Origin of the sequence: Chrysosporum bergii ANA360D (genome assembly GCF_029891735.1) — a bacterium.
Lineage (GTDB): Bacteria > Cyanobacteriota > Cyanobacteriia > Cyanobacteriales > Nostocaceae > Umezakia > Umezakia bergii.
Map to the genome: position 1 here is coordinate 1 of NZ_JANQDH010000024.1, position 57,671 is coordinate 57,671.

At 40.1% G+C, this 57,671-nt stretch carries 43 protein-coding genes and 1 pseudogene (1 of these 44 running past the window's edge); 29 read left to right on the plus strand and 15 right to left on the minus strand.

Annotated features, from left to right (window positions below; genetic code table 11):
* From NWP17_RS17565 to NWP17_RS03605, 3 genes and pseudogenes are all read left to right on the plus strand, one after another.
* A pseudogene (locus tag NWP17_RS17565) lies at positions 1–121 on the plus strand (IS982 family transposase); the annotation flags it as partial.
* A gap of 64 nt (positions 122–185) precedes the next feature.
* Positions 186–1,526 carry a BCD family MFS transporter gene (locus NWP17_RS03600; RefSeq protein ID WP_280653589.1) on the plus strand — a complete coding sequence of 447 codons (1,341 nt, stop codon included), beginning with the start codon at positions 186–188 and terminating at the stop codon, positions 1,524–1,526.
* A gap of 55 nt (positions 1,527–1,581) precedes the next feature.
* Positions 1,582–2,388 carry an inositol monophosphatase family protein gene (locus NWP17_RS03605; protein ID WP_280653544.1) on the plus strand — a complete coding sequence of 269 codons (807 nt, stop codon included), beginning with the start codon at positions 1,582–1,584 and terminating at the stop codon, positions 2,386–2,388.
* A 32-nt stretch (positions 2,389–2,420) separates the two neighbouring features.
* Here NWP17_RS03605 and NWP17_RS03610 read toward each other — a convergent pair whose 3' ends face one another.
* The 4 genes from NWP17_RS03610 to petP form a co-directional block, all read right to left on the minus strand.
* The gene (locus NWP17_RS03610; protein WP_280653545.1) at positions 2,421–2,708 is read right to left on the minus strand and encodes a hypothetical protein; all 288 of its coding nucleotides are present in this window, start codon (positions 2,706–2,708) and stop codon (positions 2,421–2,423) included.
* A gap of 299 nt (positions 2,709–3,007) precedes the next feature.
* Positions 3,008–4,045 carry a chlorophyll synthase ChlG gene (gene chlG / locus NWP17_RS03615; RefSeq protein ID WP_280653546.1) on the minus strand — a complete coding sequence of 346 codons (1,038 nt, stop codon included), beginning with the start codon at positions 4,043–4,045 and terminating at the stop codon, positions 3,008–3,010.
* 92 nt (positions 4,046–4,137) lie between these two features.
* Positions 4,138–5,238, minus strand: coding sequence for a Get3/ArsA fold putative tail anchor-mediating ATPase NosAFP (locus NWP17_RS03620; protein ID WP_280653547.1), 1,101 nt, complete (start codon positions 5,236–5,238; stop codon positions 4,138–4,140).
* A 63-nt stretch (positions 5,239–5,301) separates the two neighbouring features.
* Positions 5,302–5,493 carry a cytochrome b6f subunit PetP gene (gene petP / locus NWP17_RS03625; protein WP_280653548.1) on the minus strand — a complete coding sequence of 64 codons (192 nt, stop codon included), beginning with the start codon at positions 5,491–5,493 and terminating at the stop codon, positions 5,302–5,304.
* A gap of 864 nt (positions 5,494–6,357) precedes the next feature.
* Between petP and NWP17_RS03630 the strand changes: the two genes are divergently transcribed.
* The 8 genes from NWP17_RS03630 to NWP17_RS03665 all read left to right on the plus strand — a co-directional run bounded on the left by NWP17_RS03630 (position 6,358) and on the right by NWP17_RS03665 (position 19,662).
* Positions 6,358–6,486, plus strand: a complete 129-nt coding sequence (locus NWP17_RS03630; protein ID WP_280653549.1) for a hypothetical protein — start codon at positions 6,358–6,360, stop codon at positions 6,484–6,486.
* 213 nt (positions 6,487–6,699) lie between these two features.
* Positions 6,700–7,506: an ABC transporter permease gene (locus NWP17_RS03635; RefSeq protein WP_280653550.1), complete on the plus strand. Its 807-nt coding sequence runs from the start codon at positions 6,700–6,702 to the stop codon at positions 7,504–7,506.
* On the plus strand, positions 7,507–8,238 hold the full coding sequence (locus tag NWP17_RS03640; protein ID WP_280653551.1) for an ABC transporter ATP-binding protein: 732 nt from the start codon (positions 7,507–7,509) through the stop codon (positions 8,236–8,238).
* Positions 8,239–8,411: 173 nt separating this feature from the next.
* Positions 8,412–12,797 (plus strand): glycosyltransferase, encoded by a 4,386-nt coding sequence (locus NWP17_RS03645; protein WP_280653552.1) that lies wholly within the window; start codon positions 8,412–8,414, stop codon positions 12,795–12,797.
* A 79-nt stretch (positions 12,798–12,876) separates the two neighbouring features.
* On the plus strand, positions 12,877–14,175 hold the full coding sequence (locus NWP17_RS03650; RefSeq protein WP_280653553.1) for a glycosyltransferase family 4 protein: 1,299 nt from the start codon (positions 12,877–12,879) through the stop codon (positions 14,173–14,175).
* A gap of 425 nt (positions 14,176–14,600) precedes the next feature.
* Positions 14,601–16,154 carry an efflux RND transporter periplasmic adaptor subunit gene (locus tag NWP17_RS03655; protein WP_280653554.1) on the plus strand — a complete coding sequence of 518 codons (1,554 nt, stop codon included), beginning with the start codon at positions 14,601–14,603 and terminating at the stop codon, positions 16,152–16,154.
* A 28-nt stretch (positions 16,155–16,182) separates the two neighbouring features.
* Positions 16,183–19,332, plus strand: a complete 3,150-nt coding sequence (locus tag NWP17_RS03660; protein ID WP_280653555.1) for an efflux RND transporter permease subunit — start codon at positions 16,183–16,185, stop codon at positions 19,330–19,332.
* A 54-nt stretch (positions 19,333–19,386) separates the two neighbouring features.
* On the plus strand, positions 19,387–19,662 hold the full coding sequence (locus NWP17_RS03665; protein WP_280653556.1) for a hypothetical protein: 276 nt from the start codon (positions 19,387–19,389) through the stop codon (positions 19,660–19,662).
* A gap of 90 nt (positions 19,663–19,752) precedes the next feature.
* On the opposite strand, the gene NWP17_RS03670 is transcribed toward NWP17_RS03665, so the two are convergent.
* Together NWP17_RS03670 and NWP17_RS03675 are read right to left on the minus strand one after the other, a co-directional pair.
* The gene (locus tag NWP17_RS03670) at positions 19,753–19,890 is read right to left on the minus strand and encodes a hypothetical protein (protein WP_280653557.1); all 138 of its coding nucleotides are present in this window, start codon (positions 19,888–19,890) and stop codon (positions 19,753–19,755) included.
* A 191-nt stretch (positions 19,891–20,081) separates the two neighbouring features.
* On the minus strand, positions 20,082–21,041 hold the full coding sequence (locus NWP17_RS03675; RefSeq protein WP_280653558.1) for an RpnC/YadD family protein: 960 nt from the start codon (positions 21,039–21,041) through the stop codon (positions 20,082–20,084).
* A 501-nt stretch (positions 21,042–21,542) separates the two neighbouring features.
* On the opposite strand from NWP17_RS03675, the gene NWP17_RS03680 reads away from it, so the two are divergent.
* The 6 genes from NWP17_RS03680 to tatC all read left to right on the plus strand — a co-directional run bounded on the left by NWP17_RS03680 (position 21,543) and on the right by tatC (position 35,511).
* The gene (locus tag NWP17_RS03680; protein WP_280653559.1) at positions 21,543–22,556 is read left to right on the plus strand and encodes a sterol desaturase family protein; all 1,014 of its coding nucleotides are present in this window, start codon (positions 21,543–21,545) and stop codon (positions 22,554–22,556) included.
* A gap of 391 nt (positions 22,557–22,947) precedes the next feature.
* Positions 22,948–29,295 carry a non-ribosomal peptide synthetase gene (locus NWP17_RS03685; protein ID WP_280653560.1) on the plus strand — a complete coding sequence of 2,116 codons (6,348 nt, stop codon included), beginning with the start codon at positions 22,948–22,950 and terminating at the stop codon, positions 29,293–29,295.
* Between the two features lie 119 nt (positions 29,296–29,414).
* Positions 29,415–30,815, plus strand: coding sequence for an MFS transporter (locus NWP17_RS03690; RefSeq protein WP_280653561.1), 1,401 nt, complete (start codon positions 29,415–29,417; stop codon positions 30,813–30,815).
* 178 nt (positions 30,816–30,993) lie between these two features.
* Positions 30,994–32,250 (plus strand): FAD-dependent hydroxylase, encoded by a 1,257-nt coding sequence (locus NWP17_RS03695; RefSeq protein WP_280653562.1) that lies wholly within the window; start codon positions 30,994–30,996, stop codon positions 32,248–32,250.
* A gap of 170 nt (positions 32,251–32,420) precedes the next feature.
* Positions 32,421–34,616 (plus strand): transglycosylase SLT domain-containing protein, encoded by a 2,196-nt coding sequence (locus NWP17_RS03700; RefSeq protein ID WP_280653563.1) that lies wholly within the window; start codon positions 32,421–32,423, stop codon positions 34,614–34,616.
* 109 nt (positions 34,617–34,725) lie between these two features.
* On the plus strand, positions 34,726–35,511 hold the full coding sequence (tatC, locus tag NWP17_RS03705) for a twin-arginine translocase subunit TatC (protein ID WP_280653564.1): 786 nt from the start codon (positions 34,726–34,728) through the stop codon (positions 35,509–35,511).
* Positions 35,512–35,532: 21 nt separating this feature from the next.
* Here tatC and plsY read toward each other — a convergent pair whose 3' ends face one another.
* From plsY to NWP17_RS03725, 4 genes are all read right to left on the minus strand, one after another.
* Positions 35,533–36,213, minus strand: coding sequence for a glycerol-3-phosphate 1-O-acyltransferase PlsY (plsY, locus tag NWP17_RS03710; RefSeq protein ID WP_280653565.1), 681 nt, complete (start codon positions 36,211–36,213; stop codon positions 35,533–35,535).
* Positions 36,214–36,263: 50 nt separating this feature from the next.
* Positions 36,264–37,517: a DUF3086 domain-containing protein gene (locus NWP17_RS03715; RefSeq protein WP_280653566.1), complete on the minus strand. Its 1,254-nt coding sequence runs from the start codon at positions 37,515–37,517 to the stop codon at positions 36,264–36,266.
* A gap of 84 nt (positions 37,518–37,601) precedes the next feature.
* Positions 37,602–38,018, minus strand: a complete 417-nt coding sequence (locus NWP17_RS03720) for a DUF3119 family protein (RefSeq protein ID WP_280653567.1) — start codon at positions 38,016–38,018, stop codon at positions 37,602–37,604.
* Between the two features lie 10 nt (positions 38,019–38,028).
* Positions 38,029–38,826: an MlaE family lipid ABC transporter permease subunit gene (locus NWP17_RS03725; protein ID WP_280653568.1), complete on the minus strand. Its 798-nt coding sequence runs from the start codon at positions 38,824–38,826 to the stop codon at positions 38,029–38,031.
* Positions 38,827–39,190: 364 nt separating this feature from the next.
* Here NWP17_RS03725 and NWP17_RS03730 point away from each other — a divergent pair, with 364 nt between their 5' ends.
* The 4 genes from NWP17_RS03730 to NWP17_RS03745 all read left to right on the plus strand — a co-directional run bounded on the left by NWP17_RS03730 (position 39,191) and on the right by NWP17_RS03745 (position 41,659).
* A complete protein-coding gene (locus NWP17_RS03730; protein ID WP_280653569.1) occupies positions 39,191–39,487 on the plus strand; it encodes a hypothetical protein in 297 nt (98 codons plus the stop codon).
* A 336-nt stretch (positions 39,488–39,823) separates the two neighbouring features.
* On the plus strand, positions 39,824–40,645 hold the full coding sequence (sppA, locus tag NWP17_RS03735; RefSeq protein WP_280653570.1) for a signal peptide peptidase SppA: 822 nt from the start codon (positions 39,824–39,826) through the stop codon (positions 40,643–40,645).
* An 83-nt stretch (positions 40,646–40,728) separates the two neighbouring features.
* A complete protein-coding gene (gene aroH, locus NWP17_RS03740; protein WP_280653571.1) occupies positions 40,729–41,133 on the plus strand; it encodes a chorismate mutase in 405 nt (134 codons plus the stop codon).
* A 172-nt stretch (positions 41,134–41,305) separates the two neighbouring features.
* Positions 41,306–41,659 (plus strand): type II toxin-antitoxin system HicB family antitoxin, encoded by a 354-nt coding sequence (locus NWP17_RS03745; RefSeq protein WP_280653572.1) that lies wholly within the window; start codon positions 41,306–41,308, stop codon positions 41,657–41,659.
* A 213-nt stretch (positions 41,660–41,872) separates the two neighbouring features.
* Here NWP17_RS03745 and crtR read toward each other — a convergent pair whose 3' ends face one another.
* Entirely contained in the window at positions 41,873–42,763 is an 891-nt protein-coding gene (crtR, locus tag NWP17_RS03750; RefSeq protein ID WP_280653573.1) for a beta-carotene hydroxylase, read from the minus strand.
* Positions 42,764–43,271: 508 nt separating this feature from the next.
* On the opposite strand from crtR, the gene pyk reads away from it, so the two are divergent.
* Positions 43,272–45,041, plus strand: a complete 1,770-nt coding sequence (gene pyk / locus NWP17_RS03755; RefSeq protein ID WP_280653574.1) for a pyruvate kinase — start codon at positions 43,272–43,274, stop codon at positions 45,039–45,041.
* A 32-nt stretch (positions 45,042–45,073) separates the two neighbouring features.
* Here the strand turns inward: pyk and NWP17_RS03760 are convergent, their stop codons facing one another.
* The 4 genes from NWP17_RS03760 to gloB form a co-directional block, all read right to left on the minus strand.
* Positions 45,074–45,661: a Uma2 family endonuclease gene (locus tag NWP17_RS03760; RefSeq protein WP_280653575.1), complete on the minus strand. Its 588-nt coding sequence runs from the start codon at positions 45,659–45,661 to the stop codon at positions 45,074–45,076.
* Between the two features lie 46 nt (positions 45,662–45,707).
* Complete coding sequence (locus tag NWP17_RS03765) at positions 45,708–46,811, minus strand: glycosyltransferase family 4 protein (RefSeq protein ID WP_280653576.1); 1,104 nt, start codon at positions 46,809–46,811, stop codon at positions 45,708–45,710.
* A gap of 123 nt (positions 46,812–46,934) precedes the next feature.
* Entirely contained in the window at positions 46,935–47,906 is a 972-nt protein-coding gene (locus NWP17_RS03770) for a GDP-mannose 4,6-dehydratase (protein ID WP_280653577.1), read from the minus strand.
* Positions 47,907–47,972: 66 nt separating this feature from the next.
* A complete protein-coding gene (gloB, locus tag NWP17_RS03775) occupies positions 47,973–48,746 on the minus strand; it encodes a hydroxyacylglutathione hydrolase (RefSeq protein ID WP_280653578.1) in 774 nt (257 codons plus the stop codon).
* A 144-nt stretch (positions 48,747–48,890) separates the two neighbouring features.
* Between gloB and NWP17_RS03780 the strand changes: the two genes are divergently transcribed.
* The 7 genes from NWP17_RS03780 to NWP17_RS03810 all read left to right on the plus strand — a co-directional run.
* Positions 48,891–50,231, plus strand: a complete 1,341-nt coding sequence (locus tag NWP17_RS03780) for a glycosyltransferase (RefSeq protein WP_280653579.1) — start codon at positions 48,891–48,893, stop codon at positions 50,229–50,231.
* Positions 50,232–50,339: 108 nt separating this feature from the next.
* Positions 50,340–51,518, plus strand: a complete 1,179-nt coding sequence (locus NWP17_RS03785) for a glycosyltransferase family 4 protein (RefSeq protein WP_280653580.1) — start codon at positions 50,340–50,342, stop codon at positions 51,516–51,518.
* An 82-nt stretch (positions 51,519–51,600) separates the two neighbouring features.
* The gene (locus tag NWP17_RS03790; RefSeq protein WP_280653581.1) at positions 51,601–53,814 is read left to right on the plus strand and encodes an ABC transporter ATP-binding protein; all 2,214 of its coding nucleotides are present in this window, start codon (positions 51,601–51,603) and stop codon (positions 53,812–53,814) included.
* Between the two features lie 27 nt (positions 53,815–53,841).
* The gene (locus NWP17_RS03795) at positions 53,842–54,981 is read left to right on the plus strand and encodes a glycosyltransferase family 4 protein (RefSeq protein ID WP_280653582.1); all 1,140 of its coding nucleotides are present in this window, start codon (positions 53,842–53,844) and stop codon (positions 54,979–54,981) included.
* Positions 54,978–55,850: a polysaccharide pyruvyl transferase family protein gene (locus NWP17_RS03800; protein ID WP_280653583.1), complete on the plus strand. Its 873-nt coding sequence runs from the start codon at positions 54,978–54,980 to the stop codon at positions 55,848–55,850. The genes NWP17_RS03795 and NWP17_RS03800 overlap by 4 nt, the downstream gene beginning before the upstream one ends.
* Position 55,851: 1 nt before the next feature.
* Positions 55,852–56,811 (plus strand): glycosyltransferase family 10 domain-containing protein, encoded by a 960-nt coding sequence (locus NWP17_RS03805; protein WP_280653590.1) that lies wholly within the window; start codon positions 55,852–55,854, stop codon positions 56,809–56,811.
* A gap of 5 nt (positions 56,812–56,816) precedes the next feature.
* Positions 56,817–57,671, plus strand: the 5' portion of a protein-coding gene (locus NWP17_RS03810) for an Npun_R2821/Npun_R2822 family protein (RefSeq protein ID WP_280653584.1). 123 nt of this gene lie beyond the right edge of the window; only the first 855 of its 978 coding nucleotides appear in the window; it begins with the start codon at positions 56,817–56,819; its stop codon lies beyond the right edge, outside the window.

Below are 57,671 nucleotides of genomic sequence, written 5' to 3' on the forward strand. Positions count from 1 at the left end.
TCCATTTAACTTTTTGGTTAACTTGATGGCTGGTTTAGCCGCTTACACCTATTTGCCCAAAAAACCTTCCATTGATATTTACCCAAAAGATTTGCCTGCTCTACCTCCTGCCATTTTTTAGTTCCGTCGAACTCACGTTAAAACAAGTCAACCTCATCACTATGTTTCGGTTGGGTTTGTTTCAAATGGGACTGAGTATGATGTCTATCTTGATTCTGGGAGTCCTGAACAGAGTCATGATTCAAGAAATAGCAATTCCAGCCACATTGGTGTCCCTGGTGCTAGCACTACCTGCTTTTGTTTCACCCGCCCGGATTTGGTTTGGTCAAATGTCAGACCTAAAACCCATCTGGGGTTATCATCGTACAGCTTACGTTTGGGCGGGAGCAGCAGTATTTACCATGGCTTCGTTTTTAGCAATACAAATACTGTGGCAATTAAATTTAGCAGCTAACAGCAACAATGGCTGGGTATGGACAAACCAAACCATCGGGTGGATGGTATTACTATCTTTGGTCTTTGCCATATATGGTTTAGCAATCTGTGCTAGTAGCACTGCTTTTGCTGCTTTATTAGTTGACATATCCCAAGAAAATAACCGTTCTCAAATCGTCGGGGTTGTCTGGTCAATGCTGATGGTGGGGATTATTGTGGGAGCAGTAATTAGTTCTAGTTTGCTTAAACAGTTAACTCCAGAAGGAACTATAGAAAATTTGCAAGCAGCAGTCAACAGATTGTTTTTCATTGTTCCGGCTATTGTGTTTGGTCTGGCAATTATTGCTACGTTAGGGGTAGAAAAAAAATATTCCCAATATTCCAGCCGTTCCACTACAGAGAATCGAGAAGATAGCGTTGGTGTGGGTAGGGCTTGGAAAATTTTGACGGCTAGTCGGCAAACAGGTTTATTTTTTACATTTTTGCTGGTAATGACCATCAGCTTATTTATGCAAGACCCGGTTTTAGAACCCTATGCAGGTCAGGTGTTTAATATGCCTTTGGCAGAAAGCACCAGATTGAATATTTTTTACGGCATGGGTATCTTGATAGCCTACGGTGTGACTGGTTTCTTCATTGTACCCCGTTTGGGTAAACGCAGAACCGCACGCCTAGGCTGTGTATTAGTGGCAATCTGTGCAATTTTGCTGGGTCTATCAGGATTTACAGCTAATCCAGCTTTTCTTAAGTTCAGTTTGTTGTTGTTTGGTTTGGCTACTGGTTTCTTAACTACCGCAGCTGTTAGTTTAATGTTAGACCTCACCGCTGCTGAAGCCGCAGGTACTTTTATTGGGGCTTGGGGATTAGCTCAGTCTGTCTCTAGGGGAATCGCTGTAGTTATAGGTGGTACGATTTTAGATGTTGGTCGTAATTTTCTACCTAGTTTAGAGCTAGCTTATGGAATGGTGTTCTTTCTAGAAGCTGTGGGTATGGTAATCTCCATTTGGTTCCTCAACCGAGTCAATGTCAGAGAATTTCAAACCAGCGCCACACAGGCGATCGCCTCTGTTTTACAAAGTGATTTAGACTAATATTATTGATTGACTTGATTTTATTGGCTCAGGAACGCCTTTGTTGAATTAACTCATGAATGATTTTTGGACAACAATTCTCCACTTTGCCCAAACTACCACTACCGCAGTGGGAAAGCAACTTATGCAAGACTTTGGGCGAGTGCAGGCTTCCCAAAAAGCTGACGGTAGTTTAGTTACCCAAGCCGATAAATGGGCAGATCAGGAAATTTGTCAGTCCATCGCTGCTCATTTTCCCGATCATGGCATTTTAAGCGAAGAAAGCAACAAGGTTTTTCCGGGTACAGAGTGGTGCTGGGTCATAGATCCTTTAGATGGTACCACTAACTTTACTAGGGGTATTCCCATTTGGTCAATTTCTCTGGGTTTGCTGTATAAAGGCTCGCCTGTATTTGGTTATGTTTACTTACCACCCCTAAATCAATGTTTTCACGGTTTCTGGCCTGGTTCATCAGGTTTGACAACACCTCCAGGAGCATTTCTTAACCACCACCCCATCCACAGCAGTGGTGATTCTCCTAGCAAAAATCACTTTTTTAACCTCTGTTCCCGTAGCACTTCACTGATTCAAACAGGCTTTCCCTGTAAAATTCGGATGTTAGGTGTGGCTAGCTATAATTTTCTGGCAGTTGCGGCAGGAGCAGCGTTAGGTGGCATTGAAGCTACACCTAAAGTTTGGGACATAGCGGGGGCTTGGGTGATTGTTCAGGCAGCTGGTGGTAGTTGGATATCTCTTCAAGATCAACCATTTCCCTTATTATCAGCGACAGATTATAGCGATCGCTCTTTCCCCACTTTTGTTGTCAGTCGTGGGGAGTTAGTGCCAGTATTTACACCGTTTATTGAAAGTTTAAAAATTTAACGAGTAAAAGCCATGTTTTTTTTACTCCCCTTCTAATAAAGCATAGGATTGGTCTTTGGTTGGTAGTCAGAACAATCAATAGCTTCTTCTGTGTTGGCAGTAGATGGGTGTACGGTACATTTTAAACGGTAATTGTCCGTAAAAAACTGGCAATTAGCACAGGGAATTTGGTGCATTTGTTTGGCTGTGGTCACAGTGTCTCGAGCTGCAGCCCACAGACTCCAACCACAGAGAACAATTACAGTCCAAGCAGTGACAAAGCAAAAGGGGACTAATAATGTTTGCATCCCACGAATCAAAAAGCCTACTAATTCTAACACGGTAAGTCCTGATCAAAACTGAGAGTCAGAAGTATCTTAACTCCTAACTCCTCATTCTTTACTTCTGACTACAGAGATAAAAATAAAATCAAAATTGACATACTCACCGACCTTCTGGTGAGTATGTCAAAGTCACGCCTCGCCTGCTTAAAGTCGTGCGGATGCCCCCTGTTGGTATATCAAAAATGGCAGGCTATAGAAACCAAAAAAAGTTGTCCTAGAAGGACGAGCTTCTAATCCCATTGTATTGGTCAAAACTGAACAGCTTACACTCTTCCCAATGACCAATGACCGTCTAGTTAAATACCAGCATGACCCATCCCTATACCAGCCACCAGCATCCCCAACACCAAAAATGGTTGGGCGCTGGCTTGGTATTTTACATCATTTTTCAGGGGGTCACGCAGGAAATACATATCCTGAAAAGTTATTTGTGGGATGATTAATAACAGCAAAATAGCTGCATATAAGTTTTCGTGAATAGTGATGAGATAAACTGCAATCACTGCTTGAAATAGATCAATCATAATGGCACACACCCAAGCAGCTGTGGTGACACCAAACATCACAGGTAGTGATTTTAATCCGAATTGGCGATCGCCTTCAACACTTTTAAAATCATTAACAATGGCAATACCCAAACCAGCCAAGCTGTACACCACAGTAATCACAACTACTTTCCAATTGAGTTCGCCAAACAAAGCATGACCAGTACACCAGGGAAAAGCCATATAGCTGGCACCAAGGGCATAACCTCCTAACCAACCGTTTTGTTTCAGCTTTAATGGCGGAGCAGAGTAAATGTAGGCAATAAACGAACCGAGTACAGCTATAGTTGTGATAGTGGGAAACTCATTACCTGCCCAGACATCTAGTATAAAAGCCAGAGCATTTCCTGAGATTAATAATACCCAAATTTGTGTAATTACTTGCGGTAAGGGTATAGCACCAGAAGGAATTGGGCGATAAGGTTCATTGACCGCATCAATTTCCCGGTCATAGTATTCATTTAAAGTTTGGGTATAACCTGCCAGTAAAGGACCAGAAAGCAACATACAAGTTGCCGACTGCAAAACATTTTCCCAAGTCCAGGTATAATTACCCGAAGAAGCCGCACCACAAACTACCCCCCAAATCAAAGGAATCCAGGTAATGGGCTTCATCAATTGCAAGCGGATTTTCCAGATAGATTTTTCCCCTGGTGCTGCGCCTTTCATGCCTAGTAACTGCCGAGTTTTAGCGCTGCGATCTGCACCTGCTGTAATTTCCTCGGCTGGAACTGAAGCCATGGCTTCTGCTGGTTGGGAATTAGGTTTAATAGGGGTTGATTCTGACATCAGACTTAGTTAGGAATGAGTAGTGAAGAATAAGGGATAGGAAATGGGAAAAAAATTGTTTTTACCACTACCCCATCCCCAGTACACAATTCTTAAAAAGAAATTATCAAATAGTTATTTTGAAATTTGGCTCCAGTAACCTGTCTACCAGTTAGTGCCGGAGGTAGGAAGAGATTACGCCGATGGTCTCCTGCTTCTACTGTAACTTCTGGTCCATATTGGGTAAGTTTGACCTGCTTTTTATCAAATCCAGGTAAAAATAAGCGTACCTGACGGTTGTGGATGTCAATTTCAATTGGTTTAGGAGCTTGTATTGCTTGTTCTACAAAATTGGGTAGAGCATCCGTCAAAGCTTGCCATTCTCCCCTGGGAGACTCAGGAACCACACTCACAGGAAGAGGTGTAAATTCTTCTCTCAAGTTGACATTTGGATCAGGGGATACCAAAATCACACCACCAACGGTTAAACCAATTTGTTGAGCGCTACCCCATAAATAACGAGAAGTTGCTACTTGTAGGGGGTCTGGTGTACTCACCAAAAAAGCGGCAATGCGTTGAGGATCTGCCAGGGCTGCTTTCCCCTTGTCCAAAAAATTATTAACTTGGTTGGTGGGTAGAGCGAAGTTATCTGCTGTCCAGTTGACATTAAAAAAGCTGGTAATTAGCGGCTGAATTAAAGGCGATTCCGCAATAGTTTTGCCCAAATCAGAGTTGATGAATAATTGCTGAAATCGCCGCACATACCAACTAAGAGATTCCGGCATCCCCAACATTCGCAAAGTAAAAGAATCACCAGTGCCATCATAGATGATCGCGTCATATTTGCCACTGGCATCATATTCGCGGATAGCATTCAAGGCCAGAGCGCTGTCCATCCCTGGTAATACTACCAGTTCTTGACCATAAACATCTTTGAAAATAGGCGTGCGGAGGTATTGCTCCTCCAGTTTTTTCGCTTCTTCCCAGATGCGTTCTAGCAACACAGAAGATTGAAATTGTATAGCCTGCAAATTAGGAGCAATTTCCTGGGGGTCAGAAGTCAGGGGCTGATCCAGTAACATGGGTAAAACTGGTTCTGCTAACCCTGCTAGAAGTACACGCTTGCCTTGGCTTGCCAATAACTTGGCTGCGGCGATGGCAATTTTAGTCCGATCTACACCGCCCTTGCCCAAAAATGTCAATATCAGGGACATTGGTTGATTCTCAATTAGCGCCAATCTGTTCAACTCTAACTTAGCACTGTGGGGTTTGATCTATTACACTGGTTTTATTTCATCTTCAAAAAACCAAGTGGAAGAATTATCATCAAAGAGTACCACCACACCAATTCCCCGACCATCGGTAACCTTGTACTCCTGAATAATGCCTATTTGTCCAAGTTTTTTGGCAATAGCGCCCGACACGCGATCGCGCAGACGAAAAACTTTAACCTTTTGTCCTATTTCCATACTTAGTCACAATGCAATAAACCAAATCTCAGTTTAGCTGAATCGGTGTCTCTTCGGTTATAGATTTCCAGGATAATCTTGACACTCCCCCAGGCTTTAGCCGGGGGATTCTTGAGGAGTCCACAAACTGATCTTCAATGGTGCTGGCAAAAACACCCTAGACGCTCGAAACAATTAACAGTACCAAAGGTATTGCTATTGCGCTTACTTTTATTTTTTGGTTTTCCGAGCCCATCGCTATACCAGTTAGGTACGCTCAACATCCTGCCATTATTTGCCCTTTAACGATTCCCATCAAATTGGATATGTCCGTTGCCGGGATTTCTCCGTACTAGGATGAATCATCACGTAGATGGTTATTCTTACTCGCCTTGTCCATTATACCACTGTGGCTAAAGCCAATCAATCGCTTTAATGGGACTAAAGTCGCTATCGACTGATCCCCATGTCTGAAGCCAGGGGCTTGCGTCTCGTTTTATGGTCAACAGACCCAAGTCCGACATCCAACACTAACTATTAATGCTAACTCAAAAAAAATCATGCAATAGTTAAAACTGAGCCATCAATTAAAAATCAGAAAGTTAAGGAAACCAGTCTACCACCCACACACTTGGCTGAATTAGGTAACAGCTATGACTACCACGATCAATTTACTAGACACAAACATTGAATATCGCTGTTACGATGTACGAACAACTAGGTATTGTAGAATACTGGTTATTCGACCCCAAAGGAGAATGGGTCAACGGCAAATTACAGGGATATCGTTGACAAGATGAAATTTATCAACGCGTCACCAATGGAATATCTCAACCTTTACAACTGCGGCTAGATGTAGAGGGGGAACTGTTACGGTTTTATCGCTTGGATACCGGGGCTAAGTTACTTATCCCCACACAAATAGCAGAATTAGCCCAACAAGAACAGCAACGCGCAGAACGACTGGCGGAGGGCTTGCGAGCTTTAGGTGGTGATCCTGATGGTTTAAGTTAAACGAAAACTCGCTGTTAATGTGTGTTTCCGTATTCCTCGTTTATGCCCTCAAGTTTTGCCTCAAAGACTTACATAGAATCATCTCACCGCCCAGGTCTAATCTGTGGGTTTTTTGCTCAAATATTTCTGAAATTGCAGGATCATGAGCAAATTATTCTGGAATAGTATACAATGTGCGAGTAAGTTGCTTTTGCTGTGTAGTGGTTTTTGAGGATGACACTCTCACATAAGGATAATTCCAATTTCTTACAAGTGCAACGCTACTGGGAATTATTGCACGTCTTGGTATCGCGGAACCTCAAAGTACGCTACCGGGGATCTGTTTTAGGTGTATATTGGTCGCTGTTTAATCCATTGATTATGACAGCTTTATATACTGCGATTTTTGGGGCTGCCTTTGCTTCTTATTACGAGGATTCCATATCTAATTATATGTTGGCCGCGTTTACCGGACTGGTAGTAATTAATTTTTTCTCAGCTTCCACAATGCAAGCGTTGAGTAGTATAGTGGCAAATGGATCGCTTTTAAATAAAATTGAATTACCAATCAGCATTTTTCCAGTATCAATGATTGCGGCCAATGTATTTCAGTTTGCCATTGGTGTGTTACCCTTACTGGCAGTTATGACTTTTATTAATTCTCAGAGTTTAGTAAATGTCCTAGCTCTGGTGCTACCAATGTTAGCTCTAGTTTTGGTTTGTACAGGAATTGGTTTTTTAGTTAGTGCCTTGTATGTGTTTTTTAGAGATTTACCTTATTTTTATGAGTTAGTTGTATTCGTCTTGTGGATTAGCAGTCCTATATTTTATCCTGCGGCTATTGTGCCCAAGACAGTCAAACCTTTTTTATCTTTAAATCCTTTATCTCCAATTATTGAAAGTTTGCGTCAGATTTCATTATCAGGGACAATGCCAGATTTAAATTTATTTTGGGGTGCTTTGCTTAGTGGTATGATTATCCTCACCATAGGATGGGCTAGTTTTCGGTTGTGGCGAGATAAATTTATGGATTTGCTGTAAATGGAAGTAATTCGTCTAGATCAAGTAACCCTCTGGCGACGCACTCAAGAAGAGTTTTCTTATGACCTCAAGAAAACTTTGTTATCTTTTATGGAAGGCAAATATCGCCAACCACCAAAGAAGTTAGTACTTGACACAATTGATTTAGTAGTTGAAAAAGGCGAAAAACTAGGTGTTATCGGAGCAAACGGATCTGGTAAATCAACACTTTTAAAAATAATCTCTGGGATTCTTAAGCCAACTACTGGAAGCGTGAGGTTACGTGGTAAAATTGCTCCTTTGATTGAATTAGGAGCAGGTTTTGATCCAGAAATTTCCGTGATAGACAATATTATGTTATACGGGGTAATGTTGGGTTTTTCTAGAAATGAAATGAGAGGGAGAACCCAGTCAATTTTGGAATTTGCAGAATTACAGGAATATGCGTTGGTTCCTGTTAAAGGACTTTCTTCTGGTATGGTGGCAAGGCTCGGGTTTGCCATTGCCACGGACGTACAGCCTGATATTTTGATATTAGATGAGGTATTGTCAGTTGGAGATGAGAGTTTTAAAAACAAGTGTGAGCAAAGAATTGGGAAATTTTGGGATCATAATGCCACGGTTTTAGTAGTATCTCATGATTTGAAGTTTATTAGAAAATCATGCATTCGCGCAGTTTGGTTAGATCAAGGGCAAATACGTTTTTTGGGCAATGCCGCAGAGGCTGTAGATTGCTACTTAAACTCATTATAGCCAATTTTGCCCACGTGAGGTACATCCTTATGGGGCAAGATGTATTAAGCAGCGAGCAGGATTAACCCACTACAAGACGAGCATTTACATTTGTATCTCACGGATTTAAGAAATGCTATAAATGAAATTTAAAAACTATAACTGATCAATTTGTGCTGTTCCCAGGTTGAGAATTGACTTATACAAAAACTTTATTTTTTGGGGGTAAGAGAATGGCTTTGAGATATGTACAAATTTTAGATGCTTTGGATTATGGTGATGCCGTATCAAATCAAGTAATCCATATTCATCAAATGCTTATTAATAAAGGTGAAAAGTCACAAATTTTCTCGAAATTTGCAGATCATAGAGTTGATAAGTATCGTTTAAATTTTGCTGAATTCTGCATCGATGAGGATACTGTCATATTACATCACTTTTGTGGTTACTCGGAAATAGCAGATGAAATCACTAATTTGCGTGGTTATAAAATTATGATTTATCATAATATCACGCCACATAGTTTTTTTGATCCCAAGTCAGCATTATATGAATTTTGCAAACAGGGTAGAGAGCAGTTGCAAAACATTGTGGGTAAATATAATTTAATTTTAGGAGATTCACCTTTTAACTGTCAAGAAGCTAAAGATTTAGGAGCAACAGTAGTTAAAGAACTACCGATAATAGTTCCGAAATTTTCTACAGAGGTATCTGTAAATTCAGTAAATAATTTACGGTTTGGTCTTGATCATGTGTGGTTATTTGTGGGAAGGATAACACCTAATAAAAGACAAGACCTACTAATAGATATTTTGGCTCGTTATATTAAATTATATCCTGATCAGAAAAATCATTTATATTTAGTGGGGAGATATTTTGAAGATGATGTTTACTACCAGCAGCTTCGGTCTAAAATAGAGCGTTTAGGGCTGAACACACAAGTTACTCTTGTTGGTAAAGTGGAAGATGAAGACCTACCTGCTTACTATCAAGCAGCAGATTTATTTATCTGCATGAGTGAACATGAAGGATTCTGTGTACCGATAGTAGAAGCGTTCAATAATCAAGTACCAGTAGTTGCATATGCAGGAACAGCAGTATCATACACTATGGGTGGTGGAGTTGGCGCTCTTGAAAGCCTGGATGTAGAAACTGCTGTTAGACGCATTCATTCAGTATTTACTGCTCATTCTCTCAAAAATGAGCTAGTTGATCATGGAATTAAACAAGCTCATCGCTTCAGTCCTGATGCTGTACGCCAGCATTTGTATGCAATCATAGACGAAATTACACATGAGGATGGGCAGAAAGATACATTGCTGGTTTCTGTAGTTATTTGCACTTGCGATCGCAGCGACTACCTAAAAAGATGTTTAGATTATCTCTATGATCAAGACTATCGGCATTTTGAAGTCATAGTAGTTAATGGTCCGTCAACAGACAACACTCAAGAAATACTTACATTGAGAGATAACATTAAAGTGGTGCAAAATCCTCTACGTAACCTTTCAGTATCCCGAAACTTGGGTATCAGATATGCTTCGGGAGATATAGTAGCTTTCATAGATGATGATGCTCTACCTTATGATAATTGGTTGTTTGAAATTGTTAAACGTTATCGTGAACTCCCCAGGAATGTGGTAGGTATAGGTGGCAGAACATTTTTGGCTAACCAGTTTAAATTTCAATTTGAGTTGGGAATCATTGATAGTTTTGGTAATCATGTAGAAGTTGCTGCCCATGAAAGCCAAAAAAATAATGGTAAATATTATCGCCATTTATTAGGCACTAACTGTTCTTTTCGTAAAGACGCTTTAATTGCTGTTAATGGTTTTGACGAACAATATGAATATTATCTTGATGAAAGCGATCTGGCGGTAAGATTACAACAAGTAGGGGGTGTAATAGCTAATGCCAATCAAGCTTATATTAGGCATGAATTTGCACAAAGCCACAACAGGCAAGGAAAATATAATTTTAATTGGCAAGTAATAGCTAAAAACACTGTTTATTTCGGGATAAAAAATGCGGATAAGAATAGTTATTGGCTTACAAGAATATGGAAAATAAATCAACATCTACTACAAGAGCGTTGCTTAAATTTTATCAAGGCGTGGTGGCATGATGATTTACAGCTACAGGCAGCAATCGCCTATTCTTTTCGCACAATTATAGGTGCTTTACGTGGTTACTATGACTCTTGTTTTCCTCGAAGACTGGGAAAAAATTTAAGTGATATAAATTCTCCTTTTCTGCCTTATATGCAAAACAATCATTCTGAACGAACTAAACAGCAGCTACATATTTTGATTATTTCCCAAGAATTTCCTCCCCATTCTTTTGGGGGAATTGGAGCATATAATCAGACATTGGCCCGAGAATTAATGCAAATGGGGCATGAGGTGACTGTGATTAGCCGTGGACCGAGAGACTGTACTGATGTCATTGGACCACTGACACAAATCCAAGTTGGTTTTGTAGAAAATTACCATTACATTCCAGAATCACCCATGCTCTCAAAAAATATTGCTTGGGCAGAAAAAGTAGCACAGATAGTCCAACAAATTCATTGTCAACATCCCATCAGTGTTGTTGAATCTGCTCTTTGGGATTTTGAAGGAATTGGTGTAGTGATGCTCCGCCCTGAACTTAAAGTACCACTAATAGTCCGTTTGGTAACTCCACTGGCTATTGCTATCCAAATGAATGGATGGCGGATGAATGAGGACTTAAAACGGTGTATGCAAATGGAACAAGAGTTAATTCGTTGTGCTGATCAGGTGATTGCTATTAGTAAGAATATTCAAGACACTGTTGTATCAAGTTATAACTTAACTCCTGACCATCGCTGGCTTGTTCAGCCGTTGGGAGTACAGCCTTGGCCAGCATACACCAACATTACTAATTATGGCGAACTACCTAAAGATTTAAAACGGGGAGCTATACAAATTCTGTTTGTTGGACGCTTAGAATCTAGAAAAGGTATTGATGTATTCATTAATGCCTTAAAACTGGTAATGCCGAAAGAACCTTCCATATCTGTTTGGATTGCTGGTAGTGACATTGAAGGCTGGAAAGAAAAGGCAGGTAGAATACTACGTAGTGATATATACAGTCGTGTACAATTTTTGGGTATGGTTTCCGAAGAAAAGCTACAGTTACTTTATGCTAACTGTGATTTTCTTGTATTTCCCTCCCGCTATGAGTCTTTTGGACTGGTGCCATTAGAAGCGATGGTTCATGGTAAACCTGTGATAGCCGCAAGGGTAGGAGCGATACCAGAGGTAGTCTTAGAAGGGGAGTGTGGTCTTCTCTTTGAACCTGACAATTACCAAGAATTAGCACAAAAAATTTTGAATATCGTCCATGATGACCATCTTAGGGATCAGTTGGCTAAAGGGGCAAAACAAAGAGTAGAAGTTCTTTCCGCTAGAAACATGGCTAAAGCTAGCGTGAATGTTTACCAATCTTTAGTGAATGCTAAGACTCCCATGCAGACCATTAGTCCCCAAATCAGGGAAATATTTTCAAATCATCTTTTGTCAACGGAAAGCAATTTGAAAAGCAATGTTGAAATTACCAACCATCAAGCTGAAAAATCACTTTTACGGCAATCTGATTACTTGAATATGCGTCCAGATTGGAGTTTAACCCAACCTCAAATTATTAGTTGGGGGTGGCTTAACTCGATCATAAATCGTTTGATAGTTCCGAAGATTGTAAAATTTATTAATTCTGTTTTGTATGAGTCTATGCAAAGACAAACTTATATGAATAATGCTCTTATTTCTAGTAACAAGGCATTAGCGAATGAGTTAATTAATCTAAGAAAAAACACTGTTAAAGAAACTATGATTGATAGTCAAATGGATGTGGAAAATATCTTAGGCGCAATTCAGAAAAGTGTGGAAGATGTCAAACAAGAAATGAACAATCAATTATCTGAAATAGTTGAATTGAAGCGGCTTGTATATGAAACAAAAAATCTAATGATTCCTGAATGTGAAACGAGTAGAAGTGAGTTTGCCTATCGGTTAAAATTTCACCAAGGTCAAGCACCGATAATCATTTCCAAAGAAAAAGTGAAGGCAAATTTACATGATTTACACCTTAATCTCGGTTGTGGACAGGTGATTATACCAGACTACATAAACGTAGATCAAAGAGAACTACCAGGGGTTGATGTTATTGCCAATATTAGCAATTTGCCATTTGAACAAGGAACAGTTGCGGAAATATACAATTCTCATGTCATTGAGCATTTCACAGAGTATGAGGTTACTAATCACATCTTGCCTTATTGGTACAGTCTGCTGAAAAATAGTGGAAAAATGGTGATTATTTGCCCCGATGCTAAATCCATGATGATTGATTATGCAAACGGACATTTTCCATGGGAGAATCTGAGAAAAGTAACTTATGGTTGTCAAGATTATGGAGGCAATCATCATTTTAATATGTATACTTCCGAGTCGTTGTGTAAAATCCTATTGAATTGTGGATTTAGGGAGGTCAACATTGTTGACATCAAGCGAGTTAATGGGTTATGTTACGAAATGGAAATTCACGCATTGAAGTAATTTATGTTTTTTTGGAGAATATAAAGGGAGAATTTGACTTGCACAAAGAAATTAAAATAAATTTTGACTAGGTTTGCAAATGAGAATATTTATAGATTGCACTCACACCGCCAAATATACATATAAAAATACTGGTATCCATCGAGTGGTTCGTGAACTAACATCTGAATTATTGAAATTAAATTCCAGTAGAACAGATATAGAAATCTTATTGGTCATGTTTGACGGCCGACGCATACGCCGAGTAACTAGCCTGAATCCATCGAATCATGGTCATGTGAATAAAAGTAAATTCTCTTTTTATCTCAATAAAGTGAACAGCAAGTTTCAAATACTGATTTCTAAAATCATAAATAAACTAAAAAAGCTAAGTTTAGAAATATCAGATTTGATTGCATCTCTGCATAATGATCCAAAAAATCAGGGTATTTATTTTGAAAAATATCAAATCAAACCAGAGGATATTTATGTTATAGCTGATGCTAATTGGGACTTACCTAAAACATATTACAGATTTTTACAGAATCTAAAACAAAGTGAAGTTACTCTAGCAATTATATGTTATGACATTATACCAATAAAGTTTCCTCACTTCTCTTCTCACAGTTTTACTAAGGCTTTTACAAGTTTTTATAAGGAATATTCTAATTTGTTTGATCTAGTTTTGTGCATATCTCAAAATAGTGCAAAAGATTATAAAAATGCCAAAAAACAAGGAATTCTATCTATTAATAACCCCAATGTAATAGTCAAAAGCTTTCGGTTAGGGTGTGACTATTACAATCATGATGATCTAGTTAACTTAGACAATACTAGTTTTGATACTAACTTACATAAATTACTAACTAAACGTTATATTTTGGTGGTGGGAAGTTTAGTCCCTCACAAAAACATCAAAGCTATTATGGAAGCATTTGATTTATTAATCAATTCAAATTATGAAGATATACATTTACTATTTGCAGGTAATAGAGGTTGGCATCCAGAGACTGATGCAATCATAGAATCTCATCAAATGTACGGCAAGTTAATACACATACTAGGCTCAGTTACCGATGCTCAACTCAAAGTTCTGTATAAAAACTGTTACTGTTTAGTTCAAGCTTCTTTCTACGAAGGATTTGGACTACCTGTGGTAGAAGCACTCCAATATTTTAAACCTGTGGTTGCTAGCACTGGTGGATCTTTACCTGAAATAGGAGGTGATTTTTGTGTGTATTTTGATCCTAATGAACCAACTGAACTGTATGAATCTTTAAAAAAGCTACTTGATTCAGATATTTACTATAATGATTTGGTTGAATACATCAAAAAGCAGTATAAACCATTTTCATGGCAGGAGTCGGCTGAACAATTTTTATCTAGTTTGTGTAATTAAATTACCTGTCACCAAGCTATTACGCAGCTAAAGCCAATAAATAATATGTATTTTCTCAATAAAAGTAGTGCAGGCATATTGCCCGCTACCGTTATACAAATTAAATGGGTAACAGCTTACGAAAATTATCTGGCATTGAATTTTAATTGGTTGCATAATCTTGCAAATTTTTATGGTATTACTATCAAATGCTTATTATTTATACAAAAATTTACCCCAGGTGTATATAATGCAAGCAAGAAAGCAGATTAGTGGATTTCACAGATCGCAAACAACCTGCTCAAACAAGCCCATAAAATCTTGTAACACAAGCATCCTGCTTGCTAATGATTTACTTCACTAAGCAGCGAAAACCGCTATATCTAGCTTTGCCATCAAAAGTAGATTAACTAAATATCTCAAGTCCACAAAATAAGAACAGAAAAATGCTTAATTCTGAATTGCCTGAGTCTGAAGTTTCACCTCCTGATTACCATCAGATTGAACAACAAGAACAAACATTAAAACCCCGTCAAAAACCACGTTGGCCATTGATTTGGGGCATAATTCTCTTAATGGCCGGGGGCTTTGGTTGGCGCTGGGGGCAAAATAGCTTTAGTGGTAATGCACCTCCAGAAGGTACAGCAGCCGCCGGTTTACCGATGGCAATTCCTGTTAAATTAGCCACGGTAGAAACGGCAACTATACAACATAGTTCAGTAATTAGCGGCTTTTTAGAGGCTCGCGGTTCAGTAACACTCAAGCCAGAAATTGACGGACGCATCAGTGAAATTTTATTCAAAGAAGGCGATCGCATCCGGAAGGGGCAAGTTATAATCCGCCTGGAAAGTGACAACACCCAAGCCCAGTTAAGACAAGCAAAAGCATCATTAGACCGCACCCAAGCCAGACTAGCAGAACTGAAAGCAGGTACACGTCCAGAAGAAATTGCTCAAGCCAAAGCTAGACTAGCTCAAGCCCAAACTCGCCTGAAAAATGCCCAGGGGGGAGCGCGTCCGGAAGAAATCGCTCAAGCAGAAGCTCAAATTAAGGTAGCAAAATCAGATTTAGAACTAGCAGAGTCAAGAGCTAATAGATACCAAAAATTAAGAGAAGAAGGTGTCGTTTCCCAAGACGAACTAGAACAGTTTCTCACAGAAAAAAGAAGGGGCGCAGCCAGACTAGAAGAAGCCCAAAAACGGCTAGACCAACTCGCCAAAAGCAGAAAATCTGATATTGATGAACTAGCAGCGGCTGTAGAACTAGAAAAGCAAAATCTGAAACAACTAGAGAACGGTTTCCGCCCAGAAGAAATTGCTCAAGCCCGTTCTCAAGTTAGGGAAGCAGCAGCCCAAGTGCAGTTAGCAGAAGTCCAACAGCAATACACTAAAATTGTTGCCCCTATCACTGGTATTATAGGTGACATACCTGTCAAAGTAGGAGATTTTGTCAGTAAAGGAGACCAACTCACCACAGTTACTGAAAATGACACCTTAGAATTAAATTTAGCCGTTCCCTTCAACGAAGCTGAAAGGTTGCGTCTAAGATTACCCGTAAAAATCCTAGATGCTGAAGGCCAACCTGCTGCCACAGGTGAAGTAACTTTTATTTCACCAAACATCAATCAAAATACTCAAAATATATTAGCCAAAGCCACCTTTACCAACACCAAAAAGCAAATACTCAATCGCCTCAACGTCCAAGCCAGAGTTATCTGGGATGAAAGTCCAGGAGTCTTAATTCCTACTCAAGCAATATCTCGCCTGGGTGGACAAACTTTTGTTTTTGTAGCCCAAGAGTCACCAGAAGCAAAACCAGGAATGCCCAACTTAGTAGCTCTACAACAGCCCGTAAAATTGGGAGCCATTCAAGGCAAGGATTATCAAATTTTAGAAGGACTCAAAGCCGGGGACAAAATTGTGGTGGCGGGTATACTCAATCTCACCAATGGCGTGCCTATTATCCCTGCACCTGAAGAAAAAAGTAATAAAAAACCGTAACTTGTAATTCTCACAACTGCAAAATAATATGTTTATTGACTTCTTTATTAAGAAACCGGTCTTTACTACGGTTTGCGCCTTAATTGTGCTGTTGCTGGGATTGATTAGTATTCCCACACTGCCCATAGCTCGTTTCCCAGATATTGCCCCTACTCAAATCAACGTCGCCGCCAACTATAGCGGAGCCAGTGCCGAAGACGTAGAAAGCGGTGTCACCAACATCTTAGAAAGGCAAATCAACGGCATTGAAGGCATCCGCTATATTACTTCCAGTAGTAGTAACGATGGTTCTACTAACATTACAGCCACCTTCGACTCATCCCGCAATCCAGATATTGCAGCTGTGGATGTACAAAACCGTGTTTCCTTTGCTCAACCCCAACTGCCGGAGTCTGTACAGCGCACAGGGGTGAGAGTAACCAAGGGATCTAACAATATACTCCTAGCCATTGGTTTATTTGCTGAAAATGAAGAGTACGACAATATATTCATCAGCAACTATGCCGACCTTTACATAACAGATGCCTTAAAAAGAGTTAAAGGTGTTGGTAATGTGAGCATCTTTGGCGAACGTCGCTATGCCATGCGTATATGGTTAGATCCCAATCGCCTTGCCAGTCGGCGCTTAACCACTGAAGATGTAGCCCAAGCCCTATCCGAACAAAACTTACAGGTTGGTGCGGGAAGCATTGGTCAAGAACCAGCCCCGGAAGGACAAAGGTATCAAATTGATGTACGCGCAGCCAGTAGATTGGCGGAACCATCAGAATTTGCCGAAATTGTTTTAAAAACTAACAACGATGGCACCTTAATTAAACTCAAAGATGTGGGCAGAGTAGAACTGGGAGCAGAAAATTACAGTTCATTTTTGCGATATCGTGCCAAAGATGCAGTGGGTTTGGGTGTTTATCAGCTTCCAGGGAGTAATGCTTTGGATGTAGCCCGGGGAGTGAGGGAAGAAATGGCGCGACTAGCTCCCAATTTTCCCCCCGGACTGCAATATCAAGTGGCTTTTGACAGTACACGCTTTGTGGAAGAGTCCATGTCAGAAGTAATTAACACTCTGATTACATCCGTGGTACTGGTAGTAATTGTAATTTTTGTCTTCTTGCAAGATTGGCGAACTACTTTAATTCCCGCATTGACGGTTCCTTTATCCTTAATTGGGACATTTATTTTTGCGAGAATTTTTGATTTTTCCATTAATAGTTTGACTTTATTTGGTCTGACTTTAGCATCGGGGATGGTGGTAGATGATGCCATTGTTGTAGTTGAGCAGATCAGCCGCTTTATCCAGGATAAAGGCATGAGTCCTCGCCGGGCTGCCAGTGAATCAATGGCGGAATTATTTAGTGCAGTGATTGCTACTTCCTTGGTGCTGATGGCTGTATTTGTGCCGGTGGCGTTTTTCCCCGGAACCACTGGGGCACTGTATCAGCAATTTGCCCTAACCATCGCCTTCTCCATAGTCATTTCAACTTTTTTGGCCTTGACCCTGACACCTTCTTTGTGTGCATTACTGCTACGTCAAGGACAACAACCATCCGGCTGGCTGGGTAGGATTTTTGACCGAATTAATCAGTTTCTCGACTGGGTACAGAGAAGCTATCAGCGATCGCTCAACTTTCTAGTCCGCTTCAAAACCATAATTATTGGACTATTCATGGTCTCCTTGGGGATGACAGCTTGGCTTTATATTACAGTACCTACAGCATTTCTGCCAGAAGAAGACGAAGGTTATTTTATCACCCTCCTCCAAGGACCCCAAGGCGTTTCCCTCCAATATACTAGTGATGTCATAGCACGGGTAGAAAAAGAACTTTTGCAAATCCCCGAAGTAGTGGGAACCTTCGCTATTGGAGGCTTTAGCTTCAGTGGTAATACTGCAAATAATGGTATTATATTTACAACATTAACCCCTTGGCGAGAACGCCAAAGACCAGACCAATCAGCACAAGCCATTATTGGTAAATTACGAGGAAAACTATTCGCCATCCCAGAAGCCAGAATATTTCCCGTAAATCCACCACCTATTCAAGGATTAGGTAACTTTGGCGGCTTTAGTTTTCAACTGCAAGACCGTAGAGGTAATAGTGGCTTAGGAACTTTGGTACAGTCAATGGGTCAACTGCTGGGCCGCGCCAACCAAACACCAGGATTACAAGCCGTATTTAGTACCTTCGCAGCTGAAACTCCACAACTACTGGTGGAAGTAGACCGCAACAGAGCAAAAGCCCTACAAGTCTCCATAGATGATATCTTCCGTACGCTCCAAACAGCTTTAGGTTCTCAATATGTAAATGACTTCAACCTCCAGCAGCGTAACTACCGGGTGTACATCCAAGCAGATCAACAATTTCGCTCCAACCCAGAAGATATTGGTCAACTATCTGTTCGTTCTCAAACCAATCAAATGATTCCTTTGAGAAACTTAATTAAAACTACTTCCCTGGTGGGGGCGCAAGTCATTAATCACTATAATCTATTTCGCTCCATAGAAATCAATGGTTCTCCTGCTCCCGGTTTTAGTTCTGGAGATGCTATTAAAGCCATGGAAAAGTTAGCCAGACAAATCCTACCACCTATTTTTGGTTATGAGTGGTCAGGAACCTCATTGGAAGAAATAGAATCTGGCGGTTTAGCACCCATTATCTTTGGTTTAGGAATTGTTTTTGTCTTTTTAGTTCTAGCTGCTCAGTATGAGAACTACATAGACCCCTTAATTATCCTGTTATCAGTACCCTTAGCAATTTTTGGCGCACTCGTAGCTCTATCAATGCGGGGGTTTCCTAACGATGTTTACTGTCAAATCGGTCTAGTGATGTTGATTGGTTTAGCTAGTAAAAATGCTATTTTGATTGTAGAATTTGCTAACCAACTGCGAAAAGAGGGGCTTTCCATTACTAAAGCGGCTGTAGAAGCAGCACAAGAGCGTTTACGCCCAATTTTGATGACAGCATTTTCCACCCTTCTGGGTATTTTTCCCCTCACCATTGCTACAGGTGCAGGGGCGGGAAGTCGTCAGTCTTTGGGAACAACAGTGTTTGGGGGGATGTTGATCGCTACTTTTTTGAGTTTGTTTGTGGTGCCGATTTTGTATATTGTCATTAAAAGCACTACTGAGTATTTCATCAAACCAAATAGAAAGACTGCTCCATACACATCAAAACATGATTAACAAAACCCACCGCCATCGCCTATTAATGTTTTTCGCTAAATTAAGGTAAAATTAATGCAAATATTTCAAGTTATCCAGGAAACCATCAAAAAACCGCCAATACCCCATGAACCACACCGGCAATCATTAAAAGCTTGGGCTATGTATTGCTTACGGGACAAAGGATTTAAAGTGGTTTATGCCCAAAACGCGGACTTTGCCATTGAAACCAGAGAGCGAGAAAAACTGTATTTTAAAGTGACAAATAATCCAGAAGAAGTAGATAATTCTTGTAGCTGGATACTTTGGGATAGTGCAACCAAAAGCGCAAGCTTAATTCCAGTTCAATAAGCAAAATTGGCAAAAAATTTCGTAGTCAGGATTTTAAGAGAGTGGGCGATGGCAAATATCTCATCAAGTCGCACCTGGCGTTAGATAAATTTACACCACGAATGCTTGAAGTTGATAATTATGCCATTGTTCCCCCACTCGTTCAGCCACTAAAGGTTTGATAGTAAATTCTGGCAGTGTACCATGTTTAACATCAACCCTGACACAAGAGTAGGGTAAACATGGCACGACAACATACTAAGATGTCTTTTGATGCTGTGGGTGTAAATAATTGATAAATATTAGTATTCAGCCCTCAGCAAGAAACCAGAAAACAGTAAATAATAGACTATAAATTGCTCTCATTAACACCTGTGTCATTCAACAAAACAGGAGCGTCCTAAGAGAATAGCTGACTACTGATGGCTTAATACTCACAACTATTTTTTAAATCGTGCTAATAAATCGGCGCGAGATAAATTTAAAAGTAAGGGGGTAAATTCTTCCCTAGATATGGTAATTACCTCATCAATAATGTTGGCTAATTCCGGATCAACTTGTCCAAACCTGACTTGTAAAATACTTTCAACCATAGCGCGGCGTTCTCTTTGCATACCTCTATCAATTCCTATTAATTCTCCTTCTTGTCGTCCTTCTTGTCGTCCTTCTTGTCGTTGTTCTTCCTTGATTTCTTCTAATAATTGTTGGTACATTTCTGATAATTTCATAATCAACTCCCGATCATCTTGATCAATATCTTTTTCTTTTTGTTGACGTGTTGACAACATGGCGATCAGGTCATTTACTAATTTTATAACATCCTCCAACTGTGGATTATTCTTAGCTAGTACTTCTAATTCTTCCACTGCTTGTCTTTGGACTCTTCCCCTACCTAATACCCTCAAAAACAGTGTTTCTGGTGTATTTGGTAATTGATGTATGACCACAATGCCAGTTTTTAAGGCTTTCCCCAGTAAATAAACTCCTTGACCCCATGTTTCTATATCTACAATAGCACGACAACTTACTAAGATGTCTTCTGATGCTGTGGGTGTAAATATCCATAAATGGGGCAGTTCGGTTTCATTAATTCGCGTATCCTTGCGTTTGTTTTGTCTTTCTAGTTCTGCATGAGTATCATATAGTTTGCCCATACAACTGCGAATTTCACTTTTGCTGACTGCGTTACGGAATGGTTCAAATATGACTGATCCTGCATAAGTCCCCATTTTTCCTAGCAGTCCTAATTCTTCTATGTTTTCTGGAGAGGTAGGAGTAAAGAATACGTCTATTTGCCTCACTTCGGAAGTAATATCTTTACTCATTTCTACTTGTCCGTAAGGTGTGAACAGTTCTGTCAGATATTGTTTGGAAAATTGGTCATGGATAAAGCGAGTCATTTTTCTGATTTTTACCGCACCCGTTGCTTCATTTTATGAATTTTATCATTAATTTACCTGGGGAAACCTTGCGCGGACTTGTCACCTTGGGTAAAAATAATAATTAGGATGCCTTGACTTATCTTAACAAACACCGCCAAACCAAGGAGAATATTATGATTTGGTCATAGTCGGTGGTGGAATTGTTGGTTTAACCCTAGCTTCCGCTTGATGAGTTTGCTAGATCAAGTACAAATGAGTGAGGTACATCATTAGCAAGCAGGATGCTCGCGCTACAAATTGAGTGAACATTAACAAAAATTAACATATTAGGCATAAATCAGAGTGGTATGGTATAATAGGGCAAAGCATGGGAGAACCGAAGTATGTAATGAAAAGTAAAGTTACCCAAAGGTCTATTCCCTTCTGCCTCCTGCCTTGCCATAACAGCAATTTTTAAAGCCTACCTATTTAGTTGATAAATTATTTGCAACCCAAATATTGAAGAGTACCGCAAAAAGCATGGACACAATAAAAAGTATATTTAATAGTCTTTTTTACCCATTTAAAATACCATTCTTGGCATCATGTCAAATTTATTGGTTATATTTACTTTCAACTATTTTAATAGCGACAATCATATATACACTTGGATTAGCACATGAAGGCAAAAAGAAAAATTTTCTGGAATATCTTTTACCGCAAGAAATTTATTTACATCCTGCCTCTATTACTCTATACAAATACTTTTTTTTGATTTCGTTTTTCCAGATATTATTCGTCTTACCAACTATATTTTTTTTAGAAAATTTTGCCAATCTAACTTGCCAAATTCTGATACAAATTCTAGGCAATAATACACTTCTTATATTCAAAATTAACCAATTAGAGCAGAATATAATATTCAGTATCTTTGTAGCATTATTAGGTGACTTTGCTAATTTTTTATATCATTATTTAGCCCATAAGATTCCTATGTTGTGGGAATTTCATAAAGTCCATCATTCAGCAGAAGTCATGACACCATTAACTGTATATAGAATTCACCCAATTGAGATGTTTTTAGGTAACACAGTGATAGCTATAATCACAAGTCTAGGTTCGGGTATTTGGATGTATTTGTTTGGGAATGAGACAAAGGAGATATTAATTTATGGAGTGAGCTGTGAGATTTTTATCTTTTATTTAGCTGGCTATAATTTACGTCATTCTCATATCTGGTTAGCTTATCCTCAGTGGATTAGTCATATTTTCATCAGTCCAGCGCAACACCAAGTACATCATAGTGTAGACCCAAAACATTATGATAAAAACTTTGGTTATATTTTCGGTGTTTGGGACTGGATATTTGGTTCTTTATATGTGCCAAAAAACTATGAAAAGCTGCATTTTGGTTTATCAGATGGTGAATCAAAATTATTTAATAGTGTAACTAATCTTTTTGTACAACCATTGAGAAACATCTGGCAGAGCAGTAAGAGAATTTCAAGCGAAAACCGCCATAATGATTCATTTTTTATCAAGAAAGCAGGCTGAAAACCCTTGATGAACAGGTGCGTAGCGATCTATTCCGTACTTTAGGCAAGGTTCTGAAAGCTGCCTTAAGACGTTTACGCCTCTGTGATGTTTGCAATCGCGCTGTTGTTGAAATTGCAACTTGGTGCAATAGTTGTAAAGTATTGTAAAGTTTTGTGGCAAGATTCAACACTTCTGGTATGGGTATATGGTATAAAACGGAGTAACGCTGTAGGACTTGCGCCCTCTACTATTTTGGGCGAAAGTCTATTAGAGCAAGTGGCAAGGTTGAACACAGAATCCCGTATCCTTTAGGAATGCGAGTGTCAAACAATTTGCTGATTCTAAATTTTAATTAACAAAAACGAAAAAAGCCAATTTTAATTTATCCGATTTAAACATAGGACTAGAAATGAAACATAGTAACAATAATTGTGTTCATCATTTGTTTGAAAACATTGTAAGAAAAAAACCTAATGACCTAGCAATAGTATGTGAAAATGAGCAAATAACCTACCAAGAATTGAACAGCAAAGCTAATCAACTAGCACATCATTTACAGGCAATTGGGGTGGGTCAAGAGGTAATGGTGGGCTTATGTATAGAGCGTTCTATTGATTTAGTTATAGGAATATTAGGTATTCTCAAAGCCGGTGGTGCTTACGTTCCCTTAGACCCTAATTATCCTCAAGAACGCCTAGCATTTATGTTAGAAGATGCCAATTTACCAATTGTTTTAACTAAAGTAGAATCGCGAGAAATTCTTCCTGTTATTAGTGGTTGTGTAATTTGTCTTGATGCAGATTGGGACGAGATTGAAAAACAAAGTGAAGAAAATCCTATTAGTGGAGTACAATCAGAAAACCTTGCTTACTTGATATATACCTCTGGTTCCACTGGCAAGCCCAAAGGAGTACAAATGCCCCATGCTAGTGTTTGTAATTATCTTGAGGCGATCGCTAAAATTATTCCAGTTAATAACAAAGATATTTATCTACATACAGCATCTTTCTCATTTACTGCTTCAGTCAGACAATTATTCCTGCCTTTATCCCAAGGTGCTACAAGTGTTCTTGCCACCCGCGAACAAACCAGAACTCCCCTGAGTCTATTTGAGTTAATCGCAGCACAGAGGGTAACTATCTCTGATGGTGTACCTTCCGTGTGGCGTTATGGATTAATGGCTTTAGAAAGCGTAGATCCCAAATACACAAAACTAATTAGCCAATCAAAACTAAGATTAATAATTTTTGGTGGTGAATTACTACCCTATCAACTAATTAAAAAGTTATGTAATATCTTTAACAAGACACCCCGCTTTTTTAATATTCTCGGTCAAACAGAAAGTATTGGCAATGGCTTTTATCTCATTCCAGAAAACTGTAATATTCAAGAAGGATATGTCCCCGTTGGTAATCCCCTCAAAGACATTCAGCAGGTTTATGTACTCAATTCGCAACTTAAACCAGTAAAAATTGGTGAGATTGGAGAATTACATATTGCAGGTTCTACCTTAGCTCGTGGTTATTTAAACCAGACTCAAGCGAATGCCGAAAAATTTATTGATAATCCTTTTAATCCACAGCAAAAACTTTTCAAAACCGGTGATGTAGCTCGCTACTCCCAAAATGGTAATTTAGAAATTCTTGGTCGCATCGACTTTCAGGTAAATATTCGCGGAATGCGCGTTGAACTAGAAGAGATCGAAGCTGTATTGAAACTTTATCCATCTGTGAGGGAAGCTATAGTTACCCTGAGAGAAGATAACCCAGGAGACCAACGCCTCATAGCCTATATTGTAGCTAGAAATCAAGTCTTTGACTGGGGAGAAGTCCGTGCTTTTCTCAAAGAAAAACTACCATATTATATGATTCCTAATGCCTTTGTGCTGATGAAGAAACTGCCAGTATTACCCAATGGCAAATTAGACCGACATAATTTACCTGCACCAAATATCTCTGCTGATATTAGTAACTTTGTTGCACCCCGTAACTCACAAGAGGAACTGATAGCTAAGATATGGGCAGAAGTTTTAGGATTGGAAGAAGTAGGGATTTATGATAACTTTTTAGAATTGGGAGGACATTCGCTACTTGCAAGTTTAGTTGTGTCTAGATTACGTGAAACTTTATCTGTAGAATTATCAGTTAGTGTTTTATTTGAGTTTCCTACTGTAGATAGTTTAAGCCAAAAAATTACAAGTTTAGATAATCCAAATCAGCAAACAAATTACCCGCCAGTTTTGCAAACAGTTTCCCGTTCTGTGGAATTACCATTATCTTTGATTCAGCAGCGATTTTGGTTGCTTGACCAAATGGAAGGGGCAAATGCTGATTATAATATTGCTAGGGCATTACGTTTAGTCGGTCAGCTAAATATAACAGCAATCAAACAAGCTATAGAGTCAATTATTCAACGTCATGAAACCCTGCGTACTTCCTTTGGAGTGGTAGATGGAAAACCAGTGCAATTTATTGCGCCAACTGTAGACTTTACTTTACCCATACTGGATTTACAAACGTTAACAGAATGGGAGCAAGAAAATGAATTACAAAGATTAATTACCGCAGAATATACAGAATCTTTTGATTTAAGCAAAGCACCTTTATTCAGAGTAAAACTGATTCGCTTAGAGTCAGATTACCACGTCTTGCTATTGACAATGCACCATATTATCTCTGATGCTTGGTCTGTGGGAATTTTATTCAAAGAACTATCGAGTTTATATGCTGCTTCCCCCTTACCAGATTTGCCAATTCAGTATGTAGATTATGCTTACTGGAAACGTCAATGGCTGCAAAACGATATTATTAATAACCAACTAAACTATTGGAAACAACAGTTAGCAGATGCTCCATCTGTGATAGAATTACCAACAGATTACCCCCGTTCTGCTATCCAAAGATTTCGCGGTAGTATCCAAAAATTTAAGTTTAATTATAACCTAACTAGCAAACTGAGAACCCTGAGTCATAAGTCAGGTGCTTCTCTATTTATGGCTCTTCATGCGGCTTTGATAACATTGCTTTATCGTTACACTGGTCAGGAAGATATCATGGTTGGCTCTCCCATTACTAACCGCGACCGTCCAGTGTTTGAGTCATTAATTGGTTTTTTTGTTAACAGTTTGGTATTACGGACTCGCTTAGAAAATAATCCGACATTTAAAGAATTATTAGCGCAGGTAAGACAGGTTTCTCTTGATGCTTACGCTAACCAAGATGTGCCTTTTGATCGTTTAGTTGAAGTTCTCAAACCAGAACGGCACAAAAACCTTAGTCCACTGTTCCAAGTGATGTTTGTATTGCAAAATTCACCCATAGAAAAACTGGATCTTGCAGGTTTGAATGTAACGGAGATCGAATTAGATAGACCGACAGCAGGGGCAACTTTTGATTTAACGCTGTCAATGCAAGAAATAGATGGAGAAATGAGGGGGAGGTTTGAATATAATGCCAATTTGTTTGATGATGATACTATTGCTGGGATGGTAGAGCATTTTCAAATCCTGGTAGGGGCTATTGTTGCTAATCCAGATGAGCGGATCGGACAATTACCATTACTTACAGCATCTCAAAGGCAGCAATTACTAATTGACTGGAACCAAACAGAAACAGAATATCCCCAAGACAAATGTATTCATCAAATATTTGAAGCACAAGTAGAGAAAACACCAGAAGCAGTAGCAGTAGTGTTTGAAAACCAACAACTGACCTACAGAGAATTAAACACCAGAGCCAATCAACTAGCAAATCATCTAGTCAGAGAAGGGGTAAAACCAGAAACCCTAGTGGGAATATGTGTAGAAAGGTCAATAGAGATGGTAGTGGGGCTATTAGGGATACTCAAAGCAGGAGGAGCATATGTACCCCTAGACCCAGCCTATCCCCAAGAAAGATTGCGATATATGTTAGGGGATGCAGGGGTAGAGGTATTATTGACCCAAGAAGCCTTATTGTCATCAATACCAGCACATCCAGCCCAAGTGATTTGTTTAGATACAGATTGGTTAGACATATGCCAACATACAGAGGAGAATGTGGATGTTGGGGTCAAAGCTGATAATTTGGCTTATGTGATTTATACTTCTGGTTCCACAGGAACACCCAAAGGGGTTGGTATTGAACATCAGTCCGTTTGTAACCTAGCCAAAGCACAAAGCCAGTTATTTAAAGTAGAACCAACCAGTCGGGTTCTTCAATTTGCTTCCATCAGTTTTGATGCTTCTGTTTGGGAAATATTTATGGCTGTGACCACAGGAGCAACCTTAATTTTAGGCAAAACTTCTCAATTAATGCCAGGAGATGATTTACAGCACATCCTACACCAATCCTGTGTCACTCATGTGACATTACCACCCTCAGCCTTAGCAGTATTACCCAATGAACCATTGCCAGCCTTGAGTCATATAATTGTGGGAGGAGAAGCTTGTTCCTTAGAATTAGCGAAGCAATGGTCTGTGGGGCGTAGTTTCTATAACGCCTACGGTCCTACAGAATCTACTGTTTGTGCCACAGTAGCTGAAATCAGTCATAGTAGTGAGAAAATCACCCTAGGAAGACCCATAGCCAACACCCAGATATATATCCTAGACCAAAACCAACAACCAACCCCCATAGGAGTACCAGGAGAAATACACATAGGCGGCGATGGACTAGCCAGAGGATACCTAAACAGACCACAACTAACAGCAGAGAAATTCATCCCCAACCCCTTCCACCCAGACACAAAAATCTACAAAACCGGAGACCTAGGACGCTACCTACCAGATGGAAACATAGAATACATAGGACGCATTGATCACCAAGTTAAAATTCGTGGTTTTCGCATTGAAACAGGAGAAATTGAAACGCTTCTGAGTCAGCATCCCCAAGTTCAGCAAGTAGTAGTGATTGTTCGAGAAGATCAACCGGGGAATAAATATTTAACAGGTTATATCGTGAGAGAAACAGAAACATTGACCAGTAGTGAATTGCGTCAGTTTCTCAAAGAACAACTGCCTGAATATATGATACCCTCTGCTTTTGTGATGCTCAAAGCTTTACCCCTAAGTCCTAATGGTAAAGTAAACCGGAGAGCTTTACCAAAGCCAGACAGAATCAATTCAGAACTAGAAGCCGCTTTTGTTGCACCTCGTACTGGGCTGGAAGAACAACTGGCGGAAATTTGGTGTAAGGTATTACATCTACATCGGGTGGGAATTTATGATAACTTCTTTGAGTTGGGGGGACATTCTCTGTTGTTAACATCTGTCATTGCTCGCATTCGAGAAAATTTATCCATAGCAATTCCTTTCCGTTCTCTATTGGAAGCACCTACTATAGCTGAACTTAGTCAAGTAATCACGGCTATTCAATTGGAGATAGAGAAACAAAAAGCTACCTGTATTATATTTGACAATATGCCACGGCTTGTCCCTCAACTCCGAAACACTTATGTTCCCCTATCTTTTGCACAAGAGTCTATTTGGCGTTTAGGACAGTTAAATCCTGGAAGTTGCGCCTACAACAGCTTTTTTATTTTACGTTTTGCAGGCTCTCTTTCTGCAAGTTTTTTAGAGTTAAGCTTGAATGAAATTATTCGTCGTCATGAAATATTACGCACAGCTTTTACTATCGTTGACGCTCAACCTGTACAAGTTATTAGCCCATCCCTAACTATATCGTTGGAGATTATAGACTTACAAAACATACCTAATACAGAAAGAATATCTGAAGCTCGGAGACTCGCTACCTCAGAATATGAGCATCATTTTGATCTAAGTTCAGTTCCTCTGATTAAGACAAGTTTATTGCAACTAAATCAACAGGAATATTGGTTAACAATAAATATGCACCATATCATCACGGATGGATGGTCATTAGGGCTTTTGTTGGAGGAGTTACGAATACTCTACACAGCTTTTGCCAATGGTTTACCTTCTCCTCTACCTGAATTACCTGTTCAGTATGCAGATTTTACCCTTTGGCAACGTCAATGCTTTAATGAAAAAGTAATAGAAGATCAGTTGGCTTATTGGTTGCAAAAACTGACTAATACTACACCAGTATTTGATATAGTGTCCAGCAATCAGCCGCAGGTCAGTAATAGCAGAAGTGCATCTATTTATTCAGTAGTTTTGCCAGCAATGATTGTAAGTTCAATCGAAGCCCTCAGCAGTTCTCAAGGAGTTAGTTTTTTTAATATTTTCCTTACTGCTCTGAAGATACTTTTGTTCAAGTATACTGGTAAAAACGAAATTTTAGTATTAGCAACAGTTGGTAATCGGAGTGCAGTCGAAACTGAAAAAATGCTCGGTTGCTTCATCAACGAGGTGATTTTACTATCGCATCTATCCCCTGAGCAAACCGGAATCACTCTTCTTAAAGAAGTTCAAAAAACTATCACAGAAGGAATCAACAATAAAGAAATTGCCTTTCAAACAGTCATTGATACTATCACAAGCAAACAAACAGTTGACACCTTAGCATCCCTGACTATGCTACCTCCACAAAATTTGGATGACTGGATGTTAGATGTAGACTTTGTATCAATTGATCGCGATATCAGCTTATGGGATCAGCTAAGTTCTTTAGACGTTTATATTTCTTCACCTTCTGTAAATAATCCCGCAACTGAAATTAAAGTTTTGTACAGCCAAGAGTTATTTACACATGAAACCATCGAGTTTATGTTTAATTATTACCAGGAAATTCTAGAGAAGCTCGTCCAAAATCCAAATAGTAGAATTTCTGAATTTAACAAGGATCTAAGTCCTTAAGGTTCTCCTAATTACCCTGGTAACTGCCATACTGACTGGCGTTTCTCATACAAATGAGAAATAAATGCTACACTTAACGATGAGTCTTTGCCACGCATTAACCAATAATCACTGTTGCTATGTTAGAAAACATCCCACCAGAGTTGAAAGAACAGCCGGGCTTTGTATCATCTTTAATTAAGTGGACTCAGTATTTCTCCAATCAGGAAAGAGAGATAACTCAAAGTATGAACGTTTTTATCTTGATCTGGTTTGGTCAGCTGTTCTCTCTAGTTGGTTCTCGCATCACCAGTTTTGCTCTCAGTACTTGGGTTTACCAAAATACTAATTCAAGTACTCAGTTTACACTCCTGATTCTATCAACAACCGTACCTGCTATTATTCTTTCCCCCATTGCTGGAGTATTTGTTGATCGCTGGAGTCGCCGCTGGATAATGATTATTAGTGACTTATGCGCTGGTCTTTGTACCCTAACTATTGCCTGGTTATTTATCAACAGCAACTTAGAAGTGTGGAACCTGTGCCTAGTTAGTGGTATTAGCTCCAGTTTCAGTGCCTTTCAGTCCCTGGCCTATTCTTCAGCTACAACATTATTAGTCCCAAAACAACAACTTGTCCGTGCCAGTTCTATGACGCAGACTAGGTTGGCTATTGCGGAAATTCTCTCCCCGGCGCTGGCAACTACACTACTGGTAACTGTCCAAATTCCGGGAGTTGTTGTGATTGATTTAACAACTTTGTTTTTTGCCCTAATTTGTTTGTTATTGGTTAAGTTTCCTGAAGTTCAGACCATAAAAACTCAAGGAGAAGAAGTGGGTTTTTTCTCTTCGTTCTGGCAAGAAATAACCTTTGGATGGCATTATTTGACGGATCGTCCAGGACTGATTGGGTTAGTAGCTTTTGTGGCAATAAGCAACTTTCTCATTGGCGGGGCTGAAGCTCTAACCACACCCCTTGTACTTTCCTTTGCTTCTACACAAGCTCTGGGTACAATTTCTTCTATTGCCAGTTCTGGAATGTTAGTAAGCAGTTTCCTTATGAGCTTATGGGGTAGAATAGAAAGCCAGATGAATATTATATTTACCTCGATGTTTTTTTTCGGTTTATTCTATGTATTAGCTGGCTTACGTCCTAATGCAATTTTGTTTACTATCTCTGATTTATTTATATTTTTTATACTCCCCATTGTTAATGGTGCAATCCAAGTAATTTTTCAAAATAAAGTTGCTCCAGAAGTACAAGGAAAGGTTTTTGCTTTCCGTATTGCAGTTGCTCAAGGTTTTCTGCCGCTTTCTTATCTGATTGCAGGGCCACTCGCTGACCAAATTTTTGAACCGTTGATGGCAGATGATGGGTTAGGAGCGTCCAATATTGGACAAATTATTGGTGTTGGGCATGGTCGCGGCATTGGTTTAATTTTTGTCATTATGGGCATATTTAGTATGCTTTTCACCTTCATTGCCTACTTATATCCCCGTCTGCGTTTGCTGGAAGATGAGTTACCCGATAGTTACAAATGAGAGACCCAGGATTGACACTCCCCACGCTATCCGATCTTGTCTGGTTTATTCTTTTTGCAATTATCAAAGAATCGATTAATAGCACGTTATACAAATGACATTTTATCAGGGGAACCCTTGCGCGGACTGGTCACCTTGGGTAAAAATAATAATTAGGATGCCTTAACTTATCTTAACAATGGCGATCGCACAGCTACATCAAACTCCTTCCTCTCAACAAACACCGCCAAATCAACGAGAATATTATGATTTGGTCATAGTCGGTGGTGGAATTGTTGGTTTAACCCTAGCCTCCGCTTTAAAAAATTCTGGCTTAAGTGTTCTGCTCATTGAGGCCAGAGTCACATCCGCAGCAGTGGCTAAAGGACAAGCCTATGCAGTTCATATGCTTTCTGCTCTCATTTACCAAGGCATTGGAGTGTGGGATAAAATATCGCCTCACATCGCCAAATATTGCCAAGTCCGCCTTTCCGATGCTAACTACCCGGACGTAGTAGAATTTGTGACTGATGATTTAGGTACGTCAGAGTTGGGTTATGTGGCAGAACACCAAGCTTTGTTAAAGCCCTTGCAGGAATTTGTGGGAAATTGTGCCAATGTAAATTATTTGTGTCCGGCTGAAGTGGTGAAAACAGAATATCAGCAGGACATTGTGTCTATAGATATCAAAATTGCTGAAAAAATTCACACAGTCCGGAGTAAATTACTGGTAGCAGCCGATGGTTCCCGTTCCCGTATCCGTGAAGCTGCGGGAATTAAAACCTCTGGCTGGAAATATTGGCAATCTTGCATAGTAGCATTTGTTAAACCAGAAAAAACCCACAATAACACCGCTTACGAAAAGTTTTGGACAAGCGGACCCTTTGCCATCTTACCTCTACCTGGGAACCGTTGCCGCATTGTTTGGACAGCGCCCCACTCAGAAGCTGAGGCCTTGTGTGCCTTGGATGACGAGAAATTTTTGGCAGAACTTACTCGCCGCTATGGTGATCAAATGGGTAAACTAGAATTACTAGGCGATCGCTTTATATTTCCCGTCCAACTTATGCAAAGCCATCACTACGTTCTTTCCAGATTAGCCTTAATTGGTGATGCTGCACACAATTGTCATCCTGTGGGAGGACAAGGTTTAAATTTAGGCATTCGAGATGCCGCAGCCTTGGCTCAAGTATTACAAACAGCACATAAAGCAGGCGAGGACATTGGCAACTTGAAAACCCTCAAACGCTATGAACGCTGGCGCAAACAAGAAAACCTAACCATATTAGGCTTTACCGACTTGTTAGATCGGATGTTTTCTAACAACTTTTTACCGTTGGTAGTAATTCGTCGCCTTGGGTTGTGGCTGATGCGCCGCATACCCCTGTTAAAACTGTTTGCACTCAAATTAATGATTGGTTTAACAGGACGTACCCCAGAACTAGCCAGACGGTGAGAACATTTGGTACAGGGACAGGGTATGGAGAACAAGGTTTCACCTTGATTCAGCCAGCCCTATTTTTTATTCTCCAAGCAATTTAAAATTAAAACCAAAAAACTGATTACACTCACTGCCAGAAATGTTAGAGTGACAAGAAATTGATCGGAACTTTTCAGCGCATATTCATGCTGAAGAAACTACAGAAAAAACAAATTTCTCTCATTGCTGGTGCAGCCCTGTTTGCCTTCTCAGCCGGGGCGATGGTATCAGCACCGGAAATCGGAAAATCATTGGCACAAAGGTTAAACCTGGGTAGAAATAAATTTGAGCAAATTTCTACAGCAAACCAAGCCAAATCAGCCGTATTTCCACTAGTATCACAATCACGGCAACAACGGGCAGAAAAACTAGAAGCGATGGCCAATGGTTTCAATTCACCAGACAGAGAACGAGCCAGTTATTTATTAGCCAGTGATTTAATTGACACTAGAGAAGGAGAAAAGGCTTTAAGTTTTCTCCAAGGACTAGAAAAAACCTATCCCAGTCTTGCCCCCTACATTTTACTAAAACAGGCAGAGGCACAAGACATACTGGGTGAGGGCGGTAAGGCTTCTGACCTCAGACAAAGAGTATTGAGGGAGTATCCCCAAGCAGCAGCAAAAGCCAAAGCTCTGTATATGATCGCACTACCCAAGCATCATGATACAGCCATTGCTCAATTTCCTGCTCATCCCCTCACCTGGGAAATTATCTATAAGCGCTTACAAGAAAACCCGGAGCAACCAAAACTACGGTTAATTTTGGCAGAATATGCCTATCACCAACCCGGAATAGTGGGTGTGTTAGACCAACTGTTGAAACAGACTGATCTCACAGCAGAAGAATGGGAAATTATCGGCACAGCCTACTGGGAAAATAATCAATTCGCCAAAGCAGGCAAAGCCTATGTTAAAGCACCCACCACACCCAGCAACCTTTACCGGGCTGGGCGCAGTTTACAGATAGATAAAGAACGGGAAAAAGCCATTGCCATTTATCAACAACTAGTACAAAAATTTCCTCAAGGGAAGGAAACGGGACTGGCTTTATTACGTTTAGCAGAACTAGCTAGAAACCCTAAAGATGCCCTGGCTTATCTTGACCAAGTAATTGCTAATTTTCCTCCACAAGCCAGTACAGCAGTAGTAGAAAAAGCTAAAATTTACCAGGGACTCAACGATCAAAAGTCAGCCCAACAAGCCTGGGAATTGCTCTTAACTAAATACAGCAGTTCTAACCAAGCCGCAGAGTATCGCTGGAACAAAGCCAAAAATCAAGCCAAAGCCAAAGACTATGCAGGGGCTTGGCAGTGGGCGCAACCAATTGTTACAGAAAATCCTCGGAGTATTTTAGCCCCCAGAGCAGGCTTTTGGGTAGGCAAATGGGCAACCAGATTAGGAAAACAACAAGAAGCTAAAGCAGCTTATGAGTATGTATTGAGTCAATTCCCTCATTCCTATTATGCCTGGCGATCGTCCGTACAGCTGGGGCTGGATGTGGGCAACTTTGACAATGTGCGCCAATTGCAACCAGAAGTAATTCCACCTCAACGTCCAATACCCCCCGCAGGTTCACAAACCTTCAAAGAACTGTATCTGCTTGGCCAAGACCGTGATGCCTGGATGCAATGGGAAACAGAATTTGTGAATAAACTCCAACCCAGTGTAGCAGAACAATTTACCGAAGGATTAATGAGGTTAGTCAGAGGTGAAAACCTCTCAGCAATTAAGCTGATTTCTAGCTTGGAAGACCGGGAAACACCGGAGGAACAAGCCGAATATCAGGCTTTAAGCCAACAGATAAGTTATTGGCAAGCCCGTTATCCCTTCCCCTATGGGCAGGAAATCAAAAAATGGTCTGCTGAACGTAAATTAAATCCTCTATTGGTAACAGCTTTGATACGTCAAGAGTCAATGTTTGAGCCAAAAATTAAATCTATTGCTGGGGCGACTGGTTTAATGCAGGTCATGCCCAGCACTGGTGAATGGATTGCCCCTAAAATAAAATTGAACAGCAAAACAATTAACTTAGAAGATCCCAACCAAAATATTAATCTGGGAACCTGGTATTTAGACTATACCCATGGGGAGTATAACAATAACTCTATGTTAGCGATCGCCAGTTACAATGCCGGACCCGGCAACGTCGCCAAATGGCTGCGAACCATCGGTAAAACCGATACCGATGATTTTGTAGAAGATATTCCCTTTAATGAAACTAAAAATTACGTGCGACAAGTATTTGGTAACTACTGGAATTACGCTAGACTTTACAACCCAGAGATTTCGGCTCAGGTAGCAAAATACTCAGAGATACATCCAAAATTGCCTAACAGGAATTGAACACGACCCAAAACAAGAAGTACAAAAATCTTCATGCAGCCAAAAACATAGTTTAGTCGCTGCTTCCCCAGATACAATAGTTAACAAATGTTGCCTATTAACCCGACTAATGACGCCCTCACAAGATCTAACCACTCCTAATCTCGACCTAGAGGAATACGGCAACTCAGAAATTGATCCTCTCGATGAGTTGCCAGATGAAGTAGAAATGTCCCTGTTCGACCACCTAGAAGAGTTACGACAACGGATTTTCTATTCTTTAATTGCTGTTGCAGTTGGTGTGGTTGGCTGTTTTATTGCCGTCAAGCCAATTGTTAAGTTATTAGAAGTTCCAGCCCAGGGAGTTAAATTTCTCCAACTTGCTCCGGGAGAATATTTCTTTGTCTCCATCAAAGTCGCCGGCTATAGCGGCTTGGTACTTTCTAGCCCCTTCATTCTTTACCAAATCATTCAGTTTGTTCTTCCCGGACTAACTCGCCGGGAACGACGCTTACTCGGTCCAGTGGTTTTAGGTTCTAGTGTGCTGTTTGTTGCTGGTTTAGTATTTGCCTACCTGTTGCTGATACCCGCAGCCTTAAATTTTTTCATCAGTTACGGTGAAGATGTAGTAGATCAGTTTTGGTCTATTGACAAATACTTTGAATTTGTGCTGCTACTGTTATTTAGCACCGGTTTAGCATTTCAAATACCAATTATTCAATTATTATTAGGTAATTTGGGTATTGTTTCCTCTCAAATGATGATTTCTGGCTGGCGCTATGTAATTATGGCAGCAGTAGTTTTAGGGGCGATCCTCACCCCTTCCACCGACCCCCTCACCCAAAGTCTCTTAGCAGGGGCAGTATTAGGACTGTACTTTGGTGGCATTGGTCTAGTCAAGCTCACAGGTAAATGAGACCATTAATACAGCCGCGAGCTAGCTATCAGTAGTGTTTTCTGTTGGTAACTTCTGCCCAATTTTTGGTTCCTTACCTGCCAGCAACCGCTCTATATTAGTACGATGGCGGAAAATTACATACAATCCCCCAGCAACACCAAACAGGATATGGGGTAACGGTTGATCCATAACTCCCATGAAAATGGGAACTGCCACAGCACCGGCAATGGAACTCAATGATACAATCCTGGATATAGCAATAAACACAGCAAACACAGCTAATGTAGCTAATCCCACCTGCCAATTCATCGCCAGTAAAATTCCTAAACTGGTAGCCACAGATTTACCACCAGAAAAACCCAAAAAAATTGATTTACTGTGTCCCAAAATGGCTAATAAACCAGTTAAAGTAATTAGCCACGGTTGCCAGAACTGGATATCTACCGTTGGGGGGATAAGATTTTGAGTAGCAGCAACAGCAAACAACCAATACACCAGAGCAATGGCTAAGATTCCCTTAAAGCAATCAACTATTAAAACCAATACCCCCGGACCTCTCCCCAAAGTCCTTAGTACATTAGTTGCACCTGTAGAACCTGAACCAGCTTCTCGAATATCAATACCTTTTAACTGTTTGGCGGTAATGTAGCCCGTGGGAAAGGAACCCAATAGGTAAGCTACCATCACAGCGACAGCACATAAACTAAGCCAAATAGCCATAATTAAATCAGTGAAACTTTGATACATCCCATTCCCTATGCTTAAGATTATTAAAAGTCATCATTAGAACTTTTCATCGTTTTGGGATCAGGGGCAAAAGCTAACCATAAGGGAAATTGCAGCATTGCTAAACTAATTTGCTCTTCCGAGTCATCAATGATAATTAAGGGTAGTTGATTAGCTTTCATTAATCGGTCTGCTTTTTGAGCCAAAGCCTCGGGTGCTTCAAACAAAGCCACCCCCCGGTCTGGTCCAAAATCTGGGCGACCAATTCCTAAACAGTCTTGCAAACCTCGCCGCCATTCACCTAAACGTTCTGGGGAATTGGCTAAAACCAAAGTGCGGATGCGATCGCCATATAACTTGTGTAATATAGAAGCCACAGCAGAAGCAATGAGAATATTCTGTAAGCGGCTGCCCACACTCCGCAAAGCACCGCGCCCCCCTTGACTGAAGAACCAGTTAGATACTCGTTCTGCGTGGGCTGGTTCAAAAGTGCGGCGCAGTTGCCAAGGCGGCCCATAATAATCTGGTTTACTGCGGTATTGGTCAATCAGTCGGCGAATTTTATTGGTAGTATCTTGAAACTGCTGTTGGGCAAATTGCGGTGTTTCTAACTGTTCTGGGATGGGTTTAACCTCCTTAGCCGCTGGTGTTGGTGGTTCTACTACAACTTGTGGTGTTAGTTGCAATTGCTCTGCTGACATAGCCAAGTCTTGTAAACTACCAGTCAGATAGTCTTTAAAGCCCTGTACCCGAATTGCTAAATCCTGGGATGCTCCGGCGAAAGTGGTTCGCATTTCATTACGAATGCGTTCTTGTCGTCGTTCTAGCTGTTCTACAGAAATTTGCAGAGCCTGTTTGCGTTGTTCTAGCTGTACCAGCGACTCTTGTACAATTCGTGCTAGTGAGGTTTGACTTGCACTTATTTGTTCCTGAAGGCTTTGATAAGAAGCTTGTAGCTTGGCTACTTCTAGCTTTAACGCTGCTTCTTCCTGTTGTAACTTGGCGACCCTTTCCTCAGCTGCTGCCGATAGTGAATTATCTTGGGACTCTAATTCTACTTTTGACCCCAGTACAGGAGTTTCTGTATCTAACTCTTCTGTAAATTCTACACTTGATTCTTCTGTGGACTCCGTGACCGAATCCACCACTTCTGTATTTACTGATGAAGTTGGTGTTGCTGTCTCCAGGATTGACTCTACAGATAAATTTTCTGACTGTTCCTGCTTTGGGCTTGGTTCTTGTAGTTGTTCCCACCATTCATCAATCTGTTCTGGGGTTTGTGATTCCTCTGGGTTCATAAACAATAATGCAATTTCTATGACGCAAATAAATAACTTTCCAAACTGGTCAGCACGGCCTAATGGCCGTAATGATAAAAGCAGTTATACCCGTGGACAACGTTCTTCCAAACAAGACTTTAGGGTTTTGGGGTCAAACAAAATCGGTAAAAAGTGAATGCTGTTAACTTCCTTAAAATAAAACAAGATAGGAATTCTATCCCAGAAGATCCGCCAATTTTGCCATTCCTGGTAAGGAAAGCGCCGCAGTAATTTTTCACCTCTGTAAATATCTAGGTCTGTAGAAGTAAAGTGTAACCTAATTGTTACAGTTTGCAATAAAAGAAATAAACCCAACAATCCCATGACCACTCCTAGCCAAAGTTGCACCACCAGTAATGGAATGGCAGCAATCAGCAACACCACAGGGATATTGTAACTAGGCTGGAGTTCCACAGTTGATGTAGATTTAGGCGCAAATGAACTGGTCACAGTTTCCCATCCTGTTTTGTTAGTAGACATCTATCTTATTTTAAAACCCTTGCAGCAATGCACTCCCCATGCCCTGAAACATTAACCACGAGAGAAAAAAGTTACTGCTAAATATGATCAGCAAGGAAGTCACAACAGCAGTTGTGGTTGATTGTCCCACGCCTTTAGCTCCTCCCTTTGTGGTCAAACCCCAACTGCAACCAATCACGGCGATTAAGGAGCCAAAGCAGCACCCTTTAATTAAAGCGCTGATTACATCCCAAATACCAACAAGGTTACGAGCCGAGTCTAGAAATACAGTATCAGCAATGCCATATATATTTGCGGCAATAATTAATCCTCCTAAAATGCCTGTAATCAAAGATAGAAGCGTTAAAATCGGCAGCATGAGACAGCAAGCAAGCACGCGGGGGATGACGAGATAATCAATTGGATCAGTTTTTAAGATAAATAAAGCATCAATTTGCTCAGTTACCCGCATAGTCCCTATTTCCGCAGCAAAGGCAGAACCCACTCTTCCTGCTAAAACCACTGCTGTTAGTACGGGTGATAGTTCTCGTGTCAATGCTACTGCCAACACTCCCCCTACGAGATTACCAGCACCAAAGTTAATAAACTCCCGCGCCACTTGAATGGTAAACACTGCGCCAACAAACACAGCAGTTAACAGGGCAATAAATAGAGAGTCCGGGCCAACAGCTGCCATTTGCTCTACAGTGTTGCGCCAATTAATTTTTCCCTTCAACAGGTGAACTATTACTTGTCCACCCAGGAAAATCGCTGCCAGCAGTCGCTGACTCCATGTTCCTAAACTGGATTTTGATTTAGTGTCACTCAATGTTTTTTAGCTAACTCAGTAACTGGATTAAGAATAGTTGTTGATCGGGGAATGAGATTGAGAAGTTTTTCTCTTTTGCCCCCACTCATTGAAACATTAACTTAGTTTAAAGCTGATCTCAGAAAGTAAAGTTGTGTAATTTCTGTTTTGCCGCCATTCTTACGGAATATGATTGAGTCAAAGCTTTATTGGGCATGGGTTTGATAGAATTTTGGATTTTTTAGCCCTCAAGTGATCTGATTTCACTAAAGGTTGTTTTTTTTAATGAAAACTTAAGATTTTTGACATATAGTCTGATCAGGAGCGATCGCGCCTATTGTGGAAGATAAGATATTGTTCACCTTACTCATGGAGTTTGCTGCAAATGACTGTTTTCACCAACTTTCTCCGCTCCCTGCTGCTGACGATGTTTTTTAGTTTTATCGCTCCCATGTCTTTGGTTGGTGGTGTGCTATTGCTTTTGACCCTCATGGGTAACTTTTCTCCCCTACAAGAAGCAACTGAGGCCGTCACCACTCAAATTATGCATTTTCTCGTTATCTTTGGCAGTGGTAATCCCTTTCATGGATTAGTAATTATTAGTTTGACTTGTAGTTTCGTTGGCGCACTATTTGATACTTATGCCTACTACCGTTGTCATATTTTACGCATTGATTCTTGATTTATTACAGATGGATGACTGGGAATAAACCCAACTATGTTGGGACAGGTAAACTGGGAAATCAAGTCTATAAGGGACAGCCGTCATAACTAACTTTTGACTGTTGTTGAATCTATTTATAATTAATTTTTTTAAAAAATTATTAATTAATATTTGCTAAAAACTGACAACTTGTGTTGTGTGAGCAAACTTGGTCAGATCAAAATGCTAATATGGGAATTTGATTCAAATTCTCAATATTTTAATGGTCTAGTTATTTTTTTTCACAGAATAATAAGGTCGTTTAAGCGTTGAGAGTTCTATATTAATTATATTACAGAAGTTTTTTAACTGCCCATGATCTGGCCTTTCAAGTCCAAGTTTCGTAAACAAATTGCCAGGATTGAAATTACTGGTGCCATCGGTAGTTCTACTCGCAAACGCGTGTTAGAAGCCCTAAAAACCGTAGAAGAGAAAAAATTTCCCGCTTTACTCCTACGCATTGATAGTCCTGGGGGTACAGTGGGAGATTCTCAAGAAATCTACAGCGCTCTCAAAAGGTTACGCAAGAAGATCAAAATTGTCGCCAGCTTTGGCAATATTTCAGCTTCTGGCGGTGTGTACATTGGCATGGGAGCCGAACATATCATGGCTAACCCTGGTACAATCACTGGGAGTATTGGCGTGATTTTGCGAGGTAACAACTTAGAACGCTTGCTGGAAAAAATTGGTGTTTCCTTCAAAGTGATCAAGTCTGGACCTTATAAAGATATTTTGGCATTTGACCGAGAACTAACTACATCAGAACAAACCATCCTGCAAGAGTTGATTGACATCAGTTATCAGCAGTTTGTTCACACCATCGCCGAAGCCCGTTCTTTGCCAGTAGAAACTGTAAAAACTTTTGCTGATGGTCGGATTTTTACCGGAGAGCAGGCTTTAGAATTAGGTGTGGTAGACCGTCTGGGAACCGAAGAGGATGCACGCTGCTGGACAGCAGAAATGGTGGGTCTTGATCCAGAGAAAGCACCTTGTTATACGCTAGAAGAACGCAAACCTTTATTGAGTCGGTTTCTACCCGGTAGTCGTCAGCTTTCATCAGGACTTGGGAGGGGGATTGATTGGCTGGAATTTGAAATGTCTACTAATGGTCTACCACTGTGGTTATATCGACCATAAATGATTAACACAGTTATTGGTTGATAATCTTTGATCAATGACTCATGACTGATCACTGGTGAATAATTAAGGAGGATTTTGGCGTGGAGTGGCAAATGCGGGCTATTCGCGGGGCAACAACAGTTTCTGAAAACAGCATTGAAGCAATTACAGAAGCGGTAACGGAATTAATCGATGAACTAGAACACCGAAATCAACTCCAGCCAGAGGAGATGATTAGTGTTACTTTCTCGGTGACACGTGATTTAGATGCGATTTTTCCGGCAGCCATCGCGCGATCGCGTTCTGGTTGGGATAATGTAGCTATGTTAGATGTTCAACAAATGCACGTAGAAGGGAGTCTACAGCGTTGCATCCGCTTTCTCATTCACGCTTACTTGCCAGCCTCTACACCAATTAATCACATTTATTTGCGCCAAGCTGCTAAATTACGTCCTGACTGGAGTTTGCCCCAGTCGTTACAACCATCACATCATGTAGTCAGTTGACATACTCAACTGACTAAAGGAGCAGTGATTTTTGACGCTTCACAGCAACTTGCTACTGAACTATTGACACTCCCCACCCTATCAAGCCGGGGGAGTATCAAGGATAGCAAAAGCTGGGTTATTCGGTACGTATTGAACAGATTATCGAGATTCTCCAAGGGGAAGAATTGCTATGAATAACATGATGCAATACAAGGATTATTTCGGGTCTATTCACTATAGTGATGACGATAAAATATTCTATGAACAGGTGGAATATATCCGCAGTTCAATTAGTTTTGAAGGGGAAGATGTAGCTAGTCTCAGGGCTAGTTTTCAGGAAGCAATTGATGATTATTTAGCTCTTTGTGAAAAAAAAGGGATTGAGCCTGAGAAGCCATTTAAGGGTAGTTTTAATGTGCGTGTAGGTAGCCAACTTCATCGTCAAGCGGCATTATTTGCTCAAAAACGGGGGGTAAATCTTAATAAGTTGGTGACGGATGCACTGGAACGTTGTTTGAAAGGGGAATCGTTGGAAAATGCTTGAGGAATTAGGGATATATTGAACTAGAAAGCCAATGTATGCGATTGTTCCATGTACTATCAACTCAGCCACCCATTACCCTGTGCCAGTTGCATTACTTTTATCATACAAATGTACTGTAATTTAGCGATTGCCTACGGCACTGGCAAAGCCAATGGCCTGTGCCAGTTGCGTAAGTCCTACCTATATTAGATTTAGTTGCTTGACAGCTAATCTCTATTGGTGATGACGATTAAATCGAATTCCCACAAAAACATCGTAAACAAATTCAAAAAAATCTTTTTTGTGCAATAACCCAGATGTCTGAGGACTACCCTTTTCATCCAATAATGGCTTCATTACATAATAAGCAGGTTGATAATTGTACCAAGGAATAGAAGGCCACAAGTGATGTATTAAGTGGTAATTTTGTCCCAAAATCAAGATATTGAGCAGTTTACCAGGATAAACCCGGGCATTTTTCCAGCGATCGCGCTCTACAAAGGGACGATGTGGTAAATAATCAAAAAATAACCCTAGTGCTATCCCCACCAAAAACGCCGGGATAAACCAGAAATTGAGAATGTAGCCTAAAAAGTGGTACTGAATGGAAATATAAAAGATTGTTACAACAATTAAGCGGCTAATGAACCATTCTAATAGTTCATAATTGCGCCACAGTCTGCGCTGAAAGAAAAACACCTCATGGTATAAAAAACGTACCGCTATCAACCACAAGGGACCGCCTGTAGAGACGTAATGATCTGGATCGTTTTTGGGATCATTCACATGGCCATGATGCTGTAAATGCACCCGTGTAAATACTGGGAAGGCAAAAGCCAATATCAAAGCGCTACCATGCCCTAACATGGCATTAATTACCCGGTTGCGATGGGCAGATTGATGACAAGCATCGTGAATCACTGTGCCGGCACAATGTAAAGCGATGGTGTTAATGCTAAAGCACAACCAGTGTGGCCATTGCCATAGCCAGTAACCAAAGTTAGATAACACCAGCATTGTTACCGTTGTTAAAAACAGCAACAGCGTGGGATTAAAATCACCAGGAGGCGCTAAAAATTCCTTGGGTGGTATTTTCAGTGACTTCTGTGCCTCCAATGCTAGCATTCTTAACTCCTTCTGTGATTAAAAATTATGAGTAAATTATAAACTTTTGTAAGCTTTTATTTAGAAATATTTAAGCTTGTCTTAACTGAGGGGGTTTCCTTTAAATATAAATTTAAGGCACAGAGCGATAAAAAATGAGATAATATAATCATTCATCGTCAAATATGTCAAACCAAGAGAAGCATCAAAAATTCTTGGAATCCACATAAGTCTAATGTATAAGATATTTTTTTGATCAGTAGGACTTGCTAGGAACAGCCACTAAAGGGTTGATGAAAAAATCTCTCTTGCGGAGGATGTAACAAGTTTAGTGTACGATATCTACTCTATCTCACAAATCTTGGGAAATATTAAGAAGGGGAAATTTAATGATTTATGGTTGGAGTTACTTTCACACCCCATTCGTCCTCTGCATCTCTGGTTATGGATATAGCAGTGACGGAAAACAAAACGCCCCTTAACTTACTATGAATCTCTAGATAGAGATAGCCCCCTAGAATTAGCCCTTATGCAATTAAGAGACACTCTACGCCGGACAAAAATTGTTGCTACAATCGGGCCTGCCACTAGCAGCCCAGAAATGCTCAAGGCAATTATTGAAGCGGGTGCAACGACACTGCGCCTCAACTTCTCCCACGGTACCCATGCCGACCATCAGCGTAGTATTCGCTTAATTCGGCAAACTGCCTTTGAATTAAATCAACCCGTGGCAATTCTCCAAGACTTGCAAGGTCCAAAAATTCGCTTAGGTAAATTTGAGAATGGGTCAATAATTTTAGCAAAAAGCGATCGCTTCACCTTGACAAATCGCCCAGTCATAGGCACACAAGAAATTAGCTGCGTTACCTACGAGCATCTGGCCGCAGAAGTGCCAGTGGGTGCGAAAATCCTCCTGGACGATGGGCGGGTGGAAATGGTAGTTGAGGATATTAACCGTGACAAAGGCGATTTACATTGTCGCGTTACCGTGGCAGGTAAATTGTCTAACAACAAAGGTGTAAACTTTCCCGGTGTTTACCTGTCAATTAAGGCCATGACCGACAAAGACCGTGAGGATCTCATGTTTGGTCTGGATCAAGGTGTAGACTGGGTAGCACTTTCCTTTGTCCGCAACCCCCAGGACATGATAGAAATTAAAGAGTTAATTTCCAGTACAGGTAAACAAGTCCCAGTAGTTGCCAAGATTGAAAAACACGAAGCCATTGAACAAATGGAAGAAGTTCTGGCTTTATGTGATGGCGTGATGGTTGCTAGAGGTGATTTAGGTGTAGAACTACCAGCAGAAGATGTTCCTGTACTGCAAAAGCGGCTCATTGCTACAGCTAATCGCCTAGGAATTCCCATTATCACAGCTACCCAAATGTTGGATAGTATGGTGAATAACCCCCGTCCCACACGTGCAGAAGTCTCAGACGTGGCTAATGCGATTTTAGATGGTACTGATGCGGTAATGCTATCTAATGAAACTGCTGTGGGTAACTATCCAGTGGAAGCAGTGGCAACAATGGCACGGATTGCCGAACGTATAGAACAGGAAGAAATGCTGGGTTCTGTGGTTCCTTCGGGTCGGAATAATCGCCGATCTATTCCCAATGCCATTAGTCAAGCGGTGGGACAAATTGCCGAACAGTTGGGAGCCGCGGCAATTATGACCCTGACCCAAACAGGGGCTACAGCTCGTAATGTGTCTAAATTCCGTCCCCGTACACCTATTTTGGCTGTGACACCTCATGTCAATGTGGCACGTCAGCTACAGATGGTTTGGGGGGTCAAACCGTTGTTAGTGCTGGGGCTACCTTCCGCTGGGCAGACGTTTCAAGCTGCTATTAATGTAGCTCAAGAGCATAAGTACTTATGTGAAGGTGATTTAGTGGTAATGACTGCAGGTACCTTGCAAGGAGTCTCCGGATCAACGGATTTGCTTAAGGTTGAGGTGGTAACAGCTGTTCTAGGTCAAGGTATTGGCTTGGGGCAAGGTTCGGTGAGTGGTCGTGCCAGGGTGGCTCACACTGCTATGGATGTGAGTAATTTCAATCCTGGGGATATTTTGGTTGCACCCCGTACTGATGCCGATTTTGTAGACGCGATTCGTAAGTCTGCTGGGATTATTACAGAAGATGATAGTCTCACTAGTCACGCGGCAGTAATTGCCTTGCGTCTCGGTGTGCCTGTGATTGTGGGTGTAAAAACCGCAACCCAGGTCATTAATGATGGAGCAATTTTAACTCTGGATTTACAACGGGGTTTAGTTTACTCAGGGGCTGTGGGAACTCCCTAATGGATGGTGTGATAATGAGTTACTGCGGGCATCTACTCTGACTCTTGTTCAAATTTAACTCTCTCGTAAATCTGGCGATGGGGAATTTGGCTATTTGTGGAAGCCAAACTTAAAATTCCATCTTCATCGTCAAATTCTCTCAACAGCCAGTTACCCTCTGGAGTTTTGCTGAACTGCTCAATATGAATTTGATATTGGTCAATTAATATATATTCTTGGAGTTGAGGGATAGAACGGTAATAAGTAAATTTATCTCCTCTATCTCTACTACTGGTGGATTTAGAAAGTACTTCAAAAATAATACTGGGATTTAATACTGTGTCCGTGCGTCCTGGTTGAAAAATAGGGTCATCTTTAATGATCAGAAGATCAGGATATGTGTATTGTCGGTATTGAGGAATCCAGAGGCGGAGATCGCTGAGAAATACTTCATAAGGCTGACCTTGTAATCCTAACTGCAAAAGTCTGCTCAGGTTGCGGATAATTCGGTTGTGATTAATCGAGCCTCCAGTCATAGGGATAATTTCCCCATTGCGATATTCGCTGCGGTATTCAGCAGTTTCTTCATGTTCTAGGTATTCTTCTATTGAATATTGCCGGGGAAGAGTTGGCACAACCATAGGATTTATTAACAAGGTTGGTAACAAGATAACTTTAGCCTAACATTCATAAATAACGTAATAAAACTTCGGCGGTAGCTAGTCCGGTTTTTTCCCAACTGAATTGATTGGCTCTGTTTATACCTTGAGTGGAAAGGTGCGATCGCACTTTCATATCCTCAGCTACAATTTGCATTGCCGCGCTAATTTCTGCTATGTTGTAGGGATTAATCAAAATTGCCGCATCACCAGCCACTTCTGGCAAAGCAGAAAGGTTAGAAGTAATGACTGGAGTTCCACAAGCCATGGCTTCTAGTACTGGCAAACCAAACCCTTCCCACAAACTGGGAAAAACTAAAGCGATGGCATCATTAATGATTTTTGGTAATTCTTCATAAGATACATAGTTAAGGAACTTGACTTGATGGGTTATTGCCAGTTCTGCAACCTGCTTTTGTAAAATTGGAGTGTAACGCGGATCGATGGGTCCCGCTAACCATAGTTCATATTCGCTCTTATTGGCTAGGGCAGCAAAAGCAGCAATTAGTCGGTGTAAATTCTTGTAAGGGTCATGTCGCCCAACGTACAGAAAATATTGTTGACCACCTTGCCATTTTTCTTTGAGCAGGCGAAAATTCAGGGGATTGTAAGCTAGGGGAATGGGGGTAATTTTGCTGGCGGGAATTTGGTAAAAGTCGATCAGGTCTTCGGCTGTAGCTTGGGAATTGCAGATAATGTGTTGAGACTGTTGGAGAACTTGGGGAGTATAGTAGCGATGATATGGTGTTAATGGTGAGAAAGGCTTGGGAAAGCGCAAGGGTATTAAGTCATGAGACATGACCACAAAACGACAGTTACTACTCAGGGGTGCTTCCGGGATGGGGGAAAATAATAACCGAGATTTTAGGTTTTTATAGATTTGCGGTAGTTTAAACTGTGTCCACAATAAGCGTCGCAAATGACCTGTTGTACCTTGAGCGGGAGTGAGGTTATTTGGGACTGAATAGCAGTTAAATTCAGAGTATTTTTGTGGTATTAGTAAGGTGGGTTGGAGAGATTTTAAATGAGGAAAAATATTTTCAGCATAGTTACTGATACCCGTCGGTTGTGATAAGAGAATGGATAAGTTGATAATTAGGGGATGAGAGTAAGAATTATCCGATGTTTTCATTAAATAAGCTTAAATGTTTTTTTTGTGTGATTGTGTGGTAGCAATTTTAGCCATATAAAACCCACCTCAGTTGATGTCAACTTTACAGAGGTGGTTCAACTACAAACTTAAACATGAAAATCTTTAAGCTAGGCTGTCCCTCAATTTTTTCAAGTCGTAATCAACCATTAAATTAACCATTTGCTCAAAAGTATGTTCAGGTTGCCAGCCTAACTCTTTGGTAATTTTATCAACAGAACCCACTAACTGCACCGGTTCATCGGGACGGTAAAATGCAGGGTCAACTGAAACATAATCTTGCCAGTTAAGACCAACGCAGTTGAAAGCACACTCTACCAGTTCTCTTACTGAGTAAGTGGTACCACTGGCAATAATATAATCGTCAGCCTGCTCTTGTTGTAACATCAACCACATAGCATAAACAGCATCCTTGGCATAGCACCAATCACGACGTGCGTCTAAATTGCCTAATTTTAATTCATGTGCCAGACCGAATTTGATTTGGGCGGCTGCATGGGTAATTTTACGAAATACAAATTCCGTACCGCGTCGGGGTGATTCGTGAGTGTAAGTGATACCACAGCAGCCGTAGAGATGGTATTTTTGTCTATAGTTAACAGTCATCCAGTGGGCATAGGCTTTAGCAACACCGTAGGGGTTACGGGGACGAAAAGCCGTGCGTTCAGTTTGGGGTGATTCGTCTGGTTGACCAAAAACTTCACTACTGGATGCTTGGTAAAATTTAGCATCTGGTTTGCAGCGACGGATTGACTCTAAGAGACGGGAAACACCCAGGGCTGTGTATTCGGCTGTGAGGGAGGGTTGAGTCCAAGAAAGGGGGACGTAGCTTTGAGAAGCGAGGTTATAGATTTCATCTGGTTGTGATTCTGTGATTACATCCATTAAGGAGCATTGGTCTAACAAGTCACCGGGGACTATGTGAATGTTACCGGAAAGGTGGCTAATACGTTCTAAGTTACTGGTGCTGGAACGGCGAACGAGTCCGAATACTTGGTAACCTTTTGTTAAAAGAAGTTCCGCTAGATAGGAGCCATCTTGTCCGGTTAAGCCAGTAATGAGGGCTTTTTTTGTCATCTGTGATTTAAGGATAATTTTTCTGGAGGTATGTAAATCAGGGTTTGGTTTAGGGTAGTGAACTAACTAAAATCTATCTTTCATTCCCCGTAAACGAGCAAAGGTTTGTACTGGGTCACTAGTTTTGGTCAGTAAATGTAGTGATGGTTGTTCCCAACGTAAAAAAGGATTAGTGAGTTTCTCCACTCCCAATAATGAGGGAACAGTCGGTTCTTGGCGACTACGGGAGTTCTTCACTTGTTCGTAGCGCCTTTGTAATTCAGTATTGTCGCTATCTACAGTTAAGGCAAATTGCAAATTTTTTAAGGTGTATTCGTGGGCGCACCAAACACGGGTATGATCTGGAAGGGAGCGTAGTTTACTCAAGGATTCTACCATTTGTGTCGGTGTTCCTTCAAACAAACGACCGCAACCGCCAGCAAATAGGGTATCACCACAGAATAACTCTCCCGGTTCAGTAGATGTTACCGGGGGGAAATAGTAAGCGATATGAGCGCGGGTGTGTCCAGGAACGAAGAGGACTTCTGCGGTATGATGGGCAAACTGGAAGCGATCGCCTTCTCGGAGAAATACCTTTTGTCCGGGAATTCTGCCTTGATCTTTGGCTCCCCCATACACTGTCAAGTTCGGGAAATGTTTGATTAACCCTTTGTTTCCACCCACATGGTCGTTATGGTGGTGAGTATTAAAAATTGCTACCAAATCGGCTTTTAGTTCTGCCAGCTTTGTTAATACTGGTTCAGCCTCCGCCGGATCGACGACAGAAGCTATATTTTGTTGACTATCGTGTAGCAAAAATATGTAGTTGTCTGATAGTGCCTGAAGACGGATGACCTGCATGAGTTTTGTTTCTCTTGTTGAGTAGATATTTTGCTTATTTATCAGTCATCTTAAACTGTAGTTAGTTAAGGGAGAATCATCCTAACTATTTGCACCACCATCGACAAGCCACAGGCTACTGTATTTTTATTTATGGGTTCATAAATGAAGTTAATCCACACAAGCTCTTGGTATTTTCCAGAAACATCAGGGGGTGTTGAAGTATACATAGATTCCCTATTACAACAACTACAAACACATGGAATTGAAGCTGTAGTTGCAGCCCCCTGGTATGGCATTGAGGAAAAAACCTACCAACATAACAACATCCCTGTCTATCGCTATCCTGTTTTTGCTCACCAGACTAAGATCCAGGTGCATAAACAACTACCCCACGGAGGATTTGAGTCTTTTGCTAAGTGGCTAAAAGATCATCAAGCCGATATCTACCATCAACACTCTTGGCGTTTTGACTGTGGTTTACCTCATCTGGCTATGGCTAAGAAATTGGCTATGGCAACTGTGGTAACTCTCCATATGCCTGAAACTCTCTGTATGCGGGGTACAATGATGCAATACGGTCAAGCAGCCTGTAATGGCTTGATTGATCCAACTCGTTGTAGTCGTTGTTTAGGTGTTCCAGAGAGGGTTCCGTCTTGGGCGATGGCCACACTAAGCCAATTTCCCCTCCATGTGGGTATGGCTGCGGAAACTAAATTGCGTGGCTTTAAAAGTATTAAACTCCGCCAACTCGGTAAGACTTTGAGTATTCCTGCCCAAATATCTCAACATCGTAGCCATCTGATGGAATTAGTAAAACTCGCTGATCGGATTGTTGTGCCCAGTCAATGGCAATATGACGCTTTTCGCTTAAACAAAGTTCCGGAAAACAAACTCATCCTCTGCCGTCAAGGTGTTGCTTCAGGTTTTCCAGAGCAGTTAGCACCAAGGAAAGCAAACAACGCCACTTTAAAAATTGGTTTTTTGGGGCGCTGGCAAGAAACTAAGGGGGTGCAAGTTGTAGCAGAAGCAATACATCGTCTACCTGCTGATGTGGCTGTAGAATTAATTATTCATGCCACCCATCCGCAAAAATACGGTGTAAGCAATCGAGAAAAAGTTTTAGCAATTGCTGCTGATGATGACCGGATTCGCATTGCTGAACCTCTATCACGCTCAGGAGTGCGAGAGGCGCTCGCTGGTTTTGATCTTCTGGCAGTACCATCACAATGGTTAGAAACAGGGCCTCTTGTTGTTTTGGAAGCACAAGCAGTTGGCACTCCTGTACTGGGTTCAAATTTGGGAGGAATTGCCGAGTTGGTTAGGCATGGGGTTAATGGTTGGTTGGTTCCTGCTCAAGATGTAGGAGAATGGAGTGATGCCATTGCTAACTTCGCCCAAGACCCTGATTTACTTACCAAATTACGTCAAGGTATTCAGCCAGTGCGGACAATGGAAGATGTAGCTTCTGAGATGGTAGAGATTTATCGAGAAATCACAAATTAATTAGTTGGAGAAAATTAAATTCACTCATTCAGAGAGGTAACAGGGAACAGAAAAATCAGTTGTATAATTAATTCCGTCTGATTACTTAATTAATCTTAATTATCATGTATGAATCGGCAAAAAAACAAGTTAAAAATTTCCATTCTGACACCTAATTTCTCTAAAGGTGGAGTTGATCGGGCATATTTGCTTGGTCAGGTATGTCAGAAACTAAATTATGAAGTGGAAATTTTAGGTTTTTTATTTGGAGAAAAAATTTATCCTGCTCCTCCATCTAACCTACCAATTTACTGCTTACCCGGTTGCAATTATCCACAGTTTTTTGGCTCAGTAAGGCGGCTGTTGCCAAAAATTGATGGTGATATTGTCTATGCCGTCAAACCAAAACCCACAAGCTACGGTGTGGCTTTAATTAACAAAATCCTCCGCAGCAAACCTGTAATTCTAGATATTGATGATTGGGAGTTAAGTTGGCACGGGGGGGATGAGTGGCGCTATCGTCCCACATTGAAACAGTTAGCCAGAGACATTTTCAAACAACAAGGAGCTTTAAGAAATCCAGACCATCCATTCTACTTACAGCGCATGGAGTTATTGATCAATCAAGCCAATGCCCTGACAGCGGACACTAAATTTTTGCTCAACCGTTTTGGTGGTAGTTACATTCCCAATGGTAAAGACACCAGGCTGTTCGACCCCCAAAGGTTCGATCCCCAGGTCAGCCGACAACGCTATGGCTTAGAACAATATCGTGTCCTCATGTTCCCAGGAGCGCCTCGACCACATAAGGGGCTAGAAGATGTTTTAATGGCACTTGATCAGTTAAATGAATCTGATTTGAGATTGGTAATTGTGGGTGGTAATCCCTATGATGACTATGACGACCAACTAATTGAACGCTGGGGACGTTGGATTATTAAACTGCCTCCAGTAGCAGTGGAGAATATGCCGGCAATTGTTGCGGCTGCCCATGTGGTTGTGGTTCCCCAGAGGGATACACCTGTGGCTAGAGCGCAGTTTCCTATCAAATTAACAGATGGCATGGCCATGGCCAAGCCTGTTTTGGCTACAAGAGTGGGAGACATCCCGGAAATTTTAGATGAAACTGGTTATTTGGTTGACCCTGGTTCCCCTGAACAAATTGCTGATAAAATCCAATGGATATTTCATCATTTAGAGGAAGCTAGTGAAAAAGGTAAAATGTCAAGGGCAAGGTGTGTTAAAAACTATAGTATTGATACTATGGCATCAACCTTATCTCCAATATTTGATCAAATATTAACATAGTATTTGTGTCGGGGCGAATAACGTTAAAAATCACGTAGCTTATTTGATATTTACAATTGAACAATTTATTCTCAAATTACCTATGTCTACCATTCATCAGCTGCTAAAGTTTGCTAAACCTTATCCGGGAAGAATATCTTTAACAATACTTTTGGGATTTTCAGGGGCTTTATTTAATGGTATTAGCACAGCAATGATTGTGCCAATTATTTTAAAAATTGTCGGGCAAGAAATCGATTTTACTAATGCTCCGCCAATTATTAAATCTATTATATCCCCCTTTGATAATTTTCCAGAAAATTACCGAATGCTAATGATGTCTGGAACAATTATATTGATAATTTTTTTGAAAAATGTGTCCAGCTATGCCAGTGTTTTGGCATCTAGTTCTGTATCGCGTATATTAACATCGGATATGCGGAGGGCTGGTGTAAAATTATTACTAGATATTGATATCAGTTATTACACCAAAATGAAACTTGGTGATTTAATGACACAGGTTAATGGGGAGGTTTCCCGGGCGGCTACTTCATTGAATAATATAATTAAATTAATAATCAATCTAATTACAATTCTGGTTTTTGTATTTATTTTATTATCAATATCTTGGGAATTAACTGTTATTTCTACAATGTTGCTGGGTTTTGTTACATTAATAAATCAGTATGCAATTTATCGGTCAAAATATTTTGGTAAATTACTGACAGAAATGTCTAAGGTTCAGACATCTAGTCTGATAGAAACACTCAGTGGAATTCGCTTAGTTAAGGCTACTGCCAATGAAGAAAAAACATATCACAAAATTAACGAGCTAATTCAAAACCGGGAAACAGCAGAATTTAAATCTCAAGTTAATTACAATATTATTGCGCCAACCACTGAAGTAGCAGGGGTCATATGCTTAATACTAATTGTTTTTATAGGAAAAACTTTATTTGCGGAGCAAGTTGCTTCATTTTCAGCTGTTTTATTGACATATTTGTTACTAATACTCAGACTACTTCCTTTTGTTTCCCAGTTAAATTCTCTTCGCAGTAGCTTTGCCAATAATTCAGCCAGTGTAGAAGTTGTAGCTGACTTTTTAAGGCGGGATAACAAGCCTTTTATGGTTTGTGGTGATATACCCTACACAAAATTAAAAAAGGGAATACATTTTAATCATGTATCTTTCTCATACCCTAATAATGATAAATTAGTGCTGAAGGATGTAGAGTTATATTTACCACGAGGTACTACTTTAGCTTTGGTGGGTAGTTCTGGTGCTGGTAAATCAACTTTAGCTGATCTTTTACCAAGATTTTATGATCCTACCTCTGGCTATATTGCTATTGATGGGGTAGATATACGTAATTTAGACATAAAATCTCTGCGGAGGGGTATGGGTATTGTTAGTCAAGATACCTTTCTTTTTAATGATTCGGTAAGAAATAACATCGCCTATGGAAAACCAGAGTCCAACGATGAAGAAATTATCGCCGCTAGCAAACAAGCAAATGCTTACGAATTTATCAGCAAATTACCCCAAGGACTAGATACCTTGATTGGCGATCGCGGTGTTATGTTATCTGGTGGACAGCGCCAGCGTTTAGCCATAGCCCGTGCTTTAGTACAAGATCCTGAAATTTTGATTTTAGATGAGGCCACCTCAGCATTAGATACTGTTTCTGAGCGCTTGGTGCAAGCTGCTATAGATAATCTCAGCCGCGATCGCACCACTTTAGTAATTGCACACCGCCTTTCTACAGTCCAAAAAGCTGATCAAATTGCCGTATTTGATCAAGGAAGTGTAGTAGAGTTAGGAACCCATGAAGAACTTTTAAAAAGAGGTGGTTACTACTCCCGCCTCCACTCCATGCAATTTGGTGAACAAACCAGCAAGACTGGTCAATATAGTCAAATTTTGATTCGCGTATCTTACGAAATTCGCAGGCGACTTAATTCTGTAATTGGTTGTTTACGATTATTAACTGAGGGGTTAGTAGATGATGCCCAAGAACGAAATGAATTACTCAACGAATCTTATAAATCCACATTGAGAATTATCACCAACCTTGAGGTTTTTCAGGAGAGCATTCAACTACAAAATATTTGGCAATCGTCACCGGTAAATGATAATTTTATATATATTTTCGAGGAAATTGAGGGGAAAATTAATAATATGCTGAAAATTTTAGTTTTATTGGCAGACGATTTAGTCGAGAATTATGAAGAAGAAGATAAATTACTCGCTGATTCTTATCATTTATCTTTGGACTTAGTAGAACATTTAAAAACACTAGAAAAAATTAAAATATAAAAATTCAGAAATATAAGAGGATATTTAATGATGAAAAAAATAGCTATTTATTACCCATGTTTCATGGGAGGTGGTGCAGAAGCTGTGGGATTGTGGATGATCCAGGCGTTAAAAGATAACCATGAGATCACATTATTTACCCTTGGTAATATTCAACTTGAACAACTCAATTCCATGTATGGAACAAGTATATCAAAGGAAAATATTAAACTTAAAACCATTCTTCCCAAATTTTTAGATGTGCTTTGCTATATAATCATGGCAAAAAGTCAGGATATTAATACCCTATTTATTCATCTATTAATTCGCGTGTTTAAGCAACATAGTCACGAATATGATTTAGTAATATCTGCCTATAATGCCACGGATATGGGTCAACCTGGAATCCAATATATACATTGGATAAAAGTTATTGAGGGCAAAGCTTTTCATAGAAAAATATCTGGTTTTTCTCAGGAACAACTAGTTAGCAATATATCTATTACTAATTCCTACTGTGTAGCAGGTCATATTAAGAAACACTATGGTATTTCTGCTAATGTCGTATATCCTCCTGTGGTGATAGATACCCCTAATATACCTTGGAGCGAGAAAGAAAATGCCTTTATTTGTAGCGGGAGAATAGCAGAACCTAAACAGCCTCATAAAATTATTAAAATTCTCAAGCTGGTTCGTGAAAGAGGCTTTGATATTCAACTACATATCACCGGGGGAGGTGGTAGTTTTTATGAATGGAAATACACTAATTTAGTGAAAAAGATGGTGCAAGAAAACTCATCTTGGATAACTTTACATCAAAATCTTCCCTATCAAGAATATATTGAAGTTCTGGCTAAATGTAAGTACGGTATTCACTTTAAAAAAGAACCTTTTGGCATCTCTATTGCGGAAATGGTCAAAGCTGGTGCTATTCCTTTTGTGAGAAGTGAAGGCGGACAGGTGGAAATTGTAGGCGAGAATCTTCAAGAATTATTTTTTGATCAGGAAGAGGAAGCTGTAGAAAAAATTATTAATGTTTTAAGTAGTTCAGAAAAACAAAACAAACTGCTGCAATCTTTGACTACCCAAAGAAATTTATTTTCTACCCAGAGGTTTACCTCAGAAATAAATGATCTTGTTACCTCTTACTTTGACACACAAGCAACAAAACTCACATCTAAGTCATGAAATCAATTGTTAATTACCATGTGATTGATTACACAAATATCGGAGATTTATTTTCTGCACCCACTAAGTATTTTACTTTTCCTGGCTATACTGTAGAACAAGCCGATATCCGAACCATCAGTGATGATGAAATCAGAGGTAAACATCTTATCCTAGGCGGAGGTGGACTGTTATATCAACCATTTTTACATTCCTTTACAAAATTAACTGCATCTAAAGCAAATACAAAATTAATTGCTTGGGGAATTGGTCAGCAGATTTATGGCGGTAATTTTACTCATCAAGAGTTAGATAATTTTAATTATTCTCAGTATCTGACTAATTTTGATTTGGTTGGGATTCGCGATGTTAACTGTAAATATAATTGGGTAGCTTGCCCTAGCTGTATGCACCCAGGATTTGATAAAAAGCGGGATATCAAACATGAATTTGTGGTTTTTTCCCATAAAAAATTTCAAATCAAAATTGGTAACTTTCCTCACCTGACTAATAATAATCAAGATATTGAGGAAATTTTGGATTTTTTGGGTTCCGGGGAAACTATATTAACTAGTTCATATCATGGGGCATATTGGGGTACACTACTAGGGAGAAAAGTTTTATCTTTTCCATTTAGCAGCAAATTCTATACACTCAAACATCCTCCGGGAATATTTCCCATTCAAAAATGGGTACAGCAGAAAGTCAAACTGTCACTGTTTAATAAAACATTGTTTGAGTTTCGTTATGAAAACAAGTTTTTCTGTCAGATGGATAATTGGCAAGATTATCTCAAACACTGTAGAGTTTATCCTGAAAGTCTTGATGAAAGTCGCCAACGCAATCATTGGTACTACTCTCAGATATTAAACCTCTTATCTAATGGGTAAAATGAGTCTCAAAACCATTGGCATGATTAGCAGCTATGCAAATCTTGATAAAAGAAGGGATTGGCTGTGGCAACAAACTCCCCATCACTTTGGCATTTGGGGCAATATACAAATGCAGGCGCTGGGAACAAAACCAGATTTTCTGCTGATGTATCAGTTTGACTTTCCTAAACGGACCCAACCCAAAACTTGGTGGCAAAATTTACGTCAAAAACCGCAAAAACCTCAGTTAGACATGAAGTCTATTTTACGTGGTGTCCCTCAAGAGCGGATAATTTATCTTTTGCGAGAACCACCATTAACTGAAGTTATCGAGATTACTAAACGTAATTATGAGGAAGCACAAAAATATTGTGGTTATATTTCCGGACCTGATGACTTTGCGCCCCATCCTGACTATATGCCTGCGATTTGGTATCATGGTAACTCATTTAGAGAATTAAATGAAATGCCACACCCTGAAAAGGTTTACTCTTGTAGTTGGATAACCTCTGGCATTAATCGTACAGTCAACCATCGCCAGAGGTTAGATTTTTTGCAGTCCCTACAGTCCCGGGAAATTAAATTTGATTTGTACGGGCGCAATTTGCCTTCATGGTCAAAAAATTCGGGTGAGTTGGGCAATAAATGGTATGGTATGGCTCCTTACTATTACAATCTTGCCATTGAAAATTACACTGAAAATAGTTGGTATGTGAGTGAAAAATTATGGGATTCTTTGTTGGCTTGGTGTTTGCCAATTTATTATGGTGGACCTGCGGCTGATCAGCTATTGCCACCAGGTAGTTTTTTACGGTTGCCTAGTTTGGATGAAAAAGGTATTGCTTATATCCAAGAAGTAACAGCTACACCCGATGCTTGGTATACTGCTAAAGATGCGATCGCTGAAGCTAGGCAAATTATTTTACATAAACTAAATCTGCTTAACTGGTTATCAGAATTTGTTGCTCAACAATCATAAAAATTATGAATGGTATTTGCACTCTAGCCAATGATTATGTTTTTGATCAACTGGTAGCTTTGCTCAACAGTATTGATGTTTTCTTAGGAAAAGACACTCCTGTTTGTATTTATCCCTTTGATGATCAGACCCAGCGAATTACTGAAGAAATAACCAAGCGTCCCAATGTATTTCTGTACGATAATCAAGAATCCATCAATAGCTGGGATCAATTTATGCTGGCGGCAGCACCAGAAAGATTGAATCGGAGTAAGTTCCGCCTTTATGGCGCTCACCGTCGTTTTTGTGCTTTTGACGGACCATTTGATAAGTTTATTTATTTAGATGCTGATACTCTGGTGATGAACTCACTTGCACCAGTATTTGCCAAGCTAGATCACTATGATTTTATCGTCTACGATTTTCAATTCAAGGATGTTAGTAAAATTTACAATGTTAATTGTACTAAGTTACTGGAAGTTTTTCCCCAAGAAAGGATAGATACAGAAATATTTTGTTCAGGATTCTATGGTGCAAAAGGGGGAATATTTAACGAAGAAACAAGAAATTGGCTCATATCTAATTTACAAAGTGGTGAAAAAGAAATTTTATATAGCGGTGCTGGTGAGCAACCTTTGCTCAACTATATGGTCATGCGTTGTCATCTCCCTATTTATAACTTTGCACAACAACTGCCGAGTAGTGAAGTGACGGGATGTTGTGCCACATCAAAGCACTTTGAAGAACGAGACCATATTCTGTATGATAAAGGTAATCGACTAACTTACCTCCATTACATTGGTATTCCTCCTAAAATTAATCAAGCAGTGTGTGCTGGAGAAAATATTGATTTTCCCTATCGGGATTTATTTCTCTACTAT

Coding starts and splice junctions, on each gene's coding strand:
- NWP17_RS03780 (WP_280653579.1), top strand. CDS start 48,891: ATGAAGTTAATCCACACAAGCTCTTGGTATTTTCCAGAAACATCAGGG.
- NWP17_RS03765 (WP_280653576.1), bottom strand. CDS start 46,811: ATGAAAACATCGGATAATTCTTACTCTCATCCCCTAATTATCAACTTA.
- NWP17_RS03790 (WP_280653581.1), top strand. CDS start 51,601: ATGTCTACCATTCATCAGCTGCTAAAGTTTGCTAAACCTTATCCGGGA.
- NWP17_RS03665 (WP_280653556.1), top strand. CDS start 19,387: ATGCAAATATTTCAAGTTATCCAGGAAACCATCAAAAAACCGCCAATA.
- NWP17_RS03640 (WP_280653551.1), top strand. CDS start 7,507: ATGGAAGTAATTCGTCTAGATCAAGTAACCCTCTGGCGACGCACTCAA.
- gloB (WP_280653578.1), bottom strand. CDS start 48,746: ATGCAGGTCATCCGTCTTCAGGCACTATCAGACAACTACATATTTTTG.
- NWP17_RS03795 (WP_280653582.1), top strand. CDS start 53,842: ATGATGAAAAAAATAGCTATTTATTACCCATGTTTCATGGGAGGTGGT.
- NWP17_RS03720 (WP_280653567.1), bottom strand. CDS start 38,018: ATGTCTACTAACAAAACAGGATGGGAAACTGTGACCAGTTCATTTGCG.
- NWP17_RS03650 (WP_280653553.1), top strand. CDS start 12,877: ATGAGAATATTTATAGATTGCACTCACACCGCCAAATATACATATAAA.
- NWP17_RS03635 (WP_280653550.1), top strand. CDS start 6,700: ATGACACTCTCACATAAGGATAATTCCAATTTCTTACAAGTGCAACGC.
- NWP17_RS03680 (WP_280653559.1), top strand. CDS start 21,543: ATGGACACAATAAAAAGTATATTTAATAGTCTTTTTTACCCATTTAAA.
- NWP17_RS03620 (WP_280653547.1), bottom strand. CDS start 5,238: ATGTCCCTGATATTGACATTTTTGGGCAAGGGCGGTGTAGATCGGACT.
- NWP17_RS03715 (WP_280653566.1), bottom strand. CDS start 37,517: ATGAACCCAGAGGAATCACAAACCCCAGAACAGATTGATGAATGGTGG.
- plsY (WP_280653565.1), bottom strand. CDS start 36,213: ATGGCTATTTGGCTTAGTTTATGTGCTGTCGCTGTGATGGTAGCTTAC.
- NWP17_RS03745 (WP_280653572.1), top strand. CDS start 41,306: ATGAATAACATGATGCAATACAAGGATTATTTCGGGTCTATTCACTAT.
- NWP17_RS03770 (WP_280653577.1), bottom strand. CDS start 47,906: ATGACAAAAAAAGCCCTCATTACTGGCTTAACCGGACAAGATGGCTCC.
- NWP17_RS03760 (WP_280653575.1), bottom strand. CDS start 45,661: ATGGTTGTGCCAACTCTTCCCCGGCAATATTCAATAGAAGAATACCTA.
- sppA (WP_280653570.1), top strand. CDS start 39,824: ATGATCTGGCCTTTCAAGTCCAAGTTTCGTAAACAAATTGCCAGGATT.
- NWP17_RS03685 (WP_280653560.1), top strand. CDS start 22,948: ATGAAACATAGTAACAATAATTGTGTTCATCATTTGTTTGAAAACATT.
- NWP17_RS03700 (WP_280653563.1), top strand. CDS start 32,421: ATGCTGAAGAAACTACAGAAAAAACAAATTTCTCTCATTGCTGGTGCA.
- NWP17_RS03730 (WP_280653569.1), top strand. CDS start 39,191: ATGACTGTTTTCACCAACTTTCTCCGCTCCCTGCTGCTGACGATGTTT.
- NWP17_RS03600 (WP_280653589.1), top strand. CDS start 186: ATGGGACTGAGTATGATGTCTATCTTGATTCTGGGAGTCCTGAACAGA.
- pyk (WP_280653574.1), top strand. CDS start 43,272: ATGCAATTAAGAGACACTCTACGCCGGACAAAAATTGTTGCTACAATC.
- chlG (WP_280653546.1), bottom strand. CDS start 4,045: ATGTCAGAATCAACCCCTATTAAACCTAATTCCCAACCAGCAGAAGCC.
- NWP17_RS03690 (WP_280653561.1), top strand. CDS start 29,415: ATGTTAGAAAACATCCCACCAGAGTTGAAAGAACAGCCGGGCTTTGTA.
- NWP17_RS03605 (WP_280653544.1), top strand. CDS start 1,582: ATGAATGATTTTTGGACAACAATTCTCCACTTTGCCCAAACTACCACT.
- NWP17_RS03695 (WP_280653562.1), top strand. CDS start 30,994: ATGGCGATCGCACAGCTACATCAAACTCCTTCCTCTCAACAAACACCG.
- crtR (WP_280653573.1), bottom strand. CDS start 42,763: ATGCTAGCATTGGAGGCACAGAAGTCACTGAAAATACCACCCAAGGAA.
- NWP17_RS03805 (WP_280653590.1), top strand. CDS start 55,852: ATGAGTCTCAAAACCATTGGCATGATTAGCAGCTATGCAAATCTTGAT.
- NWP17_RS03800 (WP_280653583.1), top strand. CDS start 54,978: ATGAAATCAATTGTTAATTACCATGTGATTGATTACACAAATATCGGA.
- NWP17_RS03675 (WP_280653558.1), bottom strand. CDS start 21,041: ATGACTCGCTTTATCCATGACCAATTTTCCAAACAATATCTGACAGAA.
- tatC (WP_280653564.1), top strand. CDS start 34,726: ATGACGCCCTCACAAGATCTAACCACTCCTAATCTCGACCTAGAGGAA.
- NWP17_RS03785 (WP_280653580.1), top strand. CDS start 50,340: ATGAATCGGCAAAAAAACAAGTTAAAAATTTCCATTCTGACACCTAAT.
- petP (WP_280653548.1), bottom strand. CDS start 5,493: ATGGAAATAGGACAAAAGGTTAAAGTTTTTCGTCTGCGCGATCGCGTG.
- NWP17_RS03655 (WP_280653554.1), top strand. CDS start 14,601: ATGCTTAATTCTGAATTGCCTGAGTCTGAAGTTTCACCTCCTGATTAC.
- NWP17_RS03660 (WP_280653555.1), top strand. CDS start 16,183: ATGTTTATTGACTTCTTTATTAAGAAACCGGTCTTTACTACGGTTTGC.